This is a genomic window from Ruegeria sp. YTSC002, assembly GCF_059609845.1.
The window spans coordinates 281,417-335,745 of sequence record NZ_JBXWML010000004.1 but is presented as its reverse complement, the minus strand read 5'-3'; the positions used below and the strand labels follow the sequence as shown (position 1 = coordinate 335,745).

The 54,329-nt window shown below is 59.0% G+C and carries 60 protein-coding genes and 1 tRNA gene (1 of these 61 cut by a window edge); 30 read left to right on the top strand and 31 right to left on the bottom strand.

Annotation, left to right across the window (positions count from 1 at the left end; genetic code table 11):
• Positions 1-292: 292 nt before the first annotated feature.
• The 4 genes from AC2FFD_RS11230 to rpoD all read left to right on the top strand — a co-directional run bounded on the left by AC2FFD_RS11230 (position 293) and on the right by rpoD (position 6,268).
• Positions 293-1,723, top strand: coding sequence for a Glu/Leu/Phe/Val family dehydrogenase (locus AC2FFD_RS11230; RefSeq protein ID WP_257600432.1), 1,431 nt, complete (start codon positions 293-295; stop codon positions 1,721-1,723).
• 119 nt (positions 1,724-1,842) lie between these two features.
• Positions 1,843-2,139: a hypothetical protein gene (locus AC2FFD_RS11225; protein ID WP_152457544.1), complete on the top strand. Its 297-nt coding sequence runs from the start codon at positions 1,843-1,845 to the stop codon at positions 2,137-2,139.
• Positions 2,140-2,219: 80 nt separating this feature from the next.
• Complete coding sequence (gene dnaG, locus AC2FFD_RS11220) at positions 2,220-4,166, top strand: DNA primase (protein ID WP_496873091.1); 1,947 nt, start codon at positions 2,220-2,222, stop codon at positions 4,164-4,166.
• A gap of 113 nt (positions 4,167-4,279) precedes the next feature.
• Positions 4,280-6,268: an RNA polymerase sigma factor RpoD gene (gene rpoD, locus AC2FFD_RS11215; protein ID WP_496873090.1), complete on the top strand. Its 1,989-nt coding sequence runs from the start codon at positions 4,280-4,282 to the stop codon at positions 6,266-6,268.
• Positions 6,269-6,429: 161 nt separating this feature from the next.
• Here the strand turns inward: rpoD and AC2FFD_RS11210 are convergent, their stop codons facing one another.
• Complete coding sequence (locus AC2FFD_RS11210; protein ID WP_496873089.1) at positions 6,430-7,470, bottom strand: helix-turn-helix domain-containing protein; 1,041 nt, start codon at positions 7,468-7,470, stop codon at positions 6,430-6,432.
• 459 nt (positions 7,471-7,929) lie between these two features.
• Here AC2FFD_RS11210 and AC2FFD_RS11205 point away from each other — a divergent pair, with 459 nt between their 5' ends.
• The 4 genes from AC2FFD_RS11205 (at position 7,930) to ribD (ending at position 10,457) form a co-directional block, all read left to right on the top strand.
• Positions 7,930-8,334 (top strand): hypothetical protein, encoded by a 405-nt coding sequence (locus AC2FFD_RS11205; RefSeq protein ID WP_170346536.1) that lies wholly within the window; start codon positions 7,930-7,932, stop codon positions 8,332-8,334.
• A gap of 21 nt (positions 8,335-8,355) precedes the next feature.
• The gene (locus AC2FFD_RS11200; protein WP_496873088.1) at positions 8,356-8,769 is read left to right on the top strand and encodes a secondary thiamine-phosphate synthase enzyme YjbQ; all 414 of its coding nucleotides are present in this window, start codon (positions 8,356-8,358) and stop codon (positions 8,767-8,769) included.
• A gap of 120 nt (positions 8,770-8,889) precedes the next feature.
• Positions 8,890-9,360, top strand: a complete 471-nt coding sequence (gene nrdR, locus AC2FFD_RS11195; RefSeq protein ID WP_117869416.1) for a transcriptional regulator NrdR — start codon at positions 8,890-8,892, stop codon at positions 9,358-9,360.
• Positions 9,357-10,457 (top strand): bifunctional diaminohydroxyphosphoribosylaminopyrimidine deaminase/5-amino-6-(5-phosphoribosylamino)uracil reductase RibD, encoded by a 1,101-nt coding sequence (gene ribD / locus AC2FFD_RS11190; RefSeq protein WP_496873087.1) that lies wholly within the window; start codon positions 9,357-9,359, stop codon positions 10,455-10,457. The genes nrdR and ribD overlap by 4 nt, the downstream gene beginning before the upstream one ends.
• Positions 10,458-10,459: 2 nt before the next feature.
• On the opposite strand, the gene AC2FFD_RS11185 is transcribed toward ribD, so the two are convergent.
• The 3 genes from AC2FFD_RS11185 to AC2FFD_RS11175 all read right to left on the bottom strand — a co-directional run bounded on the left by AC2FFD_RS11185 (position 10,460) and on the right by AC2FFD_RS11175 (position 14,976).
• Positions 10,460-12,460, bottom strand: coding sequence for a capsule polysaccharide biogenesis protein (locus tag AC2FFD_RS11185; RefSeq protein WP_496873086.1), 2,001 nt, complete (start codon positions 12,458-12,460; stop codon positions 10,460-10,462).
• A 3-nt stretch (positions 12,461-12,463) separates the two neighbouring features.
• Positions 12,464-13,573 (bottom strand): polysaccharide biosynthesis/export family protein, encoded by a 1,110-nt coding sequence (locus tag AC2FFD_RS11180; RefSeq protein ID WP_257600439.1) that lies wholly within the window; start codon positions 13,571-13,573, stop codon positions 12,464-12,466.
• Positions 13,574-13,677: 104 nt separating this feature from the next.
• Positions 13,678-14,976 (bottom strand): capsule polysaccharide biogenesis protein, encoded by a 1,299-nt coding sequence (locus tag AC2FFD_RS11175; RefSeq protein WP_496873085.1) that lies wholly within the window; start codon positions 14,974-14,976, stop codon positions 13,678-13,680.
• A 141-nt stretch (positions 14,977-15,117) separates the two neighbouring features.
• Between AC2FFD_RS11175 and AC2FFD_RS11170 the strand changes: the two genes are divergently transcribed.
• The 5 genes from AC2FFD_RS11170 to AC2FFD_RS11150 all read left to right on the top strand — a co-directional run bounded on the left by AC2FFD_RS11170 (position 15,118) and on the right by AC2FFD_RS11150 (position 18,324).
• Positions 15,118-15,705: a riboflavin synthase gene (locus tag AC2FFD_RS11170; RefSeq protein ID WP_480684643.1), complete on the top strand. Its 588-nt coding sequence runs from the start codon at positions 15,118-15,120 to the stop codon at positions 15,703-15,705.
• Positions 15,706-15,804: 99 nt separating this feature from the next.
• Positions 15,805-16,926: a 3,4-dihydroxy-2-butanone-4-phosphate synthase gene (gene ribB, locus AC2FFD_RS11165; RefSeq protein WP_171119533.1), complete on the top strand. Its 1,122-nt coding sequence runs from the start codon at positions 15,805-15,807 to the stop codon at positions 16,924-16,926.
• A 2-nt stretch (positions 16,927-16,928) separates the two neighbouring features.
• Positions 16,929-17,480: a 6,7-dimethyl-8-ribityllumazine synthase gene (locus AC2FFD_RS11160; RefSeq protein WP_170346544.1), complete on the top strand. Its 552-nt coding sequence runs from the start codon at positions 16,929-16,931 to the stop codon at positions 17,478-17,480.
• Entirely contained in the window at positions 17,477-17,959 is a 483-nt protein-coding gene (nusB, locus tag AC2FFD_RS11155) for a transcription antitermination factor NusB (protein WP_171119535.1), read from the top strand. Before AC2FFD_RS11160 ends, nusB begins: the two co-directional genes overlap by 4 nt.
• A 59-nt stretch (positions 17,960-18,018) precedes the next feature.
• A complete protein-coding gene (locus tag AC2FFD_RS11150) occupies positions 18,019-18,324 on the top strand; it encodes a hypothetical protein (RefSeq protein ID WP_170346546.1) in 306 nt (101 codons plus the stop codon).
• A gap of 214 nt (positions 18,325-18,538) precedes the next feature.
• Here the strand turns inward: AC2FFD_RS11150 and AC2FFD_RS11145 are convergent, their stop codons facing one another.
• Positions 18,539-18,964 carry an SRPBCC family protein gene (locus AC2FFD_RS11145; RefSeq protein ID WP_171363161.1) on the bottom strand — a complete coding sequence of 142 codons (426 nt, stop codon included), beginning with the start codon at positions 18,962-18,964 and terminating at the stop codon, positions 18,539-18,541.
• Positions 18,957-19,280: an ArsR/SmtB family transcription factor gene (locus tag AC2FFD_RS11140; protein WP_170346548.1), complete on the bottom strand. Its 324-nt coding sequence runs from the start codon at positions 19,278-19,280 to the stop codon at positions 18,957-18,959. Before AC2FFD_RS11140 ends, AC2FFD_RS11145 begins: the two co-directional genes overlap by 8 nt.
• Before the next feature lie 114 nt (positions 19,281-19,394).
• On the opposite strand from AC2FFD_RS11140, the gene AC2FFD_RS11135 reads away from it, so the two are divergent.
• The gene (locus AC2FFD_RS11135; protein WP_496873084.1) at positions 19,395-19,826 is read left to right on the top strand and encodes an MmcB family DNA repair protein; all 432 of its coding nucleotides are present in this window, start codon (positions 19,395-19,397) and stop codon (positions 19,824-19,826) included.
• A gap of 2 nt (positions 19,827-19,828) precedes the next feature.
• Here AC2FFD_RS11135 and AC2FFD_RS11130 read toward each other — a convergent pair whose 3' ends face one another.
• On the bottom strand, positions 19,829-20,017 hold the full coding sequence (locus tag AC2FFD_RS11130; protein ID WP_117869403.1) for a DUF6324 family protein: 189 nt from the start codon (positions 20,015-20,017) through the stop codon (positions 19,829-19,831).
• A gap of 77 nt (positions 20,018-20,094) precedes the next feature.
• Here AC2FFD_RS11130 and AC2FFD_RS11125 point away from each other — a divergent pair, with 77 nt between their 5' ends.
• Positions 20,095-20,577 (top strand): GNAT family N-acetyltransferase, encoded by a 483-nt coding sequence (locus AC2FFD_RS11125; RefSeq protein WP_170346550.1) that lies wholly within the window; start codon positions 20,095-20,097, stop codon positions 20,575-20,577.
• A gap of 47 nt (positions 20,578-20,624) precedes the next feature.
• Positions 20,625-20,701: transfer RNA gene (locus tag AC2FFD_RS11120), tRNA-His, on the top strand.
• 94 nt (positions 20,702-20,795) lie between these two features.
• Here the strand turns inward: AC2FFD_RS11120 and AC2FFD_RS11115 are convergent.
• The 12 genes from AC2FFD_RS11115 to secG all read right to left on the bottom strand — a co-directional run bounded on the left by AC2FFD_RS11115 (position 20,796) and on the right by secG (position 30,037).
• Positions 20,796-21,602, bottom strand: coding sequence for an ABC transporter permease (locus AC2FFD_RS11115; protein WP_170346551.1), 807 nt, complete (start codon positions 21,600-21,602; stop codon positions 20,796-20,798).
• On the bottom strand, positions 21,599-22,486 hold the full coding sequence (locus AC2FFD_RS11110) for an ABC transporter permease (protein WP_257600833.1): 888 nt from the start codon (positions 22,484-22,486) through the stop codon (positions 21,599-21,601). Before AC2FFD_RS11110 ends, AC2FFD_RS11115 begins: the two co-directional genes overlap by 4 nt.
• A gap of 81 nt (positions 22,487-22,567) precedes the next feature.
• On the bottom strand, positions 22,568-23,317 hold the full coding sequence (locus tag AC2FFD_RS11105; RefSeq protein ID WP_152457566.1) for a transporter substrate-binding domain-containing protein: 750 nt from the start codon (positions 23,315-23,317) through the stop codon (positions 22,568-22,570).
• A gap of 33 nt (positions 23,318-23,350) precedes the next feature.
• Positions 23,351-24,127: an ABC transporter ATP-binding protein gene (locus AC2FFD_RS11100; protein WP_170346552.1), complete on the bottom strand. Its 777-nt coding sequence runs from the start codon at positions 24,125-24,127 to the stop codon at positions 23,351-23,353.
• Between the two features lie 109 nt (positions 24,128-24,236).
• On the bottom strand, positions 24,237-25,004 hold the full coding sequence (locus AC2FFD_RS11095) for a phosphate/phosphite/phosphonate ABC transporter substrate-binding protein (protein WP_496873083.1): 768 nt from the start codon (positions 25,002-25,004) through the stop codon (positions 24,237-24,239).
• Positions 25,001-25,438: a tellurite resistance TerB family protein gene (locus AC2FFD_RS11090; protein ID WP_496873082.1), complete on the bottom strand. Its 438-nt coding sequence runs from the start codon at positions 25,436-25,438 to the stop codon at positions 25,001-25,003. Before AC2FFD_RS11090 ends, AC2FFD_RS11095 begins: the two co-directional genes overlap by 4 nt.
• Positions 25,439-25,458: 20 nt before the next feature.
• Positions 25,459-25,908, bottom strand: a complete 450-nt coding sequence (locus tag AC2FFD_RS11085; protein ID WP_152457570.1) for a tellurite resistance TerB family protein — start codon at positions 25,906-25,908, stop codon at positions 25,459-25,461.
• 42 nt (positions 25,909-25,950) lie between these two features.
• Positions 25,951-26,241: a DUF1330 domain-containing protein gene (locus AC2FFD_RS11080; protein ID WP_425078016.1), complete on the bottom strand. Its 291-nt coding sequence runs from the start codon at positions 26,239-26,241 to the stop codon at positions 25,951-25,953.
• Between the two features lie 78 nt (positions 26,242-26,319).
• Complete coding sequence (locus AC2FFD_RS11075; protein ID WP_425078017.1) at positions 26,320-27,096, bottom strand: isocitrate lyase/PEP mutase family protein; 777 nt, start codon at positions 27,094-27,096, stop codon at positions 26,320-26,322.
• A gap of 168 nt (positions 27,097-27,264) precedes the next feature.
• Positions 27,265-27,747: a bacterioferritin gene (locus tag AC2FFD_RS11070; RefSeq protein ID WP_170346557.1), complete on the bottom strand. Its 483-nt coding sequence runs from the start codon at positions 27,745-27,747 to the stop codon at positions 27,265-27,267.
• A 123-nt stretch (positions 27,748-27,870) separates the two neighbouring features.
• Positions 27,871-29,514 (bottom strand): CTP synthase, encoded by a 1,644-nt coding sequence (pyrG, locus tag AC2FFD_RS11065; RefSeq protein ID WP_496873081.1) that lies wholly within the window; start codon positions 29,512-29,514, stop codon positions 27,871-27,873.
• A gap of 160 nt (positions 29,515-29,674) precedes the next feature.
• Positions 29,675-30,037 carry a preprotein translocase subunit SecG gene (gene secG, locus AC2FFD_RS11060; protein ID WP_170346559.1) on the bottom strand — a complete coding sequence of 121 codons (363 nt, stop codon included), beginning with the start codon at positions 30,035-30,037 and terminating at the stop codon, positions 29,675-29,677.
• A 151-nt stretch (positions 30,038-30,188) separates the two neighbouring features.
• Here secG and nthA point away from each other — a divergent pair, with 151 nt between their 5' ends.
• The 5 genes from nthA (at position 30,189) to AC2FFD_RS11035 (ending at position 33,559) form a co-directional block, all read left to right on the top strand.
• Positions 30,189-30,803 (top strand): nitrile hydratase subunit alpha, encoded by a 615-nt coding sequence (gene nthA, locus AC2FFD_RS11055; protein ID WP_257600453.1) that lies wholly within the window; start codon positions 30,189-30,191, stop codon positions 30,801-30,803.
• Positions 30,800-31,477, top strand: coding sequence for a nitrile hydratase subunit beta (nthB, locus tag AC2FFD_RS11050; protein ID WP_425078019.1), 678 nt, complete (start codon positions 30,800-30,802; stop codon positions 31,475-31,477). The genes nthA and nthB overlap by 4 nt, the downstream gene beginning before the upstream one ends.
• Complete coding sequence (locus tag AC2FFD_RS11045) at positions 31,474-31,803, top strand: nitrile hydratase accessory protein (protein WP_425078020.1); 330 nt, start codon at positions 31,474-31,476, stop codon at positions 31,801-31,803. Before nthB ends, AC2FFD_RS11045 begins: the two co-directional genes overlap by 4 nt.
• Before the next feature lie 224 nt (positions 31,804-32,027).
• Complete coding sequence (locus tag AC2FFD_RS11040; protein ID WP_496873080.1) at positions 32,028-33,323, top strand: adenylosuccinate synthase; 1,296 nt, start codon at positions 32,028-32,030, stop codon at positions 33,321-33,323.
• Positions 33,323-33,559, top strand: coding sequence for a DUF2842 domain-containing protein (locus tag AC2FFD_RS11035; protein ID WP_496873079.1), 237 nt, complete (start codon positions 33,323-33,325; stop codon positions 33,557-33,559). Before AC2FFD_RS11040 ends, AC2FFD_RS11035 begins: the two co-directional genes overlap by 1 nt.
• A 246-nt stretch (positions 33,560-33,805) precedes the next feature.
• Here AC2FFD_RS11035 and AC2FFD_RS11030 read toward each other — a convergent pair whose 3' ends face one another.
• Positions 33,806-35,509: a hypothetical protein gene (locus AC2FFD_RS11030; protein WP_496873078.1), complete on the bottom strand. Its 1,704-nt coding sequence runs from the start codon at positions 35,507-35,509 to the stop codon at positions 33,806-33,808.
• Positions 35,510-35,632: 123 nt separating this feature from the next.
• On the opposite strand from AC2FFD_RS11030, the gene AC2FFD_RS11025 reads away from it, so the two are divergent.
• Positions 35,633-36,340: a thiamine diphosphokinase gene (locus AC2FFD_RS11025; RefSeq protein WP_496873077.1), complete on the top strand. Its 708-nt coding sequence runs from the start codon at positions 35,633-35,635 to the stop codon at positions 36,338-36,340.
• Here AC2FFD_RS11025 and AC2FFD_RS11020 read toward each other — a convergent pair.
• Genes AC2FFD_RS11020 through AC2FFD_RS11005 form a run of 4 tightly spaced genes read right to left on the bottom strand, consistent with a single transcriptional unit; the run spans position 36,285 to position 39,760 of the window.
• Entirely contained in the window at positions 36,285-37,199 is a 915-nt protein-coding gene (locus tag AC2FFD_RS11020; protein WP_257600458.1) for a DMT family transporter, read from the bottom strand. The genes AC2FFD_RS11025 and AC2FFD_RS11020 overlap by 56 nt on opposite strands.
• Before the next feature lie 45 nt (positions 37,200-37,244).
• Entirely contained in the window at positions 37,245-37,661 is a 417-nt protein-coding gene (locus AC2FFD_RS11015; protein WP_170346568.1) for a GFA family protein, read from the bottom strand.
• 22 nt (positions 37,662-37,683) lie between these two features.
• Complete coding sequence (locus tag AC2FFD_RS11010; RefSeq protein WP_170346569.1) at positions 37,684-39,057, bottom strand: L-serine ammonia-lyase; 1,374 nt, start codon at positions 39,055-39,057, stop codon at positions 37,684-37,686.
• A 1-nt stretch (position 39,058) separates the two neighbouring features.
• A complete protein-coding gene (locus AC2FFD_RS11005) occupies positions 39,059-39,760 on the bottom strand; it encodes a glutathione S-transferase family protein (protein WP_496873076.1) in 702 nt (233 codons plus the stop codon).
• 167 nt (positions 39,761-39,927) lie between these two features.
• On the opposite strand from AC2FFD_RS11005, the gene rpiA reads away from it, so the two are divergent.
• The 6 genes from rpiA to AC2FFD_RS10975 all read left to right on the top strand — a co-directional run bounded on the left by rpiA (position 39,928) and on the right by AC2FFD_RS10975 (position 46,131).
• Entirely contained in the window at positions 39,928-40,716 is a 789-nt protein-coding gene (gene rpiA / locus AC2FFD_RS11000; RefSeq protein WP_257600462.1) for a ribose-5-phosphate isomerase RpiA, read from the top strand.
• Positions 40,717-40,842: 126 nt separating this feature from the next.
• Positions 40,843-42,201: a glutathione-disulfide reductase gene (gene gor / locus AC2FFD_RS10995; RefSeq protein ID WP_496873075.1), complete on the top strand. Its 1,359-nt coding sequence runs from the start codon at positions 40,843-40,845 to the stop codon at positions 42,199-42,201.
• A gap of 72 nt (positions 42,202-42,273) precedes the next feature.
• Entirely contained in the window at positions 42,274-43,416 is a 1,143-nt protein-coding gene (gene hflK, locus AC2FFD_RS10990; RefSeq protein WP_257600463.1) for an FtsH protease activity modulator HflK, read from the top strand.
• A complete protein-coding gene (hflC, locus tag AC2FFD_RS10985) occupies positions 43,416-44,312 on the top strand; it encodes a protease modulator HflC (protein WP_170346574.1) in 897 nt (298 codons plus the stop codon). The genes hflK and hflC overlap by 1 nt, the downstream gene beginning before the upstream one ends.
• A complete protein-coding gene (locus AC2FFD_RS10980) occupies positions 44,312-44,506 on the top strand; it encodes a DUF2065 domain-containing protein (protein ID WP_480684618.1) in 195 nt (64 codons plus the stop codon). The genes hflC and AC2FFD_RS10980 overlap by 1 nt, the downstream gene beginning before the upstream one ends.
• A 110-nt stretch (positions 44,507-44,616) precedes the next feature.
• Positions 44,617-46,131 (top strand): Do family serine endopeptidase, encoded by a 1,515-nt coding sequence (locus AC2FFD_RS10975; protein WP_170346576.1) that lies wholly within the window; start codon positions 44,617-44,619, stop codon positions 46,129-46,131.
• 223 nt (positions 46,132-46,354) lie between these two features.
• Here AC2FFD_RS10975 and AC2FFD_RS10970 read toward each other — a convergent pair whose 3' ends face one another.
• From AC2FFD_RS10970 to AC2FFD_RS10950, 5 genes are all read right to left on the bottom strand, one after another.
• On the bottom strand, positions 46,355-47,023 hold the full coding sequence (locus AC2FFD_RS10970; protein WP_170346577.1) for a Crp/Fnr family transcriptional regulator: 669 nt from the start codon (positions 47,021-47,023) through the stop codon (positions 46,355-46,357).
• Positions 47,024-47,136: 113 nt separating this feature from the next.
• Positions 47,137-47,742, bottom strand: a complete 606-nt coding sequence (locus tag AC2FFD_RS10965; RefSeq protein ID WP_170346578.1) for an inner membrane-spanning protein YciB — start codon at positions 47,740-47,742, stop codon at positions 47,137-47,139.
• 16 nt (positions 47,743-47,758) lie between these two features.
• Positions 47,759-48,661, bottom strand: a complete 903-nt coding sequence (locus AC2FFD_RS10960; protein WP_170346579.1) for an EamA family transporter — start codon at positions 48,659-48,661, stop codon at positions 47,759-47,761.
• A 90-nt stretch (positions 48,662-48,751) separates the two neighbouring features.
• The gene (gene ftsY / locus AC2FFD_RS10955; protein ID WP_170346580.1) at positions 48,752-49,891 is read right to left on the bottom strand and encodes a signal recognition particle-docking protein FtsY; all 1,140 of its coding nucleotides are present in this window, start codon (positions 49,889-49,891) and stop codon (positions 48,752-48,754) included.
• Positions 49,892-49,949: 58 nt separating this feature from the next.
• Positions 49,950-50,588, bottom strand: coding sequence for a lysoplasmalogenase family protein (locus AC2FFD_RS10950; protein ID WP_425078030.1), 639 nt, complete (start codon positions 50,586-50,588; stop codon positions 49,950-49,952).
• A gap of 140 nt (positions 50,589-50,728) precedes the next feature.
• Between AC2FFD_RS10950 and AC2FFD_RS10945 the strand changes: the two genes are divergently transcribed.
• Complete coding sequence (locus AC2FFD_RS10945) at positions 50,729-51,124, top strand: hypothetical protein (RefSeq protein ID WP_245223387.1); 396 nt, start codon at positions 50,729-50,731, stop codon at positions 51,122-51,124.
• On the opposite strand, the gene AC2FFD_RS10940 is transcribed toward AC2FFD_RS10945, so the two are convergent.
• Positions 51,125-51,766: a glutathione S-transferase family protein gene (locus tag AC2FFD_RS10940; protein WP_210092177.1), complete on the bottom strand. Its 642-nt coding sequence runs from the start codon at positions 51,764-51,766 to the stop codon at positions 51,125-51,127.
• A 3-nt stretch (positions 51,767-51,769) separates the two neighbouring features.
• Positions 51,770-53,254, bottom strand: a complete 1,485-nt coding sequence (xseA, locus tag AC2FFD_RS10935; protein ID WP_496873074.1) for an exodeoxyribonuclease VII large subunit — start codon at positions 53,252-53,254, stop codon at positions 51,770-51,772.
• 75 nt (positions 53,255-53,329) lie between these two features.
• On the opposite strand from xseA, the gene purD reads away from it, so the two are divergent.
• A protein-coding gene (gene purD / locus AC2FFD_RS10930) for a phosphoribosylamine--glycine ligase (protein ID WP_496873073.1) crosses the window boundary here: on the top strand, positions 53,330-54,329 show its 5' portion. The gene runs 269 nt beyond the window's last position; the window shows 1,000 of its 1,269 coding nt (coding positions 1-1,000); the start codon lies at positions 53,330-53,332; its stop codon lies off the right edge, out of view.

Genomic DNA, 54,329 nt, shown 5'->3' with positions numbered 1-54,329 from the left:
AAGGAAATTCCGGTTAAATTTAGTTTTCAAACGTGGCGTGAATTGGGCGAAAAAGGCTTGGTTTTGGCCTTTTTGGGCGCTCAGGGGGTATAATTTTCACGTTTTCCCATGGTCTGTCGATGAAATGAAGACAATCCGTTAAGCGATTGACCGGATTGGGCGACTCACCATCAGAAGCTCAAGTCTCTGTTAAGAAGGTGATGAAAAAAAGTGCATTGTTTGATTGCAGCCAGACTTGAGTGGTGCGACAAAACGTCGTGACGTTTCGTCATCCAGCGGTACGGAGGATTTTATGACCGGCATCCAAGAACCAAGCTTTCGCGAGAGTGTTGACCTGATGTTCAACAGGGCGGCCGCCCTGATGGAACTGCCGCCGGGGCTGGAGCAGAAGATCCGGGTTTGCAACGCGACCTACACCGTTCGGTTCGGTGTACGCCTGCGCGGCGAGATCCATACCTTCACCGGGTACAGGTCCGTCCATTCCGAACATATGGAGCCGGTCAAAGGCGGCATTCGCTATGCTACTGCGGTGAACCAGGATGAGGTCGAAGCGCTGGCTGCGCTGATGACCTACAAGTGTGCTCTTGTCGAAACACCGTTCGGCGGATCGAAAGGCGGGCTTTGCATCGATCCGCGGAAATACGAAGAACACGAACTGGAACAGATCACGCGACGCTTTGCCTATGAGCTTGCCAAGCGGGATCTGATCAACCCGTCGCAAAACGTTCCGGCACCCGACATGGGCACGGGCGAGCGCGAGATGGCCTGGATGGCCGACCAATACGCGCGAATGAACACCACCGACATCAATGCGCGTGCCTGTGTGACCGGTAAGCCATTGAACGCAGGTGGCATTGCCGGGCGGGTCGAGGCGACCGGACGCGGAATCCAATACGCTCTGCGCGAGTTTTTCCGTCACCCTGAAGACGTCCAGAAGGCTGGCCTGTCGGGCAAGCTGGATGGAAAGCGCGTCGTGGTGCAGGGGCTCGGCAACGTGGGCTATCACGCTGCGAAGTTTCTGAGCGAGGAAGACGGTTCAAGCATTGTCGGTATCATCGAATGGGACGGTGCGCTCTATAACCCGGATGGTATCGACGTCGAAGCCGTCCGCCAGTGGATCGTCAAGCATGGCGGCGTCAAGGATTATCCGGACGCGACTCATTCAGCGGAAGGCGCAAGCGTTCTGGAGGCCGAGTGTGACATCCTGATCCCGGCTGCCCTGGAGGGTGTCATCAATCTGTCCAATGCGGAACGGATCAAGGCCCCTTTGATCATCGAGGCCGCGAATGGCCCGGTCACCGCTGGCGCGGATGAGGTTCTTCGCAAGAAAGGCACCATCATCATCCCGGATATGTATGCCAACGCAGGCGGTGTGACGGTGTCTTATTTCGAATGGGTCAAGAATCTCAGCCACATTCGTTTCGGCCGGATGCAGCGCCGCCAGGAAGAGGCGCGGCATGAACTGATCGTCAGCGAGCTGGAGCGGCTGGACCGTTACCTGGGTGACGCGTGGTCGATGTCGCCGGACTTCAAGGCCAAATACCTCAAAGGTGCTGATGAGCTTGAACTGGTGCGCTCGGGCCTCGACGACACGATGCGTATTGCCTACCAGTCGATGCGTGAAGTGTGGCACAGCCGCGACGATGTCGAAGACCTGCGTACTGCGGCCTATATCGTGGCGATCGACCGCGTGGCCAAAAGCTATCGCGCCAAGGGGCTCTGAATCAGGCGGGCGGGGTGATCATTTCGCCCCGCCGCTGCGCGCTGCGGCTTGAATGTCGATGGCGGCCCGTTAGTTTGACGGATAATAGACACTCAGAGAAACGAATCCCGGAGACCTCCATGTTGCGTATAGCCATTGTCGCGGCTTTGCTGGCCACCCCTTTGGCCGCTCAGGAAACTAAGGAGCAAAGCTGCAAGTATCAGGCGGATGTGGTGGCTGCGATCCAAAAGGCGCGGCTGGACCGTGTGAAAGAACGCGATGTGGCGCAAGCCGTGGCGGATAGTGGCCCGACATGGCCCGAGAACTACAATGCCGCGATTCCGCTGATCACGCCGTGGGTTTATGAACAAAAGATGCGCGATGTGCGCAAAAAGGATCTGGGCGCCGCTTGGCTTGAGCTGTGTTTGCAGCAATAATCCACAGCACCATCATTTCCCTGTGGACAAACGCGCGTCATACCCTTGGCGCGCGTTCCTGTTTCTGTCAGGTTTGATCCATGTCACTGCCCCCCGGATTTCTGGATGAACTGCGCACCCGCCTGAGCCTGTCTCAGGTCGTCGGGCGCAAGGTGATGTGGGATCAGCGCAAATCCAATCAAGGCAAGGGTGACATGTGGGCGCCTTGCCCGTTTCATCACGAAAAGACAGCCTCATTCCATGTCGATGATCAGAAGGGGTTTTATTACTGCTTCGGCTGTCACGCCAAGGGCGACGCGATCAGCTTCGTGAAAGAGACTGAGAATGTTTCGTTCATCGAAGCGGTGGAAATCCTCGCCCGCGAGGCTGGCATGCCGATGCCTGCGCGCGATCCGAAAGCGCAGGAAAAGCAGGATCGCCGCAGTCAGCTTGCCGATGTGATGGAACAGGCGGTGCAGTTTTTCCGCTTGCAGCTCAAAACAGCGGCGGGCGCAGAGGCACGGGATTACCTGTCGCGCCGGGGTTTGGATCAAAGCGCGCTGGATCGGTGGGAGATCGGGTTTGCTCCTGACGGTTGGCAGGCGCTTTGGGATCACCTGCGCGGCAAGAGCATCCAAGAGGAGCTGATCCTTGGCGCCGGGCTGGCCAAGCCTTCAAACAAAGGCAAAAAACCCTATGACACTTTCCGCAATCGGATCATGTACCCGATCCGTGATCCGCGTGGGCGCTGCATTGCGTTCGGTGGCCGCGCGATGGACCCGAATGACAACGCGAAATACCTGAACTCGCCCGAGACCGAGTTGTTCGACAAGGGGCGCAGCCTTTACAATCAAGGTCCTGCGCGGCAGGCGGCGGGCAAGGGGCAGCCGCTGATCGTGGCCGAAGGGTATATGGACGTGATCGCGCTGGCCGAGGCGGGGTTTGGCGCGTCGGTTGCGCCTTTGGGAACGGCCATTACGGAACATCAGTTGCAACTGCTCTGGCGGATCGCGGATGAACCGATCATAGCGCTGGACGGGGATGCCGCGGGTCTGCGGGCGGCCATGCGGGCGGTTGATCTGGCACTGCCGCTGCTGGAGGCCGGAAAATCCCTGCGGTTTGCCTTGATGCCCGAAGGCAAGGACCCGGACGATCTGTTGCGCGCCGAAGGGGCAGGGGCCGTGAAGGCCGTTCTGGAAGGGGCCGTGCCGATGGTCAAACTGCTGTGGCAGCGCGAGACCGAAGGAAAGGTATTCGACAGCCCGGAACGCAAGGCAGCACTGGACAAGGCGCTGTGGGACAAGATCAAGCTGATCCGGGATCCCTCGATCCGCCAGCATTACGGTCAGGAAATCAAAGATCTGCGCTGGCAACTGTTTCGCCCACAACGACAACCACAAAACCGTCAGTGGCAACCGCGGGGAAAATGGCAGCCGCCGCAGACCGCGACGCCGGGCGCGCGCAGTTCGTTTCTGGCCTCATCGGAAAACGCGGATATCCAGCTGCGTGAAGCCGCCATTCTGGCGATCTCAATTCTGAATCCCAAGGTTGTTGTCCAATTTGAGCAACAGTTGGAAGAAATGGAATGTCACAATCCTGACTATGCGGCATTGCGCGATGCTGTGCTGCGTCACGCGATCGATGATCCGGACAATCTGAAAGACCACATTATCGCATCAATGGGGCCGGACGCCCTTGAAAACCTGCTGACCCTTCGCCATGTGGCAGTCATCCCCTGTGTGTCCAAGCCAGGCGACGTTGAAAAGGCCGAGATGACACTGGCCGAGGAACTCGCAAAGATCAAAGCGCTCCGGGGGTTGGATGCCGAGATTGCCGAAGCGGCAGAGGAACTGTCCGATCTGCCCGATGAGGCGCTGACATACCGGCTGGCGCAAGCCGCCGAAGAGCGCAACCGCGCGAGTCGAAGCCAGAACGAGGATAGGGCCGTTTTCGACATTGCTGACAATGGGGCGCGAATCAATCGTGACGAGAAAGACGCGTTTGCGGCGATCATGTCTGGCATCAAATTCGAGCGGAAACGCCGATAAGTGGTGTTTTCGTAAGGCACTGGAAAAGAAAAACGGGTAAACGGGTGGCCGAATCACTTATACGCGCTAATGATTCGGCTGAGACGAATCACCCATCCCTGCAGGAGCATTGAATGGCCGCCAAGGATACGAACGAAGACCGCAAATCCGACGAGCAGGAACAGGAAATCTCGCTGGACATGAGCCAGGCGAACGTCAAGAAGATGATCGCCGAGGCTCGCGAGAAAGGTTACATTACCTACGACCAGCTCAATCAGGTGTTGCCGCCTGATCAGGTCAGTTCGGAACAGATCGAAGACGTAATGTCGATGCTGTCCGAGATGGGCATCAACATCATCGAAGATGAAGAGGCCGAAGAAGAAGAGAACAAAGGCTCGACCGAACTGGTTGCCGCGGAAAGCAACCGTGAGGTTGCGCTGGCCGGTTCCGGTACTGAAAAGCTGGATCGCACCGACGACCCCGTGCGCATGTATCTGCGCGAGATGGGTTCGGTTGAACTGCTGAGCCGCGAGGGTGAGATCGCAATCGCCAAGCGGATCGAAGCCGGTCGCAACACGATGATTGCAGGCCTGTGTGAAAGCCCGCTGACCTTTCAGGCGATCACCATCTGGCATGACGAATTGTTGTCCGAAGACATTCTTTTGCGGGATGTCATTGATCTGGAAACCACGTTCGGCAACCAGTTGGACGAAGACGGTGACGTTGAAGAGCCGGTCGTCGATACCTCGGCCGTGCAGGCGAACAAGCCAGCCAAGGATACCGGCCCCGAGCTGGATGCGGATGGCAACCCGCTGAACAACGACGACGATGACGATGACGACGACCAAGCCAACATGTCGCTGGCCGCGATGGAAGCGGCGCTGAAGGATCAGGTCCTGACCACGTTGGAACGTATCTCGACCGACTTTTCGATGCTGTCAGAAATGCAGGACAGCCGGATTTCGGCCACGCTGAACGAAGACGGCACGTTCAGCGAAAAAGACGAGGCTACTTATCAGAAGTTGCGGGCCGAGATCGTCGAACTGGTGAATGGTCTTCACCTGCACAACAACCGGATCGAGGCGCTGATCGACCAACTGTATGGCATCAACCGCCGTGTCATGTCTCTGGACAGCGCGATGGTCAAGCTGGCCGATCAGGCACGTATCAACCGCCGCGAGTTCATCGAAGCGTACCGGGGCCGTGAACTGGATCCGAACTGGCTGGCCGAGATGGCCGAGAAGCCGGGCCGTGGGTGGCAGATGTTCATCGAACGCTCGACCGCGAAGGTCGAAGAGCTGCGCAACGATATGGCTCAGGTCGGCCAGTATGTCGGTCTGGACATCTCGGAATTCCGCCGCATCGTGCAGCAGGTTCAGAAAGGCGAGAAAGAGGCGCGGCAGGCCAAGAAGGAAATGGTCGAAGCGAACCTGCGCCTGGTGATTTCGATCGCAAAAAAATACACGAACCGCGGCCTGCAGTTCCTTGATCTCATTCAGGAAGGCAATATCGGCCTGATGAAGGCCGTGGACAAGTTCGAATACCGTCGTGGCTACAAGTTCTCGACCTATGCGACCTGGTGGATTCGCCAGGCGATCACCCGCTCGATCGCGGATCAGGCCCGCACGATCCGTATTCCGGTTCACATGATCGAAACGATCAACAAGCTGGTGCGCACGGGCCGTCAGATGCTGCATGAAATCGGCCGCGAGCCGACGCCGGAAGAGCTGGCCGAAAAGTTGCAGATGCCGCTCGAGAAGGTGCGCAAGGTGATGAAGATCGCCAAAGAGCCGATTTCTCTGGAGACGCCGATCGGCGACGAGGAAGACAGCCAGCTGGGCGATTTCATCGAGGACAAGAATGCCGTGCTGCCGCTGGACAGCGCCATTCAGGAAAACCTCAAGGAAACCACCACACGGGTTCTGGCCTCGCTCACCCCGCGCGAAGAACGGGTTCTGCGGATGCGCTTCGGCATCGGCATGAACACCGATCACACTCTGGAAGAGGTCGGCCAGCAGTTCAGCGTGACCCGCGAACGGATCCGTCAGATCGAGGCCAAGGCGCTGCGGAAGCTGAAGCATCCCAGCCGTTCACGAAAACTCCGGTCTTTCCTGGATCAATAAGAACAAAGTTCAATAAGAACGAAGGCGGCCCGTCAGAGGCGCCTTTTTTCGTTCACATTGGCTGGTTCTCGCATCACGTTGGCGCGAATGCGCAAGGCCGGGGCGGTGTGCCTTTCTATATCGGTCTTGTCCACTCATGGGACAGGCCGGGGCGAGGCTTTTCAGGCTGATGACCCCCGGCCAGCTGTCCGAATGGGGTGTTCCACCCGGGTCTTGAAGGCGCTGGGCGGCTGACCTGTCCACCGTTTGAAGGCGGTCGAAAAAGCCGCCTGATCGGCATACCCCAGCGCATATGAGATTTCAGACAGAGTCATGCCATTTGTGATGAAAGTCTGGGCCAGATCACACCTTAGATCGTCTACAATATCGCGATAGCTTGTGCCTTCATCCTTGAGACGTCGGCTGAAGGTTCTGAGGCTCATCCCCAGATCAGCCGCCGCATCTTCGGCTTGCAGGATTGCGCCGGGCAGGGATCGGGTGATCAGCCCTTCGACGCGGGCGCGGGTCTTGTGCTTGGCGGGTGTTTTCTCGGCCAGCAGACGTTCACCGTATTCCAGCAAATGCTCCCGCAGCTTGGGATCATAGGTCGGCACCTTCAGTTCCAGCGCAGAAAGCGGCAGAATGATTTCAATCTTTTCAGCTCCGAAAATCACCGGGCAGCCCGCCAGCTTTTCGTAGGTTTTGACGTGGTTTCCAACTTTGTGCTGAAAGCGCATCTCGATCGGGTACACGTTCACCTGCGTGAGGTTCCTCATTCTGGCCAGCGCGGCAAACAGCAGGAATTCCGTGCGCCGATGATAGCGGGCAAAGCTGGCATCTTTCCAATCGGCCTCGAGGGCTGCGAAGTTGCCGGCAACACGTAAGCTGAGCCCGATGGCCGGATCGATGATGCCGTGAAAGCGTGACAGGTTTTCCATCACCTGCCTCAAATCGCGTGAGTATTTACTGATATACCCCGTCACGGTCGAAGCCGACGTGACCTCGAGCCCTGTGCGAGCCGCAAATGTGATGTCACCAACGGCGTCACAGGCGTGCCGGATGAACAGTGCCTCTTTATGTGCGCTGTAAACTGCGGCAGGGGGCGCGGTATCTTGCTGACGCAGCCCGGCCTGCTTCAATACCCGTTGGGATAGTTCACTGTTGTCGGCGTGGCGATCCAATGCCTGGATCAAAAAATGTAGTCGGCCGATATCTACGTCCATCGTGGTACAACACCTTACGTTCTCAAATGCATTAACAGGTTATCACGGAAGTTCCTTTTTTGACTTTGGCTTTTGGCAAGAAGGATTTTGCACGCGAGCATCACGTGTTGGCAAGTTCTCGAAAGGTTTTGACCGGAACGCGCATGAAGTTAAACGCACGGCTGTCCAAATCAGCTTTGTTGCCGGGTCGGGACCTTCATGGGGATGAGGTCAGAGCCTCGGAGAAATCACCAATCTCTGCTCAGGGCTCCCCGGCACGCTCCTTTTCCCATAAGTGACGCATTGTTCTGCGACGCCGGGCTTGCGCCCGCTGATCCGTTGTCAAGGCTGGCTCACGCCGGATCACGCTATGTACCAGGCGGGCTGAATTGATCGTGAGGCACCCTGTGCGCGCGGTGAAGTTCGTCTAACCTATCTGGAGACCATCCTTTGGACCAAGCAATCAGGGAAGAGATTACCATGAAACAGTCATATACCTTCGCCGCGCTGGCCGCCTTGACCCTCAGTATCCCCATGACCGCAGATGCTGCGCCGAATGGATTTCGAACAGAACCCATCAACGCCACTGATTTCGAGGTCATCCCGCGCGGTGACAAGCGTGTCGAAGGCTATTGGTGCGCGGCCGCGGATTATGCGCGCCGGACCTTGGGGTTGGGTTGGATGGACCGGGTTTATGTGTTGCGAGGATACGGGCCCAGCGTCACCACCGGGCGCAGAACAGCAGTTCAGTTTTCGATTAAGCAGCCTCAGTCCGTTGATGTGCAACCAAGCAGCTTTGTTTCGTTCGGTTTTCAGCCCGGTAACAGTGAATCTGTACAAGGTGCGAATGCACGGTGTAACTATCGACCGTTCTTCAATGACTGACAAACGCGCAGGATAGTCACGATGCAGACTGAATTCGTTTTGCACACCCAAGGGCCGGGGCTGTACGAATTGACGTCTGATGTGCTGCAATGGCTTGAACGGTTAGAGACGGATGGGGTTTTGACTCTGTTCGTTCGCCACACTTCCTGCTCATTGCTGATCCAGGAAAACGCGGACCCCGAGGTTCAAACCGATCTTCAGGCGTTTTTCGAGCGGCTGGTTCCACCGTCAGACAACCCCGCCATGTCCTACCTGAGGCACACCTATGAAGGCCCGGACGATATGCCCGCGCATATCAAGGCTGCGCTCTTGCCGGTTTCGCTGACGATTCCGGTGTCGCAGGGTCGGCCTGTGCTTGGAACATGGCAAGGGATCTACCTGTTTGAACACCGCACTGCGCCGCATCAAAGGAAGGTTGCAGCGCATCTGGCCTGACCCTTTATTTAGCGGTTTGAATTTCCGACTACCCAAACCCTAGCGGCTGCCCTATAGTTGTGGATAAGTAAGCCGCAGCGCTTACAATAAGAGGCCGAACATGGGACGAGGAGACGGCGGATGCGCTGCCCGTTTTGCGGAAATATCGACACTCAGGTGAAAGATTCACGCCCGGCAGAGGACCACGTGGCTATCCGCCGACGCCGGTTCTGCCCGGCCTGTGGCGGACGGTTCACGACCTACGAACGTGTGCAGCTGCGCGATCTGGTTGTCATAAAAACCAATGGTAAACGCGAAGATTTCGATCGCGACAAGCTGGAGCGTTCGATCCGTATCTCGATGCAGAAACGCCCCGTCGATCCCGAACGGATCGATCAGATGATTTCGGGCATCGTGCGCCGTCTGGAAAGCATGGGCGACACGGATATCCCGTCCAACAAGATCGGTGAGATCGTTATGGAAGCTCTGGCGCGGATCGACACTGTCGCCTATGTTCGCTTTGCGAGTGTGTACAAGAATTTCCAGGCGGCCGATGATTTCGAGGAGTTCGTCCACGAACTGCGCCCGCCGCAGCCTTCGACTGACGAGTGAACGAAACAGATAAGCGATTCATGGCGCTTGCCCTGTCTTTGGGGCGGCGCGGTCAGGGGACGTGCTGGCCGAACCCCGCCGTGGGGTGTGTCATTGTTCGTGATGACCGGATCATTGGGCGGGGCTGGACGCAACCGGGTGGCCGCCCTCATGCCGAGACCGAAGCGTTGGCTCAGGCCGGGCAGGGCGCACGTGGTGCGACCGCCTATGTAACGCTGGAACCCTGTGCCCATCACGGCAAGACGCCGCCCTGTGCCCAGGCCTTGATTGCGGCAGGGGTATCCCGCGTTGCAGCCGCTGTGGGAGATAGCGATCCGCGCGTGGCCGGGCAGGGTTTTGCCATGTTGCGCGAGGCGGGGATTGAAGTCGTAACCGGCGTTCTTGCGGAACAGGCAGAACGGGATCTGGAAGGCTTCTTCCTCAAGACTGAACAAGGCCGACCTTTTGTGACGCTGAAGATGGCCAGCAGTTTCGACGGGCGCATCGCAACCTCGACAGGGCACAGCCAATGGATCACCGGACCGCAGGCACGTCGTGTGGTCCATGCCATGCGCGCACGTCACGATGCGGTGATGGTCGGGGCAGGGACGGCGCGCGCCGACGACCCCTCGCTGACCGTTCGGGATATTGGCGTTGAGCATCAGCCTGTCCGCGTCGTGGTGTCCCGCCATATGGACATATCCCTGATGGGTCAGCTGGCGCGCACGGCCTCAAAGATACCTGTCTGGCTCTGCCATGCGCATCACCCGGATGCCGAGCGTGCACAGGCGTGGGAGGGATTGGGGGCAAAGCTGATCCCCTGTGCATTGAAAGACCATCATATCGATGCAGTGGATCTGCTTCAGCAACTGGGTCAGGCCGGTTTGACCAGCGTCTTCTGCGAAGGCGGAGCTGCGCTTGCGGCCTCGCTGCTGGCCGAAGATCTGGTGGACGAGCTGGTTGGGTTCACTGCCGGTTTAACCATCGGGGCCGAAGGACTGGCCGCGGTCGGGACACTTGGTCTGGAAACGCTGGAGGTCGCACCGAGGTTCGAATTGATCGAAACGCAGGCGGTCGGCGGGGATGTATTGCACCGTTGGCGCAGAGCGTCGGAATAACGTCAACGCCAAAGATGAGCGTGCGTCGCGAACGCGCCCTGAAGCTTTGACAGAAACCGGTTGAACGGACCGGAAGGTGCCGAATACCCCAGCGCCAAGCGTTCAACAGCCACTTCGACAGGGCAGGGTTGTCTGGTGATCGGATCGAAATAGCGTGGATAGTCAATCAAGGTGGCGTGCACCAGGCCCATCAGCGACGGCCGTGCGCCTCGCCTGACGGGGACGGTATCCAGATCGGTGGTCAGGCCCCATCCCGCATAGAAGGGCGCGCCCAGGGTCGTGACCTTCACCCCGCGCAACAATGCCTCGAATCCCAACAGCGATGTCATCGTCCACACCTCGTCCACCTGCGTCAGCAACGAGGCGGGGTCAGTCCGGGTCACGACAAGGTCCGCAAGTGACTCTGCGTCTATCTGGCCATCCCGCAACCCGGCTTCGACATCAGGGTGCGGTTTGTAGATCAGGATTGCATCGGGGTTGGCCTCGCGCGCCTTTTGCAGCAGGTCCAGATTGCTGCGCACCGTGTTGGTGCCCAGCAGGATCGAGGCGTCATCTTCAACCTGTCCGGGTACCAGAATTCGGTGCCCATGGGGCAGAACCGGCGCGGATTGGCCCGTGTTGTATTTGCTCAAACCATCGGCCAGCAATCTCTCGACAAGCCGTTCAGCACGTAATTCCTGATCCGGGCGCAATGTTGCACGCTCGCCTATCAGGTTTTCCAACTGGCTGGGTTTTGTGGGGTCGTAGTAGATGCCGATTTCGTCGGTTACCAGGGATAGAGGCGGAACAAGTGCGGCCCCCAATCCGCGTGAACGCAAGAAACCGTCTTCCACACGAACGGCCCCTTCGGCGTCGCGCGCCTGACTGGCCCACACCATATGGGGGCGATCCGAGGTGTCGGGCTGTGTGGACGTAAAGCGCAACTTGCCATGTCGCCCGAAAATCTGCTGCATGTGCCTGCGTTTCCACAGACGCATGCCAGCGGCAGTCCAACCGTGCCTGTCCTGACGCCATGCGCGGGTCTGTGCCTCCAAAATGTCCAGAACCGTTTCCAGTTCGCACAGCTGATCGCGAAAGGGGTCGTACCAGGTCGGGTAAAGCAGCATCGCGGCCGCGAACAGTTGCGCGCGGGTCAGGTTGCCCTGTCGGCGTTGGACCGGGAATTCATCCTGCGTCAGGCCCCAACCGGCATAGAACGGTTGACCGAAAATGCGCGGTTTGTGACCGGCCAGGATTGCTTCAAAGCCCAGTTGCGACGACACGGTATAGACCGCAACGGCGCCGTCGAGCAGGGGCCAGGGGCTGATCGGTTTGTCAAACCACGTGACCCGGTCTGACAGGTCCTGATCGGTGAAATGCCCCTGACGATGACCCGCCATCGTTTCTGGATGTGTCTTGATCAGAATGCGCGCGCCGGGGTTTTCCTCCTGCGCGACCACGAGCATTTCAAGAAAACGGGCACGATCGGCACCGCTTGCCGTGACGGCGGCATCGCCAACCGTCTGGTCGACGACCAGTACATAACCGGGGTCGGGTGCGACAAGGTTGGGGTCAAACGCGGAATACTTGCTGAGGTGCAATTCCCGGACTCGCTCCATCGCGGCACGCGCGCGGTTCAGCAGCGCGGTGTCGTCCAGGGGATCGGTGTTCAGCAGCTTCTCAAGGTCGGAAGGTTCTGCTGTATCGAAATGCGGGCCTGAACGGTCCAGCAACAGGCCCAACGGGGGTTCACCGGCACGGCCCGGGTGCAGAGACCTGAGAAAGGCATCTTCGACCCGCAGAACCGGGGCATTGTGTTTTTCGGCGATGCGCAGGCCGCGATACGCGGTCGGGCTGTTGCCCCATACGCCCACGCAATCGCCATCCTTGGGAAGACCCAGACGAATGTCATATCCGGCAAGTGTCAGAATCCGTCTCAGGCGTTTTTGCGTAAGAAACCCGCCGTTGTAGACGAACAGTCGGGTGCGCTCGGCCCCGGCTGCGTTGTCCGGATCGGGTGCCATGCATCAGTTGCCGGTCAGCGTGGCGACGTTTGCGATGGGGGTCAGGCCACCAGCGATCAGCGAGATCGATTTGCTCCACTGTGCATAGGGTGCTTCGGTCACATAAATCGTATCATCGTCGCGGATCACGAAATCACGCGCGATGAACAGACCGTTGGGAGCCGTCAGATTCAGCAGGTAGATCATGCGTTGATCCCCCTTCAGGTCGGCGCGTCCCGTGATGCTGCGGGCGACGTCCTGGCGCTCTTTTCGCAGAATGAAAATGCCGGTTGGATCAGAGGACAGCGTCAGCAGACCACCGACCTGAGCCAATGCTTCCAGCGCAGACAGATCCTGGCTTTCAAAGGCGACGCGCGATTGGCCGCCTGTGGCACCTAGTGCGATGTATGATCTGCTGTCTTCTTCCACCAAAATGCGGTCTCCGCCACGCAATGCGACGTCCAGTTTCGGGTTGCGGAACAGGTCTTCGTACCAGACGGTGCCCTTTTGATCCCCTCGGATCAGAGTCACCAACGCGATATCTGACGCTACAGAAACCCCGCCCGCCTGAGACAGCATGCCAAGCAGGGAACGGGTTGGGCGTTCGATCGGATAGATGCCTGGGGATGCGACAGTTCCCGTAAGCGAGACGGTGGAACCGTCACCCGCAACACGCCGCACTTCGATCTGTGGGTCCGGTGTCTGTTCCCGCAGCTTGTTCGTGATCAAAACGCGAAGCTGTTCCGGCGTGTTTCCCGCGGCCCGGATCCGACCCGCGTAGGGGACGAAAATGAACCCATCGCTGTCGACCTGAACTTCATCCAGGGCGGTTGCCGTACCGGTTTCGCCGGATAGCAACCCGTCGTCCACGTTTTCCCATATGGTCAGGCCCAGCACGTCGCCGGGGCGAACAGTGTCGGCGGTCAAGGCCTGGGCGCTGCTGAACGAGGAAGAAAAGCCAAACTGAGGCACGGCGGATGTAAGGCGTGTCACGCGGTCATCGACTTCGACGACAAACGCGTTGCCGCCATTCTGGACCGCACCAGCCAGAATTTCGGTCTTGTTCGGCCCGGATTTCGGAAGTTGGCAGGCCGCCATCAAGCCGATTGCGGCCACAAGGGAAACCCCCCGCATCCATCGCTTAGGAGAGAATTGCACTGCCGGATATCCTCAGTCTTTTGTTGTTGCGGCGAGATTAGCCGGTAAACAGCTCAACTTCCAGTCACAGAGCGCCCGAACTACTCGACGATTTTCAACTGTGGCGTCGGTGCCTCGTTCTTGTTCAGAAGGGCCTGATAAGGGTCGCTGCTGCTGAGCATCATGTCCACGGCGCGGCGCAACAACTGCCGACGGCCGCGCCGGGAATAAAAACCGCCCGGCACCTGGCTGGTTTCCAGCAGGAATTGCCGGTAACAGCGATAGGCGTCGACATCCGGCGCGTCTGGCTCAGCAAAAAAAGCGGCGATCGACTGCTGTGATACGAAGTCGGTCTTGTCATAAACCGAACGCCCGAAAATACGCAACGGAATACCCCGCCACAAGACCTGCTGCCCCGCAGTGGAATTCACGGTGACGGCCGAATTTGCCTCATCCAGCAAACCTGCCAGTTTTCCGCCGGGGACATAGTGAACACGGGCCTGGACCCCGTGTTTCCTGGCAATCTCCATGGCGCGCAGGTGCAATGGTTCACGGTGGTTTTCCAATGGGTGCTCTTTCACGACCAGCCTGTGATGCGCCGGTGCGCCTTGCGCGAATCCTGCGATGACCAGTTCCAGAAAATCGGACATGCAGGCGAATTCGGAATGGGCCTGAACCGAACTGTCATGCCCGAGTTGCAGCAGCACGAGGTGATACGGGAAGCCCCCCCATCTGACGCGCGCCGTGGCCACGCTGCGTTGCAGGCGATGAACAGGCATCAACATCAGGCGTTTGAAATACAACCGGAATTCCTGTGAAACCGGCAGATCACGATGAGGCCGGAAATTGCGGTATCTCTTGTTCAGGAACATGACGAACCAATGATAGAGGGCACCGTAGAAGATGTGTTGCCGCATATCCCCCCAATGTGACGGAGGCGGCGGTGCTTTGCTGTCCGACTGGGCCAGAGCCTGCCGCATCCGGTCCACATCCAATGACATCAGGCGCGAGTGCCCGTTTGATCCATCCCGCTCGTACGTGACCCACCAGGGCCGCAGGTAGCCTTCTTCGAAAACATGAATTGTCAGCCCACGCGACTTCGCAATCTCAACTGCGCGGGCGTGGACCGGTCTCGTGTCGCCATAAAGAACGATATCCGTGACGCCCTTGTCGGCAATCAATCTGTTCAATGTCTCGGGCCAATCGCCGGGCGTGTTCCGGAATGCGATGAAACTTGCCTTGTCGAACCAGAACGCCTGATCGCCCGCATTGAAGCCAACCCGCCAGACCTGTGCCCCCGTGGCGCGCAACATCTGCCCGAGTGACGAGAAAAACGGCCCGTGAGGTCCCTGAAGGAACAGAAAGACCCGTTTATCTGAGCCTGAAGGCATTTGCGGCATCTGGACTGCTCTTTTGGTTTTTGTTGCGGAAACTATGCCTGTTTGGGCCTGGTACGGCAAGGCGGGGCTTGCCCGCGCGGCCCATTGGGCTTACCTCGACTTTGAAAAGCAGGCACAGGTTAGGAACTGAGGGTTAACGGAATGTTCACAGGTATCGTCACCGACATCGGCACCGTCACCGAGCTGGAACAGCAGGGGGATCTGCGCGCCCGGATCAGGACGGCCTATGACACGGCCAGTATCGATATTGGTGCTTCGATCGCCAGTGATGGTGTGTGTCTGACGGTGATCGCGCTGGGCGACGATTGGTATGATGTTCAGATCAGCGCCGAGACGGTTTCGAAGACCAACCTTGATACATGGGCCGTCGGCAAACGTGTCAATCTGGAGCGTGCGCTGAAAGTCGGCGATGAACTGGGCGGTCACATCGTTTCGGGTCATGTGGATGGCGTGGCCGAAGTGGTCGCGGTCGAGGATGAAGGCGACAGCACACGTGTCACCTTGCGCACGCCGAAGGAACTGGCCCGTTTCATAGCGCCCAAAGGGTCGGTTGCGTTGAACGGGACATCGCTGACGGTGAATGACGTGAGTGATTGCGAGTTTGGCATCAATTTCATCCCTCACACCAAGGAAGTCACGACCTGGGGCGATGTCGGTGTGGGCGATCGCGTCAATCTTGAGATCGATACGCTGGCCCGGTACGTCGCGCGTCTGGCCGAGATGTCCTGATACGTCGCGTCGGAAAGCACCTGCGCCGTTTGTGGACTGGTCTTTGCGCCCTCAGTGGTCTATTCCGCCGAGCAAACCCGCCATGTGAAAGGCTGCCCCATGAGCTTTGAAACCCCCGGACCGGTCGAGGCCCAGTTGCGTGACGCGATCAGCCCGATCGAAGAAATCATCGAAGAAGCGCGCGCAGGCCGGATGTACATTCTGGTCGATCACGAAGATCGTGAAAACGAAGGCGATCTGGTGATCCCGGCCGAGTTTGCGGATGCCGAGGCGATCAACTTCATGGCCACCCATGGGCGCGGTCTGATCTGTTTGCCGATGACGGCGGAACGGATAGATGCGCTGGGGCTGCCGATGATGGCCGTGAACAACTCGTCCCGCCACGAGACGGCCTTTACGGTTTCGATTGAGGCGCGCGAAGGTGTCAGCACCGGGATTTCAGCCGCCGACCGGGCGCTGACCGTGGCGACCGCGATAAATGAACAGAATACGATGGCGCATATCGCCACCCCGGGCCATGTCTTCCCGTTGCGGGCAAAGCGTGGCGGGGTGCTGGTGCGCGCAGGCCATACCGAGGCCGCCGTGGATATCTCGCGCCTTGCCGGGCTGAACCCGTCAGGCGTGATCTGCGAGATCATGAATGAAGACGGAACCATGGCGCGCCTGCCGGATCTGGTCGAGTTCGCCAAAAAGCACAACATGAAAATCGGCACGATCAGCGACCTGATCAGCTATCGGGCGCGCAATGACAATCTGGTTGTCGAGACCTCGCGTCAAACAGTCACCTCGGAATACGGCGGTGAGTGGGAAATGCGGATTTTCACCGATCAGACCCACGGCATTGAACATGTTGTCATGATCAAAGGTGACATCACCACGCCCGAGCCCGTTCTGACGCGTACACACGCCCTGCACGAAGCGCCGGATATCCTGGGGCTTGGCCCGAAATCATCCCGCGAGCTACCGCGCGCGATGGAAAAGATCGCCGAGGAGGGCCGCGGTGTGGTCTGCCTGTTCCGCCAGCCGCGCAACTCGTTGTATGCGGTCGAGGATGAAGGCCCGCGCACCATCAAGCAAACCGGTCTGGGGGCGCAGATCCTGTCCAAGATGGGGATTCAGGAACTGGTGCTTCTGACCGACTCTCCTGAAACGGTGTATCTTGGGCTGGACGCGTTTGGCCTGTCCATCGTCGGCACCCGCTCGATTCTGAAGGAAGACTGAACATGGCTGAACAAGACAAACACGGAATTCTGCCGACACCCAGCTTCGACAAGCCGGTGAAACTGCTGATCGTGGCGGCTCCGTTCTACCGCTCGATCGCCGACAACCTGATTGCGGGTGCCACGGCCGAGATCGAAGCGGCTGGCGGCACCTGCGAAGTGGTCGAAGTGCCCGGAGCGCTGGAAATTCCCACAGCCATCGCCATGGCCGACCGACAGTGCAACTTTGACGGCTATGTCGCGCTGGGCTGCGTCATTCGCGGTGAGACCACGCATTACGAGACCGTCTGCAACGATTCCAGCCGCGCGATCCAACTGCTGGGCCTACAGGGGCTGTGCATCGGCAACGGCATCCTGACGGTTGAGAATGACGAGCAGGCCGAAGTCCGCGCCAATCCCGAAAAGATGAATAAAGGGGGCGGCGCGGCTGCTGCGGCCTTGCATCTGATCGCGCTCAGCCGTAAGTGGGGCGCTTCGAAAAAGGGCGTCGGATTCAAGCCGCCGTCCGAGTCCATCCTGGTGGCGGGCGACAACAACGGACCCACGACAGCATGACCCAGACAGACACGCCGAAACCGGCAAACAGGAAACGCCTGATGAAATCCGCCGCGCGGCTTTATGCCGTGCAGGCGCTGTTCCAGATGGAGCAGTCGGGCCAGACGACCGAGCAGGTGGTCAACGAGTTTCTGGACCATCGGTTCGGCGCGGTCTACGAGGGTGACGAGATGCTTGAGGGCGACAGCACGCTGTTCCGCAAGCTGGTGGATGACGCGGTGAACTATCAGGCGCCGATCGACCAGATGACCGACCGCGCGCTGGTGGCGAAATGGCCGATCGCGCGCATCGACCCGACCCTGCGCGCGCTGTTTCGCGCGGCGGGTGCGGAACTGACCCAAAGCGGCACACCGCCCAAGGTGGTGATCACCGAGTTTGTCGATGTGGCACGTGCCTTTTTCCCTGAGGGTAAAGAACCAAAATTCGTCAATGCCGTGCTGGATCACATGGCGCGCGAGGCCCAGCCCGAGGCGTTCTGACACGTTTACCTGAACCAGACATGCGCTAGCATAGGCAACGAAGCGCAAGGAGGTTCGCCATGCCCAAACTGATCCGCCTGTATATCACGCAAGTCGCCTGGGGTTTTGTCATTTCGGCCGTGTTTGTCGGGGTGCTCTTGGCGCTGAATGTCGCGAATCTTCGGCACCTGATCACCGGGTCGGAAATCGGCCTGATCGCGTTGGTGATGATCTGGTTCATGAACGGTATCGTCTTTGCCGGCGTTCAGTTCGCGTACAAGATCATGAGCATGGCGGAAAAGCCGCAGGGGCCACGTCGGGGAACACCGGTCGCACACAGTTTCGAGCCGGCAGCCGTGAAACAGGAAGCCCACGCAGGGCGCTGATATTTCAGGGAAAGTGCGGCGGGACCACCAGTCAACCGTGCGGTTTGATTCCCGAGGACCTGTATGTACAGGTGGGCGCCGGGTAATCAGGCCAGGACCTGAACAGAGCCAGCCCCCTCGGAATTGCTTAAGGCCACCAGAATGCTACCTGTCACAAGAAGGGCAGAACCCGCCACGCGCTTAAGTAGGGTGTCTGACGGGTTCGCGCAAGAGGTCAGGCGTCAACAGTTTCGTGCAATGCCACACGCAACTTGCCGAAATGTTCGTCCCATCCTTTGTCCAGGGCCAGGATCAGATCAAACGCTGCGACACCTTGCGGTAATCCTTCGTGCACAAGCTCAAGACGTGTGCCGCCCAAGACCGGCTCCAATGTCCATTTGACCACGCTTACAGCGTCTCCCATCGGTTTGACGGTAAAGGTGTGTTCAAGGTATTTCGGGGGGCGGGCGACACGGACCTCTCCCCAGATCAACAAGTCGCCGCTTGTTGTGCCGAACATCTCAAGCTTCTGACCTTCTGCCAGTGTTCTTTCAGGTTTGTGGAACCATTCCGCCAGATGCTCAGGTTCCGTCAGATAGGCCCAAACGGTTTCCGGTTCCGCCCTGAGGAAGATCGATTTCTTCAATACGGCATCAGTCATTTTGTTTCCTTTCAATGGCTTCCTTGAGAGAGTTGAGGCGGTCGTCCCAGAACTGGTCAAAATAGCTGAGCCAATCGAGCACCGGGGCCATACCCTGTGGTTCAAGTCGATTGATGCGTTCCCGGCCGCGCGCTTCGACTGTGATCAATCCACCGTCGGACAGAACCGTCAGGTGCTTTTTGACCGCAGCCCGGGTCATGTCGAACCGGTCGGTCAACTGCCCGATCGTCATGTCCTGTGACGAGAGCAGTCGCACGATGTTCCGGCGTGTGGGATCGGCCAGCGCGCGAAATGCGTTTTGAGTTTGGTTCTCCATAAGCAACCCCAGAAATAATACCTTTTGGTGTCACATTAATGCGATACCAGAAGGTACTGTGTCAAGGTGCAAAGATACTTTACTTTTGTTCGCTAATTGTTCACATTTTCAGCTATGACTTTGGATCTGCAACCTGGACAGAGACTGGCACGTGGCGTCGCGCGGCATCTTTCGGCGCATGGCTTTGTTTCCGTAGAGGAATTCGTGCCTGCGCGCGGATTGCGCGTAGATGTCATGGGGCTGGGGCCCAAGGGTGAGCTGTGGGTGATCGAATGCAAATCCAGCCGCGCCGATTATCAGTCGGATTCGAAATGGCAGGGCTATTTGGAATGGTGCGACCGATTCTTCTGGGCCGTCGATACAGAATTCCCGACCGATCTGTTGCCTGATGAAACAGGCCTGATCATCGCCGATGCCTATGATGCGGAAATCGTGCGCATGGCACCCGAGGACAAAATCGCACCGGCGCGGCGCAAGAAGATGATCCAGAAATTTGCAACGGATGTCGCGCGCCGCCTGCATGCGCTACGGGATCCCAGACTGTAAGATCAGCCTTTGACGGCGAGGGCGGCTTGTATCGCGGCGCGAATTTCGTCGGCGATTTCTTCTGCTTCTTCCGGGTCAAAATCCATCGGTATTTCGATGCCGTCAGCTTCGATGAACAGGCGGACCATACCCTGATCGGTCGGACCGATTTGCAGGTTTGCCTGAATGTCGCGTTCGGTATTGATGCCCATCTGTGCCTCCGAGACTGAGCGTTCCTGCTAGCGCGCACGGGGTTGAGAATCAAGTCACCTTTGCGGTCAGATGAGACATGGAAGACGCCGTTCTCAGATCCTTTCGCCCCGATGACGCCGCGTGGCTGGTTGAGCAGCACGGTCTGCTTTATGCGCGCGACGAAGGGTTTGATGACAGCTTTGCCCCCTTGGTGGCCAGCATCCTTGATGATTTCATGGACAGCAGTGACCCCGAGCTTGAAAGAGGCTGGATCGCGGAACGGGAAGGGCAACGTCTGGGCAGTATTTTTTGCGTTTCTGTTGATCGAAATACCGCCAAGCTGCGGCTGTTTCTGCTTGTCCCGAAAGCACGAGGGCTGGGGCTGGGAAAGCGCCTGCTGCAAGCGTGTACTGCCTTCGCGCGCGAGGCAGGATACCGGGAAATGGTCCTTTGGACGCATGAAAGCCATACCGCCGCATGCGCTCTGTACAAGGCGTCTGGCTGGGAGCTGATGGACAGCAAAGCGGTGCATTCCTTCGGTGTCGATCTTGTCGAACAAAGCTGGAAATTTCGGCTTTAATCCTCTTGCATTCCGCGGGCGTGTTCGGTACATCGCCCCTCACGAGTGCCGCCTTAGCTCAGTTGGTTAGAGCGCTGGATTGTGGATCCAGAGGTCCCCTGTTCAAGCCAGGGAGGCGGTACCACTTCCCCCCCTTTGAATGTGCGGAAAAGCGCGCGGGCGCGCGGTGATTGGCGTTGATTTGGTTTGGTGTCCAGACGTGGCTGGCGCGCCGAAACTCAGCGCGCCAGGTTCAGTTTGAACCGCATCTTGGCCCGTTTTGCGACTGGCAGGTGCCGGTTCAGGCGTTTGTTGATCAGGCCAAAGCCTCCGACGATCACCAGCGTCAGCAGGATGAAATAGAACGCCAGTATCGGGTACGGGATGAACGGGTTGAACGTTTTGTCCGCAAAGTAACTGGCGTAATACAGGGCGTCTCCGCGTTGCTGCCATGCCGGGAAGGCTGAAAAGAAGACCAGCGTTGTTGCGTGGAAGAGAAAGATTGCTTCGTTTGTGTAGGCAGGCCAGGCAAGCCGCAACATGGTGGGCCAGACGATCCGTCGAAAACGGGCCCAGCCTGACATGCCATAGGCATCCGCAGCTTCGATATCGCCCTTGGGAATGGACCTTAGCGCGCCATAGAAAATCTCGCCCGTATAGGCCGCGGTGTTGAGGAACAACACGATCAGCGCCCCAAGCCAGGCCGAGGTGAAAGCGTCGAACATCGGGTTGGATTTCTTCAGCGACAGGAACAGGAAATAGGCGAAGAAAAACTGGATAAACAAGGGCGAGCCGCGGAACAGGAAGATAAACCATTCCGAAGGCTTGCGGAGCCATTTGTTGCTGGATGCCTTACCTACTGCGAGGGCGGTGGCCAGGAAGAACCCGGTCGCCAGAGCCATGATCCCGAAATAGACATTCCAGATCATGCCCGACCCGATCAGTGTGAACTGTTCGCACAGGGTGAAGTCACTTTTGGGCAGCAGACGCTCGCCGATACCCAGGGACCGCAGGCCATAGTCTTGAATGGTTTGCAAGCAGCTCATGCCGTGGTCTCCTTGCGCAGAAGCTCGCCGCCTGATGTGGCCTGTCCGTGGGACAGCCGCCTCATCAGCTTCTCCAGCCCAAGTTCAGACATGCGCGTCATGCCGAGGTAGAAGACAAGCAGGAACAGGAAGTACCACATGCGCCAGTCGCCATGCGGATACTGGGTAAACTTGGACGTCTTGGTGCCGCCAAGTTCGCGGGCCCAATAGACGATGTCTTCGATACCCAGCAGGAACAGCAGCGGCGTGGCCTTGATAAGAACCATCCAAAGGTTCGACAAGCCAGGCAGGGCATAGACCCACATCTGCGGCACAAGGATGCGCCAGAAAGTCTGGCGACGGGACATGCCATATGCTTCGGCGGTTTCAAGCTGCGCGTGGGGCACGGCGCGCATTCCACCAAAAAGTACGTTCGCGGCAAACGCGCCGAAAACGATTGAGAAAGTAATAACAGCCAGGAAAAAGCCGTAGGTTTCATGCATCCATTCCGGTGCGGTCCCCAATGGCAGCTTGGCCGCCTGACAGACGATAAAATCATTTCCCTGACGGATCGGGTCGGTCCATTCAGGGCACAGGATCTTATGCCGAGTCCATTCGAACGCCTGGTCCAAAGCTATCACGAAAAACAGGAAGAAGGCGATGTCCGGAACACCGCGCACAACGGCAATATATCCTTTACCCAGCCAGCTCAGAGGTGGGAAATGTGATCGGGCGGCCATTGCGCCCATAAAGCCAAACGCCAATGCAACCGGCGCGGTCACCGCCAGCAATCCCAACACCTTGAGGAAGGACAGGTAGAAGGACCAGTGCACGCCGTTGGTCAGGTAGCAGGAGAACCAGCGGAATGTTCCGAGCGTGTCAGGGTCAGCGCAATAGGAAAACATGGAGCGTCTTTCGAACGTCATACCCGGATTTCAACCGGGCAGGGTTCGGCGCGACGGACGCGCCGAACCGCTTGATACGGATTAGTTTGTAACGACCGAACCGTCAGCGTTGTAGGTCGGAACGCCTTCGCCGAACCACTTGATGATCAGTTCGTTCAACGAACCGTCCGCTTTCATCGAGGTGATCGCCTCGTCGAACTTTCCGCGCAGTTCGCCATCCGATTCACGGATGCCCAGTCCGATGCCACCGCCCAGCGGAACGTCATCACCAACGAAGACCAGCTCTCCGGCGGATTCTTCGACGATCGGCACCAGGAAGTCCTTGTCGGCAAACACGGCATCGGCTTCACCGTTGCGGACGGCAGCGATGGTTTCTTCCGGAGTCGCAAACTCGACCAGTGTCGCGCCCGACTCGGCTACGTGGCCTGCCTGAATGGTGGCGGTCTGTGCGGCAACGACGCCGGTGGTGACATCAACATCCTCGGACGCACCGACATATGCCGAAGCCGCAGGCGGGAAGTAGTTCTGGGTGAAGTCGATGACTTCGTCACGTTCGTCAGTGATCGACATGCCCGCGATGATGGTGTCGTAGTTGCCCGAGACCAGGTTCGGAATGATCGAATCCCAGTCGTTCTTGACCCATTCACATTCCAGGTTCGCGCGCTTGCACAGTTCGTCGCCGACTTCACGCTCGAAGCCGTCGATTTCGCCCGCATCATTGATGAAGTTGTACGGAGGGTAGGCGCCCTCGGTCCCCATGCGGACCGTGTCGGCCATGGCGATACCGGCGGTCAGCGCCAGTGCGGCAGTGGACAGAATCAGATTTTTCATTGGTTGCTCCCCAGTTTGGTTCTGTTTTTGAAGTTAAGCCGCCTGAGTGGCGGAGAGAAAACCCCGAAGCCGTTCGGATTCAGGAGATGTAAAGATATCTTCCGGCGTGCCTTCTTCCTCGATCAGGCCCTGGTGCAGGAACACCACGTGGCTTGAGATGTCGGCGGCCATTTTCATGTCATGCGTCACGATGATCATGGTGCGCCCTTCGGCGGCCAGGTCCTTGATCACCTTGATCACTTCCTGTTCCAGCTCGGGATCCAGTGCCGAAGTGGGCTCATCGAACAGCAGGGCTTCGGGTTCCATGCACAGGCCGCGGGCGATGGCGGCGCGCTGTTGTTGTCCCCCGGACAATTGCGCCGGATAAGCGTCGCATTTGTCGCCGATGCCAACCTTGTCCAGATACTTGCGCGCGCTGTCTTCCACCTCGGCCCTGTCGCGCCCCAGAACGGTCACTGGGGCCTCCATCACATTTTGCAGGATGGTCATATGCGCCCACAGATTGAACTGTTGAAACACCATCGACAGGTTGGTGCGTATGCGCAGGACCTGTTTGGGGTCGGCAGGACGGCGCCCGTGCTTTTCCCCGGACCATTTGACAGGCTCACCCTTGAAAAGGATTTCGCCCTGCTGGCTGTCTTCAAGAAGGTTGCAGCACCGCAGAAGCGTCGACTTTCCGGACCCGGACGACCCAATCAATGATACCACGTCACCGCGATGTGCCGTGATATCGACCCCTTTCAACACCTCTAGATTCCCGAAGCTTTTGTGAAGGTCTTTGATTTCGATGACGGGGGCAGTTTCTGTCACGGGCAGTCCAGTGGTTGGTGGTGTTGGTGCGGTACTAGGACCGAAAAAAAAGGTCAATGCAATGCGCAAATGACAGAATCGAGCGGAGAAACACCCAAATTGGCCAGAATCAGTCGACAAATCGGGCAGTCGCTGATCCGCCATCTTCGGGAGAAGGCGGAGTGGGCACAGCCAAGTAGTGCGCCGCGGGAATGTCGATCAACCCGCGTATATGCAGCAATCGTTGATCATCGTCGCAAAGCTGGTCAATCGCGGCCCGTACAGCGCCCGCAATGACCTGCGGATTCCGACCCATCGACGTTATGTAGGGAAGGGTCGGAGTCGGAGTCGTTCTTGCCAGTTCGCGCAGTTTGGTCCCCAGATTGGTGTGTTGTTGCAGCATCAGCCATGTCAGTATGTCCAGCGCGGCAAAGTCGGCTTTGCCGTCTGCGACGGCTTGGGCGGACAGCGCATGCCCGCCGGTTTCCAACAGTCCGGCGGGGCGCAGGTTTGCCTGGGCCATATGTGTAATCGGGGCTGCCCAGCCGGATTGGGACAAGCCCTCATTATACGCGAACACGCCTGTGCTCAGCCCCGCCAGATCCCGGTCGTCGTCATGCCGCGCCACAAAGACCGAGCAATAATAGCCGGGGGGACATCCGGGCAGGCCATAGTCCGGGGTGCCAACCAGTTGCACGTCACCGTGCAATCGGGTTCGAAACGGCATGCCACAGGTTTGGGCCAGAACCAGGTTCGGGGCTCGCCAGACCTCCCACACATCTTTATCGCGGGTAAGGGTTTGGGGGCCTGATCCAAGTTCGGCGCGAATCAATCCCCAGAACCTGTCATTGGCGGCTTGCAGGGAGGGCATGTCATACATGCCCAGCATGGCAATCACGATTTTGCAGCCTTTTGCCGTGCCAAAGCGGAATCCACGTCACTTACGCCCAGAAGACTGACCACCAGGCGCAGCAGCGAATCTTCCTCGCTGGTGCGGTGCCCATCGGCCAAAGCCACGGACCACAGCGCCTGAACGACCGCCAAGCGGTCTTCATAAGCAACCGCCTCTTTGATGGCTCGGGTAAAGCGGACGGTTTCCGGGGCCTCGGCCTCAAGATCTTCGGCGCGGGTGCGCAGGGCGGCGCTTTCGAACGGCGACAGGCCATAGCGTTGCGCCGAGATTCGGTCGATACGGGCCATTTCGGAATCGGAATAGTCATTGTCGGACCGCGCCAGTCGCACCAACAGGGCCGTCAGGGCAAGGCGGGCGTCATCGTCGACAAGAGGATCGGGCTGAGGCTGCGTAAGCCTGGAAAGAAACTCACTGAACATGCGTTAGATATAGCGAGCGCCTAACTCACATCCAAGCGGCTTTGAACGCGTTCACGTGCGGCCTTGCTGTCATTGAAGCTCAACCCCATGGCAACGCGGGCTTCCTCGACGATTTTCACCTCGCCTTCGTCGGTGTTTCCATCTGCCAGGACAACTTCCCACAGCGCATCCAGTGCCGCCAGGCGTTCCTTCAGATCCGTGGTCTCGCGGATCAGCTTGCCGAAGGTATCGGTATCCGGCGCGGCCGCGTGAAGCTTTTCGCAAGTGGCGCGCACCTTGGCTGCTTCGATCGCGTTATGCTGGTAAAGACGGGCGAGGATTTTGTCGATCAGGCGGATCTCTTCCAGCTTGTAGTCCCGATCAGCCTGCGCCACGCGCACCATGAGCGCGCCCAGAGCAAGTTCGGCATCCGGGTCCGGAAGATGTTCATGCTGGGGCGGTCTGAGCGCCTGAAGGAACTTTTTCAACATGGCGAAAGGTTATTCCATATTTTGTGGTGCGCCAAGCGTAGTCTACCCGTCATAGCCCTGAATGATCACAAGATCGCCCATCGAGACCGGGGCGCGCAGTGCTTTGGCTTTCTGGTATGCTTCGCTTTCGTAACAGGCAAGCGCATCCTCATAGCTGGGAAATTCGATCACGACGGTCCGGGCGCGCGCTGCGCCTTCCTTCACTTCGCGTTCTCCACCGCGCGCCAGAAAGCGCGCACCGTAAGCTGCAAAGGGTTCTGCATTTGCAGCAATGTAGGTCTTGTATGTGTCCATGTCGTCCACATCGACATGTGCAACCCAATAGCCTTTCATCGGGCTTGCCTCCTGTTCGGTTTCAAAAGCAGGGTGATGAGAAGTGGCGGCAATTGCAATCCCACAACTTCAGGGTGATCAGGTGCGGTAGTGAATAGCGGCATGCGCCTGATCTGTTAACCACTTGATCATCTGGCGATAAGGAACCGGACCATAGCTGACGCGCGCAACCCCCAGTTCAGCCAGACGCGGTGTGCCGGGGGTGCCGGGCAGGGCGATGATGTTGACCGGTAGGTTCGTACGCTCGCACAGATGGCCGATCATCGCCTCGTCTTTCAGCCCCGGAGCAAAAAAACCACTGGCGCCCGCTGCCTCATAGGCCGAAGCACGGGCAATGGCGTCGTTCAGCATCGCCTCATCATGTGTTTCCGCCGGGGCCTTCAGGAAAATGTCGGTTCTTGCGTTGACATAGGCAGGTATGCCCGCGTCTTCGCAGGCCGCGCGCATGGCTTCGACGCGTTTGGCCTGAACCGTTATATCGTAGAGCCCGTCGCCGCCGATGATCTGATCTTCGAAGTTGAAACCAACTACGCCGCAATCCAGCGCACGCTTGACGTTTTGTGCAATGCCCTGTGGATCTTCGGCATATGCCCCTTCGAAATCCAGTGTCACCGGAAGATCAACCGCTGCAACGATGCGGCGCGCATTGTCCAATGCGGCCTCTAGCGGGATGTTCTGACCGTCGCCAAAACCCTGTGCCATGGCAACAGGTGCGCTGCCGGTGGCAATGGCTTGCGCGCCTGCATCCCGCACCGCGCCGGCACTGCCGGCATCCCAGATGTTGAACAGAATGACGGGGTCGCCCTTTTTGTGAAGGCTGGTAAAGGTCTTCGCGCTTTGGGATTGATCGCTCATCGGGGCTCTCCTGTCGTGGTGTGATCAACAGTTAACCCCATGAGGGCAGACCGAGTAGAGGTTTTTTTGCTCGGTCGCGTCACATTGAAGTGACGGAAACCGCATGACCCGGTCCACGGCAAGATGGTCCGAGCCATGCTGGTGCATGGGCAGGCGGCGGTGCGTGCCTCAGGCTTCTTCTGCCGCGCCGGATACGAATTTGGCGCTGAAGTTGGCCTCACCCAAACGCTTCAACAGGTTCAACTGGGTGTCCAGCCAGTCCTTGTGGCCTTCTTCTTCCAGCAAGATGCGTTCGAACAGGGTCCTTGACCCGACATCGCCGACCTCGGCGGCCTGCAACGCGGCCTTGGTATAGAAGTCGACCGCCTCGGTTTCATCCTTCAGATCCGCGGCAAACATGTCTTCCAGGGATCCCGCGGCTGCCGGGCTTTTCTGAAACGCAAGCTCGGGCACGCCGCCAAGGAACAGGATACGCTCGATGAACGCGTCGGAGTGGCCCAGTTCTTCCTGCATTTCAGCGCGCATTTTTTCGGCAAGGATGTCCAGCCCCCAGTCCTCCAGCACATGGGCATGCAGCTGATACTGGTGCGCCGCCGTCAGCTCCATGTGAAGCGCTTGTTGAAGGTTGGTAATCGTTGTTGCGTTGCTCATCGGACATCTCCTGAAACTCTGAACGGCATCGAACATGTGTAAGCAGAAGTTCTGCTTACACCCACAGTTAAGAGATCAGCCCACACAAAACAACGCGGGGTGACAGTCCGACACAGCCCAAGGTCAGACCAGGCGCGAGGTGTCTTTCGCAGCGCGGACAAAATCGCGGAAGAGGGGATGCGGGTCGAACGGTTTGGATTTCAGTTCCGGATGGTACTGCACGCCGATGAACCATGGGTGATCCGACCATTCCACGATCTCTGGCAAGCGACCGTCCGGCGACATGCCCGAGAAGTTGAGCCCCGCCTTTTCAAGCTGCTCACGGTACTTGATGTCCACCTCATAACGGTGACGGTGGCGCTCTTCGATTTGTGTGCCGCCATAAACCTCGGCGACTTTCGATCCCTCTGCCAGCACCGCGTTGTAGGCGCCCAGACGCATGGTGCCGCCCTTGTCGTCGCCGACTTTGCGCTCGACCTTGTGGTTGCCCTGCACCCATTCCTTCAGATGGTACACGACGGGCTCAAAACGCTTTTTCCCGGCTTCATGGTCGAATTCCTCGGACCCTGCTTCGGTGATGCCAGCCGCATTCCGGGCGGCCTCGATCACGGCCATCTGCATACCCAGGCAGATGCCCAGATAGGGGACTTTGTGTTCGCGCGCATATTGCGCGGCTTTGATCTTGCCTTCGGTCCCGCGCTCACCAAAGCCTCCGGGGACGAGGATGGCGTGGAAACCTTCAAGATACGGTGCGACGTCTTCGTTGTCGAACACCTCGGCGTCGACCCATTCGACCTTGACCTTGACCCGGTTGGCCATGCCGCCATGGGTCAGCGCCTCGGCAATCGACTTATAGGCGTCTTCAAGCTGGGTATACTTGCCCACGATGGCAACTTTCACTTCGCCCTCGGCGTTGTGTATACGGTCGCTGACATCTTCCCATTTGGCCAGATCGGGCTTGGGCGCCGGGCTGATCTGGAACGCGTCCAAAACGGCCTGATCCAGACCTTCGCGGTGATAGGCCAGCGGCGCGTCATAGATGGTGCTCAGATCCTGCGCTGCGATCACACTGTCGGGGCGCACGTTGCAGAACAAGGCGAGTTTTTCGCGTTCCTTGATCGGGATCGGCCCTTCCGAGCGGCAGACCAGAATATCGGGTGCCAGACCGATCGAGCGCAGTTCCTTCACCGAGTGCTGAGTCGGTTTGGTCTTCAGTTCGCCCGAGGCCTTGATGTAAGGCAACAGTGTCAGGTGCATGAAAATGCACTGCCCGCGCGGCTTGTCCTGGCTGAACTGGCGGATCGCCTCGAAAAACGGCAGGCCCTCGATATCGCCCACGGTGCCGCCGATCTCACACAGCATGAAATCGACCTCATCCTCGCCAATGGCGATGAAATCCTTGATCTCGTTGGTGACGTGCGGGATCACCTGAATGGTCTTGCCCAGGTAATCGCCGCGGCGTTCCTTTTCGAGCACGTTGGAATAGATCCGCCCCGAGCTGACCGAGTCGGTCTTGCGTGCGGCCACCCCGGTGAAGCGTTCATAGTGGCCAAGGTCCAGATCGGTTTCCGCCCCGTCATCGGTGACGAACACTTCGCCATGCTCAAACGGCGACATCGTGCCCGGATCGACGTTCAGATAGGGGTCCAGCTTGCGCAGGCGTACCGAGTATCCCCGGGCCTGCAACAAGGCGCCCAACGCCGCCGAAGCCAGTCCTTTGCCCAAGGACGAAACCACACCACCAGTGATGAATATAAAACGCGCCATAGTTTTTCGGCTGCTCCCGTGAGACGTCAAAATCAGCTGCCCGACGGTTTCGAAAAACCGCTGCATCACGGGACTTCACGTATAAAGGATTCGCGCCAAAAGCGCAAGAGAACCGCAAGATGCTGTTGCAGTCCTCTTCCAGGTTTCTAGGTTTTGTAGGTCAGTCGGCCTGCGGGATCAGCGGCGCGTTGTCGCCCTGTGCAGGCGGCAGAAGGTCGTCCGCCGACGGAATTGCCGGAGTGTTTTCTTCGCTTGAAGCCGGAGCCGGGACGCCCAAACGGTCGATCACCGAACTGCCCGAAGACTTCTGCGCCGCCAGAATGGTCAGCGTGATCGAGGTCACGATGAAGCAAGCGGCGAGGATCCAGGTCAGTTTGCCCAAAGCGGTCGCTGCTGCACGGCCTGTCATGGCACCACCGCCGCCGCCCATGCCAAGGCCACCGCCTTCGGACCGTTGCATCAGAACAACGGCAATCAGGCCCAGAGCCAAAAGAAGGTGGATGATGAGAACGACGTTTTCCATGGTGGTCCTGTACAGCGTGGCGTGTATCGCGTGGTACTTATGCAAGTTTGCCAGCGGGGGCAAGTCACGAGTTCGCATCACCGCACTTGATATGTCATATCACGTCAAAGGGACTGGACAGAACGCCGATGCGTGACGCAGGCTGCGGCCCATGCCACATGACGACCACGACCACCCGCACGCCCTTTTGCCGCCCGAACCCGCGCTGCGCGTCAAAGCGCTGGAAACGATTCTGACCCGCAAGGGCCTGATCGACCCGGCGGCTCTGGACGAAATCATCGACACCTATCAGAACAAAATTGGCCCGCAGAACGGCGCGCGTGTTGTCGCAAAAGCCTGGAGCGACCCAGCTTTCAAGGCCGCGCTGCTGAAAGACGCCACCCCGGTGGTCGCGGATCTCGGCTATTATGGTCGCCAGGGCGAACACATGGTTGTCGTCGAAAACACGCCGGCCCGGCACAACATGGTCGTCTGCACCTTGTGCAGCTGCTATCCTTGGCCGTTGCTGGGTATCCCGCCGGGCTGGTACAAGTCTGATGCCTACCGGGCCCGAGCGGTGCGTGAGCCCCGCAAAGTGCTGGCCGAATTCGGTGTCACCTTGGACGAGCGAACGTCCGTAAGGGTCTGGGATTCGACGGCCGAGGTTCGCTATCTTGTTCTGCCGATGCGTCCCGAAGGTACCGATGGGATGAGTGAGGAGGCGCTTGCCGCACTTGTGACACGTGACAGCATGATCGGCACGGGTCTGCCGAAGGCCCTTTCATGACCCGCGTTCACGATATGGGCGGCCGCTTTGGAGATGGTCCGATAAATCCCGAGGCCGAGGATGCGCCGGTTTTTGCCGAAGACTGGCACGCACGTGCGCTGGCGGTGACACTTGCCTCCGGTTTTCTGGGGCAGTGGAACATAGACATATCCCGCCACGCAAGGGAACGGTTGTCGCCAAAAGACTATTCGCGGTTTTCCTACTACGAGAAATGGATCTCGGGCCTGGCTGACCTGTTGGTGGAACGCGGCGTTCTTTCCCTGGATGACCTGCGCGGCGGCGGAGAGGATGGGCCGCATCCGTTGGCAGAACGGATGCTCAAGGCGGAGGCCGTGTCAGCGGCTCTGGCCAAAGGTGGGCCAGCGGACAGGCCTTCGAACGTGTCGGTGCAGTTTTCTGTCGGTCAACAGGTGGTCACGACCCGCCCAGCGGGAAATCGCATTGTGAATGGCGGGCACACACGCCTGCCGAATTATGCGTCCGGTGCAAAAGGGCGAATACTGCGCCTGCACGGAACCCATGTCCTGCCCGATTCCAATGCTCATGGGCTGGGCGAAGCGCCTGAACCGATCTATGCCGTGGTCTTCCCCGCTTCGGAACTTTGGACCAGCCCGGAGCATCCGGATGACGAAGTGGTACTGGATCTCTGGCAAAGCTATCTGGAACCGGCATGAGCGGCTGCAACGAACATTCAGCCCCAGAACCGGTGTTTGCCGAACCCTGGCACGCTCAGGTCTTTGCGGTCACCGTTGCCCTGAACGAGGCGGGACGGTTCGATTGGTCCGATTGGGCGGCGCGATTCTCGGACACGTTGAAGCGCCACGGGCTCACGCGAGAGCTGGATGGCGGCGACGACTATTTCCAGGCATGGCTGGAAACGCTCGAGGGGTTGCTGGCCGAGCAGGGCGTCGCGCCGCCACAGGAGGTAAAAGGGCTACATCAGTCCTGGGAAGAGGCTTATCTGACGACACCTCATGGGCAACCGGTGCATCTGCGTTGATGTCGGGCAGGGGGCTCTGCCCCCGCCGCCCGTTCCGTGCGGCTCCCCCGGGATATTTTCAGCCAGTTGAAGCAAGGGATCCGCTTTTCATCTGGCCATAAATATCCCCGCCGGAGGCATCGCGCGTTCGCGCGATTTTCATCTGCGGCGAAATATCGGTTTCCCTGCCGTTTGCGCCCCGCTATATGAGCCGGGTTTGATAACTCAGCGCAAAAGGACCGGATATGGCCAACGTGGTTGTTGTCGGCGCCCAGTGGGGTGACGAAGGAAAAGGCAAGATCGTCGACTGGCTCAGCGAGCGGGCGGACGTGATCGCGCGTTTTCAGGGCGGGCACAATGCCGGACATACGCTGGTGATTGATGGCGAAGTTTACAAGCTGCACGCTCTGCCGTCCGGTGTCGTGCGCGGCGGTAAGCTGAGCGTCATCGGCAACGGCGTGGTGTTGGACCCCTGGCATCTGGTCAAGGAAATCGCGACCATCCAGGCACAGGGTGTGGAAATCACCCCCGATACGCTGATGATTGCCGAGAACACCCCGTTGATCCTGCCGATCCACGGTGAGTTGGATCGTGCGCGCGAACAGGCAGCCAGCAAGGGGACCAAGATCGGCACCACTGGTCGTGGAATTGGACCGGCCTACGAAGACAAGGTCGGGCGTCGTTCCGTTCGCGTCGCGGATCTGGCGGATGAGGCCACGCTCGAGGCTCGGGTGGACCGTGCTTTGCAGCACCATGACCCGCTGCGCAAAGGTCTAGGGATCGAACCGGTCGACCGCGACGCGCTGATCGCCCAATTAAAAGAGATCGCGCAAGAGATTCTGCCGTTTGCCGCGCCTGTGTGGAAAGTTTTGAACGAAAAGCGCAAAGCCGGAAAACGCATCCTGTTCGAAGGGGCGCAAGGCGCGCTGCTGGACATTGATTTCGGCACCTATCCATTCGTGACCTCGTCCAACGTGATCGCAGGACAAGCTGCGACAGGTGTGGGGATAGGACCGGGCTCGATCGACTTTGTTCTGGGGATTGTAAAAGCCTACACCACCCGAGTTGGCGAAGGCCCATTCCCGACAGAACTTGAGGATGCGGATGGTCAGCGCCTTGGGGAACGCGGACATGAGTTCGGAACAACAACAGGTCGCAAGCGCCGCTGTGGCTGGTTCGATGCGTGCCTTGTCCGTCAGACCTGTGCGACCAGTGGCGTGAACGGTATCTCGTTGACAAAACTGGACGTTCTAGACGGGTTCGAAACCCTGAAGATCTGTACAGGGTATGAGCTGGACGGTGAACGCTTGGACTATCTTCCGACAGCGGCTGACCAGCAGGCGCGCTGCACCCCGATCTACGAAGAAATGCCGGGCTGGAGCGAATCCACCGAAGGCGCGCGCAGATGGGCCGATTTGCCTGCCAACGCAATCAAGTATGTCCGCCGCGTGGAAGAGCTGATCGAATGCCCTGTGGCCCTTTTGTCCACCAGCCCGGAGCGGGACGACACCATTCTGGTGACCGACCCGTTTGCTGATTGATGAACAAAGAGCAGAAAACAGGTCTGAGCTACAAGGCGCGCCGGCGCTGGTCGTTGGTTATACTTGTGATCGGCCTGCCACTTTATATTGTGGCGGTGGTGACGGTTCTGAACTGGCTGGAGCGCCCCAAAATATTGGTGGAACTTCTGGTCTATATCGTTCTGGGCATTCTTTGGGCGCTGCCGTTCAAGTTCGTTTTTCGCGGCGTTGGCAAAGAAGATCCGGATCAATCCTGAGCTTTGGAAAAACCGCAAAAGACTGGGCGGGCAGGGCACCGTGCATGGAAACACGTGAAATTCTACGTGAGTTCCGAGACTTTGCTGAATTGAGTTGGGCGAGTGCTCGGGCCACGGGGGATGGTCGGGCCCGGCACAATGGCCAACCCCGAGTCGTGTTTAACAAACGGGCGCTTGTCTCTGAACGAGTGGCAAAAAACAAGGGCCGGGGTTTTCCCGGCCCTTTTTTGTCAATTGGCGAGGTTGTCAGCCTACCGCACGCTCATCATCAGGACGGAAGCCGATCAGGTCAGAGGCCGCAAAACGACCGCCACCGGCTTTTTCGATCTTTCCATCGCGCAGCAGCTGTCCGAAGGAACGCAGGCTTTCTTCGCGATTGAACTCATCCTGCTTCAAAGAACGGACCTTGTTCATCAGTTGCGGGCGCGAGAATTGCTGCTGCCCTTCGATGAAGGACAGGTAGGCCGCCGCGGCTTCAAGCAGGTCCTGAAGCGACTGTGCACCCTGATCTTGTGCGAATTGCGCAAAACCGCCTTCTTCCGACCCGGCTTCTTCCACCTGAGTGGTCACGCGACGCGGCATCACGGGGCCGTTGGATTCGCTTTGATCGTCCACGCGCTGCTCGGCAACCAGCTTCAACGGAGCCGGAGCGTCTGCTTCCGGGCGTATGCTGGTCACGTTTACCTCGGGGCGGCGCGGGCTGACCGCTGACGCCAGATCGACGCGATACTCATCGACAGGCGAGGTGTCCGGGGCCGGTTGGCCATCACGGTCGGCCTCGGTCGCGGCAACGGCGGTGCGAAGGTGCGAATAGGTTTCTCGCGCGTCGCTGCTGGAGGGGTCCTCCATATGTTCACCGGTTTTGGCCATCAGCCGCGAGATATCCTGATCAGGATCGGCGTCATCAGTCAGTTTTTGGCTTGAACGGCCTGCCATGTCTTTTTCGATCTCGGAAATCTCGGACAGCAGCTGAATTTCGTCCTCTTCCGTCAATACTCCTTGCGCCTGATCGTCTTGCGGCTCATCACCTGGCTCATCTTCGGATTCGATCGCCACGTCTTCGACGTTGAGGATGTTTGGAACATCCTCTTCGTCGATTTCCTCGTCGGTATCCTCTTCCAGATCCGAGAACAGGGGCTTAGCAGGAAGCTGCGCGTCGTCCGTTGCGACCTCGACTTCTTCATCCAGCAGGTGGTCGGGGGTCAGTTGCACCTGCTGTTCGGAATCGTTCTCGATAATCGGCTCTGCGGTTTCGAAGGCCTGGTTTTCAGATGCTGCCGGCGCGTCGTCGGTTTGTACGTCTTCCGCGTCAAGCGCTTGCAGATCCTCGATTTCTGCGGCCTCGGGCTGGGCGGGTTCCGCGAAGTCCTCTTCATTGAGAGCACCTGCTTCGAACGCGGCGGCCACGGCGTCCACCGGGGGGGCGGTGTTGGCCAGCAGCGAAGATTCCTCGTCTTCGGAATAGGCAGTGGGGGGGACGTCCGAATGGGAAACAACGGCCCGGATGCGTTGCAGTTTTGCTGCAATGCTATCGGCCGGCGGAGATGTGGTGGCGTCGACGGCCTTCGCGTCCGTGAATGCGGTCTGCACCGGGCTTGGTTGCGCATATTCGGGGGGCGGGGTGGTCACAGCATCTGCATCTGGCGCGTGCCGGACCGGTGCGTCAGAACCGACCGGTGCCGGGGCTTCGGTATTTGGAGCGGCACGCAGCAGAAGCCCGGATTCGTTTTGGCTGGCTTCGACGCGTTGCGATGCGTCGCGGCGTGCGATGCGGGTCAGCATTTCGGCGTCTGGTTGTGGAGGCTCCGAGCCGAAGTAACGATCATCCGCAGCGAGATCGCGGAAATACTCGGCAATGGCTTTCATCGTTTCAAAGGAATCGTCGAATCCTTCCAAAGTGCAGGAGAAGGTTCCATATGAAACGGTCAATACCTTGTTATTCTGTACCATCAGACGCACGTCCTTTACAAACTACAAGAGCCCACTTACCCGGAATCGGGAGCACACGGAGGCTCTGAACTTTATGCATGAACCTATCATTTTGTGGTCTTAATGTGTCCAAATCCGGGAAAAATGGCCAATCTTAGGAAAAATGAACCAATTGTACGCTCTGCTGATCCAATCGGGTTGTTTGGGGGCGGTTATGTTGGTTTCGAGGACCTGAATTTGGTGCTGAACCGCGTCACTTCAGTCGTTGCAGCGGATGGTGGGGCGGCGGTTCTGACAGAATCAGGCCGGATTCCGGACGCGGTCATCGGGGATTTCGATTCGCTGGACACCGCGTCGAAAGCCAAAATCCCGTCTGAACGGCTTTTTGCCATTCGCGAGCAGGACAGCACCGATTTCGACAAGACCTTGCGCAATGTACAGGCTCCGCTGGTTTTGGGGGCCGGTTTTCTGGGCGGGCGGCTTGATCATCAGCTTGCCGTCCTGAACGTGCTGGTCAGACGTCAGGAACAGGCCTGCATTCTGCTGGGTGCGCATGAGGTGGTTTTTCACGCGCCTCGCCAAATCCGGCTGCCGGTTGCGCCCGGAGATGTGGTTTCCCTGTTTCCAATGCGCCCTGTGACGGGGCGCAGCACCGGGCTGGAATGGCCGATCGACGGCCTGCGGTTGCAACCGGACGGGCAGGTCGGAACCTCCAATCGCGCGCTGTCGGATGTTGAATTGCAGATGGATGGCCCAGGTCTTTTGGTGATGATTCCCCGCGCCGCACTCGATCCGCTTATGCAGGTGTTTCTGTCGGGGCAGATCGAGCGGTGGCCCGTTCGCGAAGAATAACGTACAAACCGGCGGCGACGGTGATCATGATCCCAACCGCCGCCAGCCCGTCCGGCAGGTCGCTGAAGATTGCCCAGCCAATCAGGGTTGCCACCGGGATTTCCAGATATTGCATCGGGGCCAGCGTGGCCGAAGGTGCATAGCGCAGTGACCATGTCATCAGCAGATGCGCGACAGTTCCCAAAACTCCTATCGCGATCAGCAGCCAATACAAATCGGCGGCGGGCAAGGCGGCTGACAGGTTCCAGATACCAAGCGATGTTCCGATCACAAGGACAGGAACCAGCCCCACAGTGGCCATGACGCCAGACACAGCCTGCAAGGAAATCGGATCAGTTTCCTTGGCAATCTGCCGCGTGACCAGCATGAACAGCGCAAAGACCACGGCGACGATCAACGGCAGCAGGGCAGGTAGGCCCACCTCGGCAAAGCTGGGCTGTATGACCAGAAGTGTGCCGATGAAACCGACGATGCAGGCCACGAGGCGCCGCGCGCCGACCTCTTCGCCCAGAACGTATCTGCCCAGAAGCAACATGATGAACGGCATGACAAAGGCAATGGCGACGGCGTCAGCCAAAGGCAGGAACTGGAGCGCGCTGAACATCGCAGTTATGCCGATGATGTGCAGCAGCGTGCGGATGACTGTCAGGCGCAGAATCCGCCCGCGCATCCGCCAGGGCCGGCCCGTCATCACCACAAGGGGAATGAGTATCAACGCTTGCACCGCGAAGCGGACAGTAACCAGCAGACCTAACGGGGTCGTCTCACCCAACAGCTTTGCCATCGCATCCCCCAAGGGCGCGAGCACGCAAAAACCGAGCATCAAAAAGATGCCGAAGACGGGACGATCCTGAGTCATGCGCGCGACGCTATCTGCTTCGCGGCGCAGTGGAAAGCTCGAATGTCAGGCGTCGGGCAGGGGTTGAACCTTTGTATAATCCGGCCCGGTGCAGGTGGGCAGGTTGTCATCCAGATGCAGCCAGCTCAGCCTTTCTTCATGAGACACGTGCAACGTGGGCTGTAACGCCTCTGGGGTCTCCAAAGTGGCTACATACAGGTGCAGCACATCCGACATCTTGGCTGACCGGAATGAGATTGGTGTGCCGCAATGAGGGCAAAAGCTGCGCTCGACTCCGGGCGAAGAGTTGAAGCGTTTCGGCTCTTCCCCGATCCAGCGCCACTGACCGTCACGAACCGCGAAATAGGTTGTCATCGGCGCGGCGCATTGGCGTCGGCAACTGTCGCAATGACAGGTGACACAGGACAGGGCAGGAGGGTCAATCTCGTACTTGATGCTGCCGCACAGGCAATGTCCACGCATATCGACCCCCTTTGTTGCGATCTCAACAGTTTGGCACGTTCACGGCCAATCCACCAAGCGAGGTTTCCTTGTATTTTTCGTGCATGTCATGGCCGGTCTGACGCATCGTCTCGATCACCGCATCCAGCGGCACGAAATGCTCTCCATCCCCGCGAAGGGACAAAGACGCAGCGGACACAGCCTTGATGGCCCCCAGCCCGTTACGCTCGATACAGGGCACCTGAACCAGCCCGGCGACGGGATCGCAGGTCATGCCCAGATGATGCTCCAACGCGATCTCGGCGGCGTTTTCAACCTGTTCGGGCGTGCCGCCCATCACGGCGCAGAGCCCCGCCGCGGCCATGGCTGATGCGCTGCCGACCTCGGCCTGACACCCCGCTTCGGCCCCCGAGATGGACGCATTGTATTTGACCAGCCCGCCAATCGCGGCCGCGGTCAGAAGGAAGTCTTCGATATGGCTCTCCGAAGCACCGGGAACGTGGTCCAGGTAATAGCGCAGTACCGCGGGAAGAACGCCCGCCGCCCCGTTGGTCGGTGCAGTGACGACTTGCCCACCGGCGGCGTTTTCTTCGTTGACCGCCATGGCGTAGACACTCATCCAGTCGTTGATCGTGTGCGGCGCGGTCAGGTTCATGCCGCGTTCGGCCATCAGCGCGTCATAGATACCCTTTGCCCTGCGTCGCACTTTCAGCCCGCCGGGCAGAATGCCGTCGGTCGTCAGACCGCGTTCGATACAGGCATTCATGACGTCCCACAGGCGGGCGCAGCCCTTGGCGAAACTGTCGGCGCAGCCGCGCGCGATCTCATTGGCGCGCTTCATCTCGGCAATGGTTTTGCCGCTGGATTTGGCCATCTCCAGCATCTCGGCCGCGGTGTGGAACGGGAAGGGCACGGGCGGCCCGTCGTTGGTGTCCTTGCCTTGGGCCAGCTCTTCTTCGGTCAGGACAAAGCCGCCACCGATGGAATAGAACACTTGGCGCAGGATCACGTCCCCCTGCGCGTCCGTGGCCATCAGGATCATCCCGTTGGCGTGTCCCGGCAGGTTGGTGTCATAGTCGAAAACCAGGTCTGCTTTTGGATCGAACTGAAGCGTCGGCAGGCCGTCGGGGGAAACCGTGTGCGTCTTGGCGATGTCCGCCAATGCGGTCTCGGCCTTGTTGTTGTCGTAGGTGTCCGGAACAAAACCGGCCAAACCCAGAATGGTCGCCCGGTCGGTCGCATGGCCGACGCCGGTAAAGGCGAGTGAGCCATGCAACGAGCCCTTCAGACCCGCAAATTCAAAGGGTGAAGCACGCATCATATCCAGAAAGCGCGCCGCCGCCACCATGGGGCCCATGGTGTGCGAGGAGGACGGGCCGATGCCCACTTTGAACATATCGAAGACAGAGAGAAACATGTCAGGTAGCTGAGCCTTCTAAGGGGTTGGCGTAAATAGGAGAGGTGTAGGGTGCGGGGCCCAGACCCTCGGCCGCGATGGCTGCGACGGTGGCGGGGCGTGTCTCAAGCTGTGCCAGGATGGTTTGCAGGGCTGGGGTGTCAGTCAGTTGATACCAACTGCGATCTGCCTTGGCCGGGTACAAGGCCATCCAGCGCATCATGCATGCGACGTAATAGGTCAGAACCGACGGGCATTCCGCGCGGAACCAGGCTGGCGCGCGTTTTGCCAGCGCGTCCAGCAGTTGCAGGTGTTGCTTCAAACGAGGGCGGATACCTGCACGCAGGGTATCGGCCTGTGGCGGGGCGATGAATTTCTCGGCATAGAACAGAATGCGCAGATCGGCGTGCAGCGTGTTGGACGCAAAGAACAGCCATTTCAAAAACTCGGCGCGTTCGGGGGCCTCTGTCGCCGGGGCCAGTTGCCCGTGGCGCTCGGACAGCCACAGCAGGATTGCCGCCGTTTCAAAGATCGGCCCGTGCGGAGTTTCGAGCACCGGGATCAGCCCGTTGGGGTTCAATGCCCTGTACACCGCGCTGTCCTGTTCGTTGCGACGGCGATCGACCAGCACGGTTTCATAGGGCGCACCCATTTCCTCCAACACCAGCCGGATCACCAGCGAGGCGTTGTCAGGGGCGTAGTGCAGGCGGTAACGGGTCAACATGCGGGCAATCTATATGACAAAGATGAGGGCGTAAGACATGATTGCGACGTTTCCGATAGGAAACGCGCAGTCTTCAGGCATCTTTACGCTTGCCGAACCTCAAATTGTGGTCGCAGTCGCGCGGCGCATTCCCTATAACTCGGGCAGGCCAAACTGGGAAAGCTGCCATGACCGGAGAACTGTCGCCCATCGACACCGCAAAATACGTGGCCGCATGTCGTGCCGCCCAAATGGTCGAGGACGGCATGCGCGTGGGTCTTGGAACGGGATCCACTGCGGCCTGGCTGGTCCGTCGTTTGGGCGAACGGGTGCAGGACGAAGGTCTGCGGATCAAGGGCGTTCCCACATCCACCCGCACCGCGCAGCTGGCACGCGAAGTCGGGATCGAAGTCATTTCTCTGGATCAGGCCGGGTGGCTGGACATGACCATCGACGGCGCGGATGAATTCGACGCTGACCTGAACCTGATCAAGGGCGGCGGCGGCGCGCATTTGCAGGAAAAGATCGTTGCCACGGCCAGCGATCAGATGATCGTCATCGCCGATGCCGGGAAAGAGGTGGAAACGCTGGGTGCTTTCCCTCTGCCGGTCGAGGTTGTTCCATTTGGCTGGCAAACCACGCGGACACTGATCGAAGAAGCGCTGGACGCGATGGATGTACTTGGGACCTCGTCGGCGCTGCGTATGAATGGCGCGGCCCCGTTTGTGACTGATGAGGGCAACCACATTCTGGACCTGCATCTGCAACGCATCGGCAATCCCCGTCAGATGGCCTTGATCCTCAATCAGGTTCCCGGCGTGGTGGAAAACGGCCTGTTCATCGATATCTGTGACAAGGTCGTCATTGGCCATGGCGACGGGCGGGTCGAGCTGCGGGATATCAACGCGGGCACCCTTGAACTGGATCAACTGTTGAGTGGAACCCGGGAAAACCTGTTTTCCGACCAAACGGACTGAGTTTTATGCAAGCCAATCGGACAAGCGTCGGCAAAAGACCGAAAATTCCACGCCCGGGGGTTGGCACCGCGGTTTTCGCGCCCAGATATCCAGAGGATTTTTGCAAGTTGAACGAAGGAACCCGGCATGAGCTTTGACTATGATCTTTTCGTCATCGGCGGAGGCTCGGGCGGGGTCCGGGCGGCACGTGTGGCGGCGGGTGAAACCGGTGCAAAGGTCGCGCTGGCTGAAGAAGACCGCTATGGCGGCACCTGTGTGATCCGGGGTTGCGTGCCAAAGAAACTGATGGTCTTTGCCAGCGAATACTCGGGCATGGTCGAAGACGCACAAGCCTATGGTTGGGACGTTCAGCCCGGCGCGTTTGACTGGGACATGTTTCACGGCAAACTGGTTGCCGAACTGGATCGGCTGGAAGGAATTTATCGCAGCATCCTGAAAAACAACGGCGTTGAAAGCTTTGATCAACGCGCGCGCCTGGTGGATGCGCACACGGTCGAACTGACCGATGGAACCCGGAAAACCGCCAAACACATCCTGATCGCCACCGGCGGCCGCCCGGTTGTGCCGGATTTCCCGGGATCGGATCTTGCGATCACGTCGAACGAGATTTTCCATCTGGACAAGTTGCCCCAGAGCATTCTGATCGTCGGCGGTGGCTATATCGCCAGCGAATTCGCCGGGATCATGAACGGTCTGGGCGTCAAGACCACGCAATTCTACCGCGGTGCGCAGATCCTGCGTGGCTTTGATGAAGAAGCGCGTGGGCTGATCTGCGAAGAGATGCGCCAGAACGGCATCGACGTGCGTCTGGGCACCAATGTTCTGGAAATGGCCAGAGACGGCGACCAGATCCGCGTCAAGGCAACCGACGGCACCGAGGATCGTTTTGACGTGGTCATGTACGCCACGGGCCGCGCGCCGAATGCCGACAATCTCGGGCTGGAAGAACTGGGCGTCGAACGTGGTCGCAAGGGTGAGATCGTCGTGGACGAATACAGCCAGACCGCTGTTCCGTCGATCTATGCCATTGGCGACGTCACGGATCGGGTCAACCTGACGCCCGTGGCCATCCGTGAAGGTATGGCTTTTGTGGAAACCGTTTTCAAAGGCAACCCGACACCGGTGGATCACGACCTGATCCCGACCGCGATCTTCACGCAACCTGAATTCGGCACAGTTGGCCTGAGCGAGGAAGAAGCCTCGGCCCAGGAACCGATCGAGGTCTATGCCACGTCGTTCAAGCCGATGCAGAAGGCGTTTGCCGGTGGCACGCAGCGGGTTTTGATGAAACTGATCGTCTCTCAGGCCACGCGTAAGGTTCTAGGGTGCCATATCGTGGCCCCGGGGGCCGGTGAGATGATCCAGCTGGCTGGCATCGCCGTAAAGATGGGCGCGACGAAAGAAGATTTTGACCGCACGGTTGCAGTTCATCCGGTGATGGCCGAAGAACTGGTGACAATGCGGCAACCTGTACGCACCGCTTGATTTGCAAGCGCGCGCACACACGTTACAAGGGAACCCGTGATCACACGGTCCAATACAAGGGAAAAGATACATATGGCGGGCAACAGCGGCGGCCCCTGGGGGGGCGGAGGCTCATCCGGAGGCGGAGGAAATCGGGGTAACAACGGGGATGGGCGCAAGCCCCCCGAAGGCGAAGGCCCGCAGATTCCCGAAATCGACGAGCTGATGAAAAAAGGCCAGGAGCAGCTGCGCGTCCTGATGGGCGGTCGCGGCGGCGGTGGCCGTGGTGGCAGCGGTGGTCAGGGCGGTGGAGGCCCGGCCTTTACCAAAGGCACTGTTGCGATCGGCCTGGTTGCGGCTGCCGTTTTGTGGGGGCTGGCCAGCTTTTACACTGTAAAACCGGAAGAACAGTCAGTTGAGCTGTTTCTGGGTGAGTTCTCGGCCGTTGGCAATCCGGGTCTGAACTTTGCGCCATGGCCGTTTGTCACTGCCGAGGTGATTCCGGTCACTCGCGAACAGACCGAAGATATGGGCGGAGCCCGCGGCAGCGACGATGGGCTCATGCTGACCGGCGACGAAAACGTGGTCGATATCGACTATCAGGTCGTCTGGAACATCAGCGATCCGGCCAAGTTCCTGTTCAATCTTCGTGATCCACGCCAGACCATCCGCGCCGTGTCGGAATCGGCGATGCGCGAGATTATCGCGCAGAGCGAGCTGGCACCGATTCTGAACAGGGATCGTGGCATCATCGCGGATCGTCTACAGGAACTGATTCAGGCGACCATGGACAGCTATGATTCGGGGATTAACATTGTTCGCGTCAACTTCGACAAAGCCGACCCGCCGCAGGACGTGATCGCCGCCTTCCGCGACGTTCAGGCCGCCGCGCAGGAGCGTGACCGGCTGCAAAACGTCGCTGACGCCTACGCCAACCGGGTTCTGGCTGAGGCGCGCGGTGAAGCTGCCCAGGTTCTGGAAGAAGCCGAAGCCTACCGCGCACAGCAGATCAACAGCGCCATGGGTGAAGCCAGCCGTTTCAGTGCGGTTTTGGAAGAATACTCCAAAGCGCCTGAGGTGACCCGCAAGCGTCTGTATCTGGAACGGATGGAGCAGGTTCTGGGTGACGTCGACAAGATCATTCTGGACGAAAACTCGACCGGATCGGGGCAGGGCGTTGTACCTTACCTGCCGCTGAACGAACTGCGCCGCAATTCCGGACAGGAGAGCAACTGATGCGTAAAACGACCTTTATTCTACCGATCGTTTTCATCGCGATTGTTGGTGTTCTGTCCTCGATCTTTATCGTGGATGAACGTGAGCGCGCGTTGGTTCTGCAATTTGGCCGCGTTGTTGCGGTCAAGGAAGAGCCGGGTCTGGCGTTCAAGATCCCGCTGATACAAGAAGTTGTCCGCTATGACGACCGGATCCTGTCCATCGACGTTCAACCGTTGGAGGTTACGCCTCTGGATGATCGTCGTCTCGTGGTGGACGCTTTTGCACGTTACCGGATTTCGGACCTGAACCAGTTCCGTCAGGCCGTTGGTGTCGGTGGTATTCCGGTCGCCGAAGACCGTCTGGATCGTATCCTGCGCGCCGAAACCCGCGAAGTACTGGGTTCGGTGTCGTCACGAGACATCCTCAGTTCAGACCGTGCCGCGCTGATGCTGCGCATCCGCAACAGCGCGATTGCCGAGGCACGTGCGCTGGGCGTCAACGTGATCGACGTACGCCTGAAAGCGACCGACTTGCCGCAAGCCAACCTCGAGGCAACCTTCGACCGGATGAAGGCCGAACGCGAACGTGAGGCGACCGACGAACGCGCCCGCGGCAACGAAGCTGCGCAGCGTGTACGCGCGCAAGCTGATCGTACCGTGGTCGAGCTGGTTTCGGATGCGCGCCGCGAGGCCGAGATCATCCGTGGTGAAGCTGACGCCGAACGAAACGCGATCTTTGCTGAAGCCTACGGTGCAGACCCGGAGTTCTTCGAGTTCTATCGCTCGCTGACCGCGTACGAAAAAGCGTTGCAGGGCGGCAATAGCTCATTGATCCTGAGCCCGGATTCCGAGTTCTTCAACTATCTCAGTTCACCAACGGGACGGTCGGCCCCGGCTGCCGCGCCGTCTGAATAATGGGTATGATCCTTCTGGCCTTCGGGCTGGTGCTGATTGTCGAGGGGCTGGCCTATGCGCTGGCCCCTTCGCTTGTCGAACGGATGCTTGAAGCCCTGCGGGACATGCCAGAGCAAGCCCGGCGTCTGGTCGGATTGCTGTGTGTGATCAGCGGGCTGATCCTGCTTTGGGGCGCGCAACACCTGGGATTTTGACGCTGCGGTTTCACTTGCCGGTGATTTCGTTGCGATCCCGAGTTGCTCGTGGGGTCAAACTGACTACATTGGTTTGTAAGAAAGGCCGTGAACAAGCGGTCTTGACGAGAATGTCGACAAGGAGAGCTCAAGTGCAGGCGAAAGCGCGCAGTGTATCCGTCCGGTGGGACGAAGTGAGTGTTTGGATGCGGCTGATGTGGCTGGCTTTTGCCGGTTCACTGCTTTTGCTGGCGCAATCGGCGGTGGCACAGGCGAGGGGCGAAAGCCTGGCACCACTGGCCGAGAAAGTCAGCCCGGCGGTTGTGAACATCACCACCAGCACCCTGATCGAGGGCCGGACCGGCCCGCAGGGCATCGTGCCCGAAGGTTCTCCGTTTGAAGACTTCTTTCGCGAGTTCCAGGACCGAAACGGCGGAGAAAACGACAACGCGCCGCGTCGCAGCAATGCGTTGGGGTCGGGGTTCGTGATCTCGGAAGACGGCTTTATCGTCACGAACAACCATGTGATTGCCGAAGCTGATGAGATCCTTGTGGAATTCTTTCCCGGCGATGGTCAGCCCAAGAAAGAACTGGTGGCCAAAGTCATCGGAACTGATGAGAAGACCGATATCGCTCTGCTCAAGGTCGAGGCTTCGGGTCCGCTGAAATACGTGAAGTTCGGCAACAGCGATGTGGCGCGTGTCGGGGACTGGGTCATCGCCATGGGTAACCCGCTTGGGCAAGGCTTTTCGGTATCGGCAGGGATCGTTTCAGCCCGCAACCGAGCGCTGAGCGGAACCTATGACGACTACATTCAGACGGATGCGGCGATCAACCGGGGCAACTCGGGCGGGCCGCTGTTCAACATGGACGGCGAAGTGATCGGTGTGAACACCGCAATCCTGTCGCCCAACGGCGGTTCGATCGGCATCGGTTTCTCGATGGCATCGAATGTCGTCGTGAAGGTCGTGGATCAACTGCGCAAATATGGCGAGACCCGTCGCGGCTGGCTGGGCGTCCGCATTCAGGACGTAACCGAGGACATGGCCGAAGCCATGGGGCTGGAAAAGCCGGGCGGCGCGCTGATCAGCGATGTACCGGAGGGTCCCGCCAAAGAAGCCGGATTGAAGGCGGGTGACGTGATCCTCAGCTTTGACGGCGTCGAGGTGGAAGACACCCGTGGCCTGGTGCGTCAGGTCGGCGAAGCAGAGGTCGGCAAATCCGTCAGAGTGATCGTGCACCGCGACGGCGGAACGCAGACCGTACTTGTGACACTGGGGCGTCGGGAAGATGCGGAACGCTCCGACAGTGGCGAGGAGGAACCGCAGGAAGCTCCGATTGAAGAGAACGCGGATATTCTGGGCCTCACGATTTCCCCCCTGACTGATACCCTGCGTGCAGATCTGGGGCTGGATTCTGATGCAGACGGTCTTGTGATTACGGATGTCGATGAAGCATCCGAGGCGTATGCCAAGGGGATGCGGGCGGGTGACCTGATCACCGAAGCAGGCCAGCAAAAGGTGGAAACCATCGGAGATCTCGAAGCTCGGATGGAAGAATCGCGCGAAGCCGGTCGCAAATCTCTGCTGCTGTTGGTGCGCAGGGGCGGTGATCCGCGTTTTGTGGCGCTGAGCCTTGAGAACTGATTGAACGGGCCGGGATAACCTCCCGGCCTATTTTCTGGCTGCGGGCCGGACCGGATTTTACCGGCACGCAAATAAAATGAGCCATACGCAGTGATTGCGTATGGCTCAGATACAGGGAGAGGTCAGTGGACAGATATCGGGGATGATTCTCTGACCTCCTACGGTAACAAACTCACCTTAGGTCAGAGCGGAATCAATGGTCTGTGAACCAGGTCACACCTGATCAAATAAGATCTGAATCAGCCAATTCCCGCAGGGCTTCAAAATCCTGGATCAGCAAACCGCCACGAGAGGCTTCGACCATGTTGTCGCGTTTCCATGTCGAGATGGTTTTGGAAACCGCCTCGCGCGTGGCTCCGACAAACTCGGCCAGCTCGCTCTGCGACAGGGTGATGCGCGCGGACGGGTCGTCCTGCAAACCCGACAGGTGCAGCAGCTTGCGAGCCAGCCTGATCGGCATGGGCAGAAACACCTGTTCGTTCAATTGCGATCCCATCCATCGCATCCGCAATCCGGCAAGTCGGATCATATCCACTGCCAGATCAGGCTGTTGTCTGATCTGGTTCATAACGTCGTTGCGGCGCACACGCAGAACACGTGATTGTTCTGCCGCCGCAATGGTGGCCGTACGCGGGCCATTGTCAAACAACGCGATTTCACCGAAGACTTCACCGGGGCGCATCAAGGTCAGCGTCAGTTTGCGGCCGCTCATTGCCAGAAAGGAAACCTCCAATGTGCCTTCCAGAATGGCATAGAGAGAGTCGCCCTCGTCGCCTTGTTCAAAAAGTACATCACCTTGGGACAGAGATATTTCGGTCGCCTGCGCCGAAAGCATTTCTCTGAGCCCGTCGGAAGCTTCGGCAAGGAAGCCGCTGTTGGGAAAGGCCGTCATGTATGCACCGATCTTGGGCAAAGTATGAGTGTGGGTGGTGGTACAACTTCCCATAGCTGGGCGCTCAAGCCAAGAATTTTGTTTGTTTTGGCAGGTCTGGCGGGTGCAGGGGGCTATTTCTGCTCGGGATCGTCCATATATCGTTGCAGAATGCTGAACTGAAGCATCAGGAAGGCCATCAGCGCGATGGGAAAGCCGAAGGTCTCGATCTTGACCCATAGATCCGTCGACATGGTGCGCCAGACGAATTCGTTTGCGGTGGCCAGTACGGCGAAACACGCGCACAGGCGGCGCGTGAGTATCATCCAGCCTTCGTGTTTCATCGGCAGCATTTCGTCCAGAACATAGGCCAGATAGGATTTCTTTTGCATCAGACCGATGCCGAGGATCAGGGCAAAAAGCCCATAGACAAGCGTGGTTTTCATCTTGAAGAACCGCTCGTCGTTGAACCAGGCTGTGAGGCCGCCGAAGAAAATCACCATGAAGGCCGTGAAGATCTGCATCCGGCTGAGTTTGCCGGTCAGATACCACAGGATACCCATTGCCCCCAGCATCAGCGGGACGAAGATTATCGTGGCGATGATAAACCCGGAATACTCGATGCCGCCGATCAGAAAGCTGTCGTCGCGCAGGCGCAGGTAGATGAAGAAGAAGGCCAGCGGGGGGCCAAGTTCCAGAACCTGTTTCAGAAACGGGTTGATGTCTTTTTTGCCTGTCATCTGTACTTCCTGCTGCTTACCCGCCCATTTCAACTATTACGGCGCCAAGTGCAATCAATGCCATCAGGGCAATGCGTCTTGGGCCGACAGTTTCCTTTAGCACAAGCCAGCCGATCAGCGCAGCGAAGACCGTTGAGGTTTCGCGCAGAACGGCTGCTTCACCGACCTTGTCCAACCGGGTGGCCAGCATGATCGCCCCGAAGGACAAAGGGGCGATGATACCGCCGGCGAGGCCGCGCAGCATCAGCGGGCCAGGTGCAGGTCTGTGCGCCATCGCGCGCCACCTGAGAAATGCGTAGATCGGCATGGCCGCGCCGTCGATCATGAAGAACCAGGCCAGAAAGGTGAACGGATCGGCGGTGGCGCGAATGCCATAGGCGTCATAGGTGGTGTACAGGGCCACAAACAGGCCTGTGATGATCGCCAGTGTCAGCGCGATGCCCAGCGTATCCCTGTCGGTTTCCAGGAACCTGAAGTTGTAGGCGGCCAATCCGAATATCCCGGCCAGCAACGTAGCTACGCCCAGCCATTGCACGGCCGAGAATGTTTCCCCGAACAGAAGATAGGCACCGATGACGGTGAACAGCGGACCCGTCCCGCGCACCACCGGATAGACGACGGTGTAAGAGCCTTTGGTGTATGCCATGGCTTGCAGGGTCTTGTAGGCGATGTGGATCAGCCAGACGAGTGCGAAGATCGGCCACATATGAGGTTCGGGCCATGGGACCACGAAAAAGGCGAAGGGGGCTGCCATAAGGCAATAGCAGGCGTCGATCGCGCCGCGGGACAGCCACGGGTCGTGCCTGCCTTTTTGCAATGCACCGAAGACCGCGTGCAGGAACGCCGCCATCAAGGCCAGCGCCAATGCCAGTTGGTGTCCGGTCTCGGTGCCTTCGAGAGAGATCAGCCAGTCGCTCAAATACGCGGACCTTTTGCGGAGCGGAGAGGGTGGGGGGCTGTCTGCCCCCCACACCCCCCGAGGATATTTGGGGCCAGATGAAGCCTGGGATCAGCCTTTGTCGAGACCGGTGAGGGCGGCGGCGAATTCTTCGGGGTCGAAAGGGGCAAGGTCGTCGATCTGTTCGCCGACTCCGATCGCGTGGATGGGCAACCCGAATTTGTCTGCCAGGGCAACAAGAACACCGCCCTTGGCCGTGCCGTCCAGCTTGGTCATGACCAGACCGGAAACGTCCGCCAGATTGCGGAACGTTTCCACCTGGCTCAGTGCGTTCTGTCCGGTGGTGGCGTCGAGTACGAGCAAGGTATTGTGTGGAGCGGTGTCATCAACCTTGCGGATGACGCGGACGATTTTGGCCAGTTCCTCCATCAGGTCGGTGCGGTTTTGCAGGCGGCCTGCCGTATCTATCATCAGCAGATCGGCGCCCTCTGCCTGTGCACGGGTCAGCGCGTCAAAGGCGAGGCTGGCAGGGTCCGAGCCTTCTGGTGCGGTCAGAACCGGAACTCCGGCGCGATCGCCCCAGACCTGCAACTGTTCCACGGCCGCAGCGCGGAAGGTGTCGCCGGCGGCGATGATGACCTTTTTGCCGGCCTCTTTGAACTGGCTGGCCAGTTTTCCAATTGTCGTGGTCTTGCCCGAGCCGTTGACGCCGACGACCAGTACCACTTGTGGCCGTTTGGGATAGATCGGCAGAGGCTTGGCCACAGGCTCCATCACGCGGGCGACTTCCTGGGCCAGAAGTTGCTTGATCTCTGTGGTCGACAGTTTGCGGCCAAAGCGGCCCTCAGCCATGTTAGACGTGACCCGCAAGGCCGTGTCGACGCCCATGTCCGAGGCGATCAGCAGCTCTTCGAGCTGTTCCAGCATGTCATCGTCCAGGGTGCGGCGCATTTCCGTGGCGGCGCCTCGATTGAACAGGCGGTTCAGGATACCCTTGGATTCCGGTATTTCCGGCGGTGGAGCGACAGGCGTGGGGTCAGCCGGGATCGGTGCCGGCGGTTCAACCGGTTGCGGGGCCGGGGCAGGCTCTGGCACTTCTGGAACGGGTTGCGGATCGGGCTGCGGCTGGGGGATCACCGGGTCCGGCGCCGCCGTTTCCTCGCCGCCATCCTCGACGATGGCTTCCAGCCCTTCTTCAAGACGAGATGAAGATTTGAACAGCTTGTCCTTTAGCTTTGAGAAAAACGCCATACTTGGTCTCCACAGGTGTTCCCTTCACCTAATGCGGATTTGCGGCAGTTGCAAAGGGTCACACAAACGCAAGGACAAAGCCAAGCTGAGCACCCCAGTAAAGGGGCCACACCAGATAAGGCGTTACCTTAAGGGCAGGGTGGTTCGGTGGCAGCAGGAATTTCTCGGTTGCGAGGATCAGATCTGACGCGATGAAGGCCATGGCGGCGGGCAAGGCCCACTGAAGCGGGCCGGCATCCGGCAGTGCCAGCACAGTGATCCCCATTCCGAGAATGATCGGGATATAGGCCAGAACGGGCCCCTTCAGGTCTCCGGCGCGGGGCGCAAGCAGTGTGGCCATGATGATGCCAAGAATGATCAAGGACCATACAATCTCTGGTGCGTTCCAAATCAGCGCAACGGAACTTGTCGGATGAGACAGGAACAGAGCGATATAGGCCAGATGCCCGGCGGCAAAAGCGGCGATGCCCGCCATGAACGTGGCATCTGTTTCGCGTGACAGCATAGCGTCGCCGGACGCACACAGAGCGAGCGCAAGAACCAACAACCAAGGCCCACCGTGCAAGACGGCTATGACCGCCAACAAGACGACCGAAGCGGTTTTCAGCACGGTGCGCAAAGATCCGGCGGGTCGGGAGGTCAGCGGCAGATAACCAAGGGCACTGCCAAGGGCGATCCAGAACAGTATGGTTGTCATGTCATCTCCTCGCCGGTTCAGAATAATCTGATCTGCGGCGTGGCGTGAAATCAACCGCTTACGTTGAGTTAAGTGTTATGTGATGACACCGGTCCAACAGGCGAATGGCATGACCGGAGCGCTTCTGCCAAAATGGAAACATGTTCAGATCCTTTATGATTCTTGCAACTTTTGCCGCACAGTCAGTGGCGGCACAAACGCCTTTGTCTGACTCGGAGTTCGACAAGTATACGCAGGGTAAAACTCTGTTCTACGGGTTCGAAGGTCAGATTTACGGGGTGGAGCGGTATCTTCCGAACCGTCGTGTGATCTGGTCTTTTCTCGACGGGAATTGCAAGGAAGGTATTTGGTATCAGCAGGGTGAACAGATTTGCTTTGTCTACGAAGACAGGCTGGATCCGCAATGCTGGGTTTTCACTCAATCCGGTGGCGGTTTGATTGCGCAATTCGAAGGTAATCCGGAAGCGACCGAACTGTATGAGGCAGAGGATCTTGGGGAAGAAATGGTTTGTTACGGGCCCGACGTTGGCGTTTGATCAGTTTCGGCGCAGCTCGTCATAGCTGATCATGACATGGGTCTGGTAGGCTGGCCTTTCGGTCAGCGTGTCATAGTACCGGCGCAAATTGGGCAGTGATGTACGTGATATATCGATGTCATAGTAGCGATAGAGAACGTGTCCCAACTGGATATCGGCCAAAGTCAGGCAGGAACCGCACAGGAACGCATGTTCAGACAGTTGCGCATCGGCGATTGCCAGCGTGCTTTCTAGCGCTGTCAGGGCTTTTTCGATTGCATGGTGGTCGTGCTCTGCCTCCGGTGTCCGCACAACCCGCCAGAACACAGGTACCGTGAATGCCATCGCGACGTTGATCTTGGCCCATTCCGCCCACTTGTCCACTTCGGCTTGCCGGGTCGGGTCGCGTGGCCAAAAATCATCTTCACCATACGCGGAGGCCAGATACCGCAGGATTGGGCCCGTCTCCCAAAGCGGGGGGCGTTCGCCATCCTGTATCACAGGGATGGTGCCGTTTGGGTTCAGCTTGCGAAAGCCATCCGTGTTCAGCCCGCCGAACCTGTGCCCCACATCGTGGCGCTGAAACTCCAGCGCCAGTTCACCGACGCACCACATCAGGGCCTGTACATTGGATGATGTTCTTCGGCCCCAGATGGTCAGCATGGCCTAGAACAGCGATCCCTGATCCGGGGTGTCCGGTCTGGGTTTTTTCGAAGGTGACTTCGCGGCCGGGCCCGTGCTGAGAACACCATCGGCGAATTCGATTTCGAGCGCCGTTTGTTTGGCGGCCTGAGCCTTGGTGGTGATCACATTCCCTTCGGCCCGGACGACCGCGTATCCGCGGTCCAAAGTGGCCTTGTAGCTCAACGTCTCGCGCAGGCGATCCGTCGCTTCGAGTTGCTGTTTGAGGCGGTCCAGGCGCGTGGTTTGGGCCGTGTGCATTCGATCGCCAAGACGGTTCAGGTTTTGCCGCTGCTGGTCGATTTCCTTTTGGATCGGTCGCATGGACAGGCGCGAGGACAGGTTGTGTAGTGATTCCCGTCGTGCAGATACCAGACTGCGCAGGGTTGAGGGGCGCAGATGGGCAGACAGTTCCACCACTTGAAGGCGACGGTTCTGAACCCCGCGGATCAAGGCGGGTGTGAGTCGATCTGCAATCAAATCAAGGCGTTGTCTGGGAGAGTTCAACAGGCTATCCGGGCGCGGCAGGGCGCGGGACAGATCGCGCAGCCTTTGCGTTCGGCGTTGGACTGCATCCGTTGCCGCGCGGGACAGGCGTGCGCCTTGCTCGCCAGTCCAGGCAAGCAGTTCCATGCGGACGGGAACGGCCAGTTCGGCGGCCGCGGTGGGTGTTGGCGCGCGCTGGTCCGAAACGAAATCAATCAGGGTGGTGTCGGTTTCATGCCCAACGGCCGAGATCAACGGTATGTCCGACGCGGCTGCGGCGCGGGCGACGATCTCTTCATTGAAGCCCCAGAGGTCTTCGATCGATCCGCCGCCACGGGCCACGATGATCAGGTCGGGCCGGGGCAACGCGCCGCCGGGTGTCAATTGGTTGAAGCCTTCGATGGCGCGGGCAACCTCGGGCGCGCAGTTGGCCCCTTGAACCGCCACAGGCCAGATCAGCACCTTGCGCGGGAACCTGTCCCTGAGCCGATGCAGAATGTCGCGGATCACGGCGCCTGAGGGGGATGTGACCACGCCAATAACCTGCGGCAGGTATGGCAGGGGTTTTTTGCGTTCGGGCGCGAATAATCCTTCGGCCTCAAGCTGCTTCTTGCGCTTCTCCAGCAGCGCCATCAGCGCGCCCTGACCCGCGACGGAAACCTCATCGACATTCAGGTTGTATTTGGATTGCGCCCCGAAAGCCGTGAGGCGACCGGTGACGACGACCTCCAATCCTTCTTCGGGCACAACGGACAGGCCGGAAATCTGACCTTTCCACGTGGTGCAGGCCAAAACGTTCCTGTCGTCCTTGATGTCGTAGTACAGATGCCCGGATCGGGCTTTGAACACGCGCCCAACCTCACCGCGCACGCGGATTCGACCGAACGAGCCTTCGAGCGTCCGTTTCACCTCACCCGAAATTTCGGACACAGTGTATTCAGGGGTGTTTTGGCCTGGAATCGGGTCATCAAGCAGGTCGGACATTTCAGCGCCTTGTTTCAAATGCGCGCCCAGCTTAGAACGCCGCGCAGGCAAGGCCAAGCAGATCGGAGAGCTTTCATGAATATCCTCATTCTCGGCAGCGGCGGGCGCGAACACAGCCTGGCATGGGCAGTGCTGCAAAACCCCAAATGCGACCGTCTGATCGTGGCTCCGGGGAATGCGGGGATCGCTCAGATCGCTGACTGTGCCGCTCTGGATATTGAAAACGGCGGCGCTGTTGTCGGCTTTGCCGAAGAAAATGCGATTGATTTCGTGATTGTCGGACCCGAGGCGCCTTTGGCGGCCGGTGTGGCCGATCGGTTGCGCGAAGCCGGTGTATTGGTTTTTGGACCTTCAGCCGAGGCGGCGAAGCTGGAAGCGTCGAAAAGCTTCACCAAGGAAATCTGCGACGCGGCCAACGCCCCCACCGCGGCCTATGCCCGGTTTACCGAGGCTGAGCCTGCCAAAGCCTATATCCGCGAACAGGGCGCGCCGATTGTGGTCAAGGCCGATGGTCTGGCTGCAGGCAAGGGCGTGATCGTTGCGATGGACGAAATGACCGCATTGGACGCCATTGACGACATGTTCGGCGGTGCCTTTGGCGGTGCGGGCGCGGAAGTCGTCATCGAAGAATTCATGGATGGTGAAGAAGCCTCGCTGTTCGTTCTGTGCGATGGTGAGGACATTCTTTCAGTCGGCACGGCCCAGGATCACAAACGGGTTGGCGAGGGCGATACCGGCCTGAACACCGGCGGAATGGGGGCGTATTCTCCGGCACCGGTGTTGAGCGAAGAGGTGGAGGCGCGTGCGATGGAAGAAATCGTGCGCCCTACCATCGCCGAGATGAAGCGCCGGGGAACGCCGTTTCAGGGCGTTCTTTATGCAGGTTTGATGATCAAGGACGGGCAGCCAAGGCTGGTCGAATACAACGTCCGCTTCGGTGACCCGGAGTGTCAGGTGCTGATGATGCGTTTGGGCGCGCAGGCGATGGACCTGATGCACGCCGCTGCCGAAGGCAGGTTGGGTGAGATGCGGGTGAATTGGGCGGATGACCATGCCATCACGGTGGTGATGGCGG

Excerpts from the sequence above, each read along its gene's own strand:
- AC2FFD_RS10940 (WP_210092177.1), bottom strand. The coding sequence starts at position 51,766 with ATGCTGACCATCTGGGGCCGAAGAACATCATCCAATGTACAGGCCCTG.
- AC2FFD_RS11140 (WP_170346548.1), bottom strand. The coding sequence starts at position 19,280 with ATGGAGAACCAAACTCAAAACGCATTTCGCGCGCTGGCCGATCCCACA.
- AC2FFD_RS11135 (WP_496873084.1), top strand. The coding sequence starts at position 19,395 with ATGACTTTGGATCTGCAACCTGGACAGAGACTGGCACGTGGCGTCGCG.
- AC2FFD_RS11025 (WP_496873077.1), top strand. The coding sequence starts at position 35,633 with ATGGCCAATCTTAGGAAAAATGAACCAATTGTACGCTCTGCTGATCCA.
- AC2FFD_RS10980 (WP_480684618.1), top strand. The coding sequence starts at position 44,312 with ATGGGTATGATCCTTCTGGCCTTCGGGCTGGTGCTGATTGTCGAGGGG.
- AC2FFD_RS10975 (WP_170346576.1), top strand. The coding sequence starts at position 44,617 with ATGTCGACAAGGAGAGCTCAAGTGCAGGCGAAAGCGCGCAGTGTATCC.
- AC2FFD_RS11125 (WP_170346550.1), top strand. The coding sequence starts at position 20,095 with ATGGAAGACGCCGTTCTCAGATCCTTTCGCCCCGATGACGCCGCGTGG.
- AC2FFD_RS11110 (WP_257600833.1), bottom strand. The coding sequence starts at position 22,486 with ATGTTTTCCTATTGCGCTGACCCTGACACGCTCGGAACATTCCGCTGG.
- AC2FFD_RS11045 (WP_425078020.1), top strand. The coding sequence starts at position 31,474 with ATGAGCGGCTGCAACGAACATTCAGCCCCAGAACCGGTGTTTGCCGAA.
- AC2FFD_RS11035 (WP_496873079.1), top strand. The coding sequence starts at position 33,323 with ATGAACAAAGAGCAGAAAACAGGTCTGAGCTACAAGGCGCGCCGGCGC.
- AC2FFD_RS11210 (WP_496873089.1), bottom strand. The coding sequence starts at position 7,470 with ATGGACGTAGATATCGGCCGACTACATTTTTTGATCCAGGCATTGGAT.
- AC2FFD_RS11180 (WP_257600439.1), bottom strand. The coding sequence starts at position 13,573 with ATGCGGGGGGTTTCCCTTGTGGCCGCAATCGGCTTGATGGCGGCCTGC.
- AC2FFD_RS11075 (WP_425078017.1), bottom strand. The coding sequence starts at position 27,096 with ATGAGCGATCAATCCCAAAGCGCGAAGACCTTTACCAGCCTTCACAAA.
- AC2FFD_RS10945 (WP_245223387.1), top strand. The coding sequence starts at position 50,729 with ATGTTCAGATCCTTTATGATTCTTGCAACTTTTGCCGCACAGTCAGTG.
- nthB (WP_425078019.1), top strand. The coding sequence starts at position 30,800 with ATGACCCGCGTTCACGATATGGGCGGCCGCTTTGGAGATGGTCCGATA.
- hflK (WP_257600463.1), top strand. The coding sequence starts at position 42,274 with ATGGCGGGCAACAGCGGCGGCCCCTGGGGGGGCGGAGGCTCATCCGGA.
- AC2FFD_RS11230 (WP_257600432.1), top strand. The coding sequence starts at position 293 with ATGACCGGCATCCAAGAACCAAGCTTTCGCGAGAGTGTTGACCTGATG.
- AC2FFD_RS11160 (WP_170346544.1), top strand. The coding sequence starts at position 16,929 with ATGGCTGAACAAGACAAACACGGAATTCTGCCGACACCCAGCTTCGAC.
- AC2FFD_RS11090 (WP_496873082.1), bottom strand. The coding sequence starts at position 25,438 with ATGTTCAGTGAGTTTCTTTCCAGGCTTACGCAGCCTCAGCCCGATCCT.
- pyrG (WP_496873081.1), bottom strand. The coding sequence starts at position 29,514 with ATGGCGCGTTTTATATTCATCACTGGTGGTGTGGTTTCGTCCTTGGGC.
- AC2FFD_RS10965 (WP_170346578.1), bottom strand. The coding sequence starts at position 47,742 with ATGACAGGCAAAAAAGACATCAACCCGTTTCTGAAACAGGTTCTGGAA.
- AC2FFD_RS10970 (WP_170346577.1), bottom strand. The coding sequence starts at position 47,023 with ATGACGGCCTTTCCCAACAGCGGCTTCCTTGCCGAAGCTTCCGACGGG.
- AC2FFD_RS11225 (WP_152457544.1), top strand. The coding sequence starts at position 1,843 with ATGTTGCGTATAGCCATTGTCGCGGCTTTGCTGGCCACCCCTTTGGCC.
- AC2FFD_RS11175 (WP_496873085.1), bottom strand. The coding sequence starts at position 14,976 with ATGCCGCAAATGCCTTCAGGCTCAGATAAACGGGTCTTTCTGTTCCTT.
- AC2FFD_RS11030 (WP_496873078.1), bottom strand. The coding sequence starts at position 35,509 with ATGGTACAGAATAACAAGGTATTGACCGTTTCATATGGAACCTTCTCC.
- AC2FFD_RS11005 (WP_496873076.1), bottom strand. The coding sequence starts at position 39,760 with ATGTTGACCCGTTACCGCCTGCACTACGCCCCTGACAACGCCTCGCTG.
- AC2FFD_RS11170 (WP_480684643.1), top strand. The coding sequence starts at position 15,118 with ATGTTCACAGGTATCGTCACCGACATCGGCACCGTCACCGAGCTGGAA.
- AC2FFD_RS11185 (WP_496873086.1), bottom strand. The coding sequence starts at position 12,460 with ATGGCACCCGATCCGGACAACGCAGCCGGGGCCGAGCGCACCCGACTG.
- nusB (WP_171119535.1), top strand. The coding sequence starts at position 17,477 with ATGACCCAGACAGACACGCCGAAACCGGCAAACAGGAAACGCCTGATG.
- AC2FFD_RS10950 (WP_425078030.1), bottom strand. The coding sequence starts at position 50,588 with ATGACAACCATACTGTTCTGGATCGCCCTTGGCAGTGCCCTTGGTTAT.
- AC2FFD_RS11130 (WP_117869403.1), bottom strand. The coding sequence starts at position 20,017 with ATGGGCATCAATACCGAACGCGACATTCAGGCAAACCTGCAAATCGGT.
- AC2FFD_RS11040 (WP_496873080.1), top strand. The coding sequence starts at position 32,028 with ATGGCCAACGTGGTTGTTGTCGGCGCCCAGTGGGGTGACGAAGGAAAA.
- secG (WP_170346559.1), bottom strand. The coding sequence starts at position 30,037 with ATGGAAAACGTCGTTCTCATCATCCACCTTCTTTTGGCTCTGGGCCTG.
- rpoD (WP_496873090.1), top strand. The coding sequence starts at position 4,280 with ATGGCCGCCAAGGATACGAACGAAGACCGCAAATCCGACGAGCAGGAA.
- hflC (WP_170346574.1), top strand. The coding sequence starts at position 43,416 with ATGCGTAAAACGACCTTTATTCTACCGATCGTTTTCATCGCGATTGTT.
- nrdR (WP_117869416.1), top strand. The coding sequence starts at position 8,890 with ATGCGCTGCCCGTTTTGCGGAAATATCGACACTCAGGTGAAAGATTCA.
- AC2FFD_RS11080 (WP_425078016.1), bottom strand. The coding sequence starts at position 26,241 with ATGAAAGGCTATTGGGTTGCACATGTCGATGTGGACGACATGGACACA.
- ribB (WP_171119533.1), top strand. The coding sequence starts at position 15,805 with ATGAGCTTTGAAACCCCCGGACCGGTCGAGGCCCAGTTGCGTGACGCG.
- nthA (WP_257600453.1), top strand. The coding sequence starts at position 30,189 with ATGCCACATGACGACCACGACCACCCGCACGCCCTTTTGCCGCCCGAA.
- AC2FFD_RS11070 (WP_170346557.1), bottom strand. The coding sequence starts at position 27,747 with ATGAGCAACGCAACAACGATTACCAACCTTCAACAAGCGCTTCACATG.
- dnaG (WP_496873091.1), top strand. The coding sequence starts at position 2,220 with ATGTCACTGCCCCCCGGATTTCTGGATGAACTGCGCACCCGCCTGAGC.
- gor (WP_496873075.1), top strand. The coding sequence starts at position 40,843 with ATGAGCTTTGACTATGATCTTTTCGTCATCGGCGGAGGCTCGGGCGGG.
- AC2FFD_RS11020 (WP_257600458.1), bottom strand. The coding sequence starts at position 37,199 with ATGACTCAGGATCGTCCCGTCTTCGGCATCTTTTTGATGCTCGGTTTT.
- ftsY (WP_170346580.1), bottom strand. The coding sequence starts at position 49,891 with ATGGCGTTTTTCTCAAAGCTAAAGGACAAGCTGTTCAAATCTTCATCT.
- xseA (WP_496873074.1), bottom strand. The coding sequence starts at position 53,254 with ATGTCCGACCTGCTTGATGACCCGATTCCAGGCCAAAACACCCCTGAA.
- AC2FFD_RS11105 (WP_152457566.1), bottom strand. The coding sequence starts at position 23,317 with ATGAAAAATCTGATTCTGTCCACTGCCGCACTGGCGCTGACCGCCGGT.
- AC2FFD_RS11205 (WP_170346536.1), top strand. The coding sequence starts at position 7,930 with ATGAAACAGTCATATACCTTCGCCGCGCTGGCCGCCTTGACCCTCAGT.
- AC2FFD_RS11115 (WP_170346551.1), bottom strand. The coding sequence starts at position 21,602 with ATGAGCTGCTTGCAAACCATTCAAGACTATGGCCTGCGGTCCCTGGGT.
- AC2FFD_RS11145 (WP_171363161.1), bottom strand. The coding sequence starts at position 18,964 with ATGACTGATGCCGTATTGAAGAAATCGATCTTCCTCAGGGCGGAACCG.
- AC2FFD_RS11150 (WP_170346546.1), top strand. The coding sequence starts at position 18,019 with ATGCCCAAACTGATCCGCCTGTATATCACGCAAGTCGCCTGGGGTTTT.
- rpiA (WP_257600462.1), top strand. The coding sequence starts at position 39,928 with ATGACCGGAGAACTGTCGCCCATCGACACCGCAAAATACGTGGCCGCA.
- AC2FFD_RS11085 (WP_152457570.1), bottom strand. The coding sequence starts at position 25,908 with ATGTTGAAAAAGTTCCTTCAGGCGCTCAGACCGCCCCAGCATGAACAT.
- AC2FFD_RS11015 (WP_170346568.1), bottom strand. The coding sequence starts at position 37,661 with ATGCGTGGACATTGCCTGTGCGGCAGCATCAAGTACGAGATTGACCCT.
- AC2FFD_RS11010 (WP_170346569.1), bottom strand. The coding sequence starts at position 39,057 with ATGTTTCTCTCTGTCTTCGATATGTTCAAAGTGGGCATCGGCCCGTCC.
- AC2FFD_RS11200 (WP_496873088.1), top strand. The coding sequence starts at position 8,356 with ATGCAGACTGAATTCGTTTTGCACACCCAAGGGCCGGGGCTGTACGAA.